The sequence below is a fragment of the Acidobacteriota bacterium genome (genome assembly GCA_030774055.1).
GTDB lineage: Bacteria > Acidobacteriota > Terriglobia > Terriglobales > Acidobacteriaceae > JACPNR01.
The window spans coordinates 1-56,877 of the sequence record JALYLW010000080.1 but is presented as its reverse complement, the minus strand read 5'-3'; the positions used below and the strand labels follow the sequence as shown (position 1 = coordinate 56,877).

The following is a 56,877-nucleotide window of genomic DNA, read 5'->3' as shown; positions in this document are numbered from 1 at the left end:
GACGGTAGCAACGCCAATGAGTTTCGCGAGGTAGGGGTCTTCGCCGTACGTCTCATAGAGGCGTGGCCAGAGCGGCTGGCGGCCAATGTCGAGCACGGGCGAGAAATCCCAAGGGATGCCGGCGGCGCGAGTCTCATCCGCGGTCACCTCGGCAGCGCGCTGCGCGAGCTCCGGGTCCCAAGTCGCCGCCATGCCGATGGGCTGCGGAAACAGCGTCGCGTCCGTCACATAATTGGCGCCATGGATCGAATCGATCCCGTACAGGACAGGGACCTTGAGGCGGGTCTTTGCGGCTTCGGCCTGGATGGCACGAATGATCTCGTGCCACCTTGTGAGTGGCAGCTTCTCGTCCTTAACGTTCAGGAGCGAACCCACCCCATACTCGACGACTGCTTTGTGCAACTTCGCTGCGTCGATGGTGATCTTGGCATCGATGCCGGTGGAGACCATGCCGATCTCCAATTGCGTCATCTGCCCCACTTTTTCCTTGAGCGTCATCTGCTTGAGCAGGCGCTCGATGGCCGCCGCATCGACGCGTGGTTTCGAATGACGGATGGCGCGCTCGAAGAACTGCTGGCTATCAGGCAGGTCGACAGTGCGGAAGGCGGTTGACGACGGCGGCGCGGCAGCTTGGCTCTCCTGCGCGGGCGCGACGGCGGTCGAGAAAACCAGGGCGGCGAGGCACAGCAAGGCGACGTATTTGCGCAAGCTAATGGTCACAGTCGATCCAGGGGTGCGAGGATTAAATCGATTCACTGGCCGAAGACTAACCACTTTCCGCTTCGGAGGCGAGGTTGTCAATGGGTTTTCTAGACCCCGTGCGGCGAGGCCACAGGGTACAATGCGGCCTATCGTTCAACCCATGCGAACCCTGCTCGCTCTCCTCTTACTGCTCTCCTGCTTTGTTCCCGGCGCCACGACGGCCCAGGCCCCACCCCCGGGGAAGCCGCAGTTTCGCGACATCACCGCGGAGAGCGGCATCACCTTCAAGCACCAATCCGCTCCCGAGAAGAAGTTCATCGTGGAGTCGATGGCCGGCGGGGTCGCGCTGCTCGACTTCGATAACGACGGCTTGCTCGACATCTACTTCGTGAACTCGCTCACCGTGGATACGGCGAACCAGCCGAAGTCGGTCCGCAGCGCGCTCTACAAGAACCTGGGGAATGGGAAATTCGTCGACGTGGCCGAGAAGGCTGGCGTCGCCTTCCCCGGCTGGGGCATGGGCGTGTGCACAGCGGACTACGATGGCGACGGATGGGAAGACCTCTACGTGACCGGACTGGGCGGGAACCATCTGTATCGCAACAATGGCAACGGCACGTTCAAGGACGTGACTGAGGAAGCGGGCGTTGGCGGCGGCGGATGGTCGACTGGATGCGGCTTCGCCGACTACGACCGCGATGGCAACCTCGACCTTTTTGTGAGCCGCTACGTGAAGGTGGAGCTGAGCAATCTGCCGGAGTTCGGCAAGGGCAAGACCTGCGAGTACCACGGCGTGGCGGTGCAGTGCGGCCCGCGCGGGCTGCCGGGGGCCTCCGACTTCCTCTTCCATAGCGACGGTCACGGCCACTTCCAGGAGGTCGGCAAGCAGGCGGGGGTAGACGATCCCAACGGATACTTCGGCCTGGGCATCGCCTGGTTCGACTACAACGGCGATGGCTGGCCGGATCTGTACGTCGCCAACGATTCCACCCCCAACTTCCTCTACAAGAACCTGCACAATGGCAAGTTCGAGGAGGTGGCGTTCCCCGCGGGAGTAGCCGTGAGCGACGATGGCGCCGAACAAGGGTCGATGGGGGTGGCGCTGGGGGACTACAACAATGATGGCCGCTTCGACTTGTTCGTCACGAATTTTGCGGAGGAGTACAACGACCTCTACCGCAACGACGGCGCCAGCGGATTCACCGACGCGTCGTTCCGCTCCAAGACAGCGCCGCCCAGCCTGCCGCTCGTGGGCTGGGGCACCGCCTTCTTCGACTATGACAATGATGGTTGGGTCGACATTATCGCGGTGAATGGGCACGTTTATCCGCAGATGGAGACCGCGCAGTTTGGCGGCTCTGCCGGCTACCGGCAGCCGAAGCTGCTCTTCCGCAATCTCGGGGACGGCACCTTTGCCAACGTCACCGCTGAGGCCGGTCCGCTCTTTACCGAGAAACGCGTGAGCCGCGGGCTGGCTGTGGGCGACCTGGACAACGATGGCGCGATCGACATCGTCATCAACGATCTCGACGGCGCGCCGCAAGTGCTGCACAACGAAGGGCGGCAGGGGAATTGGATCACGCTGCGCCTCCGCGGCAAAGGTAAGAACCCGGATGCCATCGGAGCGGTCGTCCGCGTGACCGCCGGCGGCAAGACGCAATCACGCACCGTGCAGAGCGGCACCAGCTACCTTTCCCAGGACGACATGCGCCAGCACTTCGGCCTGGGAGTGCAGCCGGCGATCGAGCGCATCGAGGTCCTCTGGCCGGATGGCACGACCTCGTCGCAGCAGAACGTAAAGCCGAACCAGATCCTCACCATTAGCCAGCCCTGAGGCTGTCTTCCTTCCGCTCATTCTTCCGCTCAAAGAAATCGGGCCCCGCGAGGTCGCGGGGCCCGTGTGGCCTGGGGGTTGAAAGAGCCTTAGAAGCTGATCTTCAGCCCGAATTGGATCTCACGCGGATCCCGTACGTTGCGTGCCACGCCAAAGCCAGCCCCTGGCGTGGAGCTTACGATGCTGGTCGCAGTTGCTGGGTTCCCGGTGTTGTAGACTGCGCTCGGCGGGGCGTAGTCCGTGGAGACGCTTCTGAACTGCACGTTGTTGAACAGGTTGAAGACCTCGGCACGGAACTGGATGGTCATCCGCTCTCCGGTGTACTTGCTCTTGAAGAATGGGATGTTCCAGTTCTTGTAGAGAGCGAAGTCGGTCTGTGTGATGCCAGGCCCGTAGCACTGCCCGCGGCTGGCATTGCCGATCGTGCCTAACTGGAACCCATTGAGGGTGAAAGCGTTCGGGTTGAGCCACTGTTCGGAACCGCCGGTAGCACGGCACGGCTCGCCCGGCACGCGGTTCAGTAACTGGTCGTTGGTGAACCCGGTTCCCGACGGGCCACCGCCGATGCCAGGCACACTGCCCGTATGCAGCGTGAGGGCACTCCCGTGCGAGAGGATGACGATCGTCGCCATCTCCCAGTCACCGAACACGTTCTTGACGAAACCGTTCTGGTCGTTCAACTGCGGCGTTAAGTAGATGAAGCTCGCGTTGAAGATGTGCGGACGGTGCAAGGCGGACGGACCGCGGTTGAGTCGCGGATCGGTTATGTCGATGATGCTGCCGGCGCTCAGGCCGCCGTCAGAGCTATCGAGCAAACCATCATCGATCAGCCGCGACCAGGTGTACGAAGCCTGATACTGCGCGCCCCGGCCGAAACGGCCGCGGAACTGCGTCTGCAGCGAGTGGTAGATGGAGTTGCCGTTGCGGTCGAAGGTCAAGATGTTTCCGTTCGTACCCAGCGCGGAGAACGGACGCAAGCTTGCTTGAAGTCCGGTATCACCTGCGGCCTGCGCGTGGATATAGGCCAGGCGGTTGGCCGGCAACACCTGATTGGCCGCGTAGCTGCTCGTAAGGTGAATGCCGCGGCTGCCTACATACGACACTTCCAGGATGTTGTTCTTCCAGACTTCCTGCTCCCAGGTGGCGTTCCACTGCCACGTGTTAGGAAGCCGAGCGCCTAGAGTGATCCCTGAACCGGGGGAACCGTTCGAGGTGGAGCAACTCACGCAAGCCGACATCGGGTTTGCCGGATCGTTGTCGAGCGTGCGGAGTCCGTTGATGTTGGCGTTGAAGGGCGGATTGCCCGCGGGCGGCAGATAGGGCGCCACGCGCTCGCGCTGGAAGAACTGTCCCACGCCACCGCGGAAGACCGATTTGGCGTTGCCGAAGATGTCCCAGGCAAATCCGATGCGCGGCGCGATGGTGTTCATATCAGTGCTGCGGAACGACCGGGTGTCCGTGATCGTGCCGCCCGGGAAGCCGGCGGCAACGCACGGATTCGTCTCCGGGAACATCAAACCGTTACAGGGAGAGTTACCCAGCGCTGGGTTATAGAGGGCCGGCACAAAGCTACCGATCTGGTTCGCGGAGTCGAACGGTTCGAAGAGTATGGAGTAGCGCAAGCCGAGATCGAGAGTGAAGCGGGGATGAATCTTCCAGCTGTCTCCGGCGTAGAACTCGAGATCATGCCAGCGGGTGTGCGCCTCCGGTTGTCTGCGGTTCTCGTCGAAGCCCCAGGTCACGCCGCGCAGCAAGAAGTCTCCGATGGAGTTGCCGGTGGCGCCGCCCCAATTGTTGGCGGTCGTACCGCTGGCGCCCCAGAACTCGCTTTGCTCCGCCGAGCTGGCGCCGCCAATGAACTCGTTCTTCTTGTTCCAGGCAAACAATGCGCCGAACTTCAGCGAATGTTTGCCGACAACCACGTTGTAGTCGTCACGCAGCGCGTAAAGGTCCTGCAGGTTGGTCCACGGGGCCATGTTCCAGAGCGGCGCGTAGCCTCCCCCTCCCCAGAACGTGGGATGAGCCAGCTGGTCGCCAGTGGTTTTCCCGCCGAAGCCAAAGATGGGCGGCGCCGCCTGGTCGATCGCGTCGTTCAGGCCGGGAATCTGTTCGCCGCGCGTGACGTTGATGCGGTTGCCCGCGTAGGAGAATTGGATGGAGTTGACCGCACTCGCGCCGATGGTCTGGGTAAGCTTGGCCATGTACTGCTTGCCGGGCTGGTCCCACTTGGAGTCGACGTTCGGGAACGGATCGTCGCCCCACAGATGCGCGTAATCGCTGGGCGCGCCGTTCACCCACGCGTCCTGGGTGTAACGCACCATCAGGTTGATGGACTTGGTGAGGTAGACGTCGCCGCGGATGCTCTCCTCACGCCAGAAGGTGGGACTGGTGACCGATTGGATCCAGTTGATACAAGTCGAGCTCAACGCAGTGTTCGGGTCGGGATAGAGCTGAAGGTAAAGCAATCCCGCAGGGCTGAGCGATCCGGCCGGGATCTGATTCCCCGGGAATGGAAGACCAGTCGCCGGATCGTGCGGCGTATCCGGGCCGCAACCGGCCAGGAAGTTAGCATGCGTGCCGCTGAAATTTCCCGTCTTCTCCGCCGCGCTGGGCACGAAGGCTGTGCGCGCGTCGCCGCGCTGGATCTTGTTCCACTCCTGCGAGAAGAAGAAGAAGGCTCGGTTGGGGACGATCGGGCCACCGATGGTATAGCCGTAATCGTGTTGGCGGAGCTTGTCCTTCGCGCCGGTGCGGGCAAGGAAATAGTTCCTGGCGTCAAAAGCGTCGTTGCGGCCGAAGTAGTACACACCGCCGTGGAATTGGTTGCCGCCTGAGCGCGTGACCACGTTGATTTGCGCGCCCGCTGCCTGGCCGAATTCCGCTCCGTAGTTGTTGCGCTGGACCTTGAACTCCGCGATGCTGTCCACCGAGGGATAGATGAGGATGGTGTGATTGGAACCAACGTCATTGTTGTTGGCACCGTCGACGAGGAAGAGGTTATTCGTCGCGCCGCTGCCGCTCACCGACATATCGACGCCGGCAACGAGTCCCTTCTTGTCAGTCTGCAAACCCTCGGCGCTCGAGACGCCGGGCATCAGCTGCGTGAGCTGGACGAATACGCGTCCGTTCATCGGCAGCTCGCGCACCTGTTGTCCGTTGATCAGGCCCGAAAGGTCGCCGCTCTCCGTCTGCACCTGCACCTGATCGGCCTCGACCGTGATCTGCTGGTCGGCTGCGCCGGGCTGAAGCACGATGTCGGTACGCAAGGTGTCCGCGACGTGCAGCACTACGTCAGTCTTGACGTATTGCTTGAACCCCGTGCGCGTCGCCGCCACCTTGTAGGTCCCCAACGGCAGCTGGGACAAGGCGTACACGCCGTCCTTGTCGGTCTTCGTCGTGCGCGTCAGACCCGTGCTGACGTCGGTGACGGTGATGTCGACGTCAGGCACGACGGCGCCCGTCGAATCGGTGACCGTGCCAGTGATGGTGCCGAGGAAACGCTGCGCCTGAAGCGGCGCAACCAAGAAGAGAGCGGTCACAACAAGCAGAACGGCGAACCAGAGACGCCGCATGTTCTTCCTCCACAACGGAGTTATTGAACTGGGCCGATTGCAAACCGAGGAATCAGTTAAAACGGTTTAATTGGCGGTACTAAATCCGTTTAGCCCCACTGGCACCCACGAAATTCACGAAACTGTAACTCCCTCGCGGTCATCTGTCAACGGAACTTTTTTACGCCGCCGGGCCAGGGTAACCAAGGCCTCAACATCGGGTCTCCTGGCTTACAATCAGCGCCATGCCCCGCCGGCTCCGAACTGCTGCCTTTGCCCTGTTGCTCTCCGCCGCCGCGTGTTCCCAAAGCGCGCCTGGGGCGGGTCCGAGCGAAGGCCCGTACGACAACATCCGGGCCGCCGAGCAAGCCCTCAAAAAGAAAGACCTATACCTGGCCGAGAGCGAATACCGGTTCGCCGCTGCGCGCGCCCTGGTCGCCATCGGAAACCTGGCCAGCGCGAAAGGGGAATGGGACGCCGCGCTGACCGCGTATGGCGAAGCCAGCCAGCAGCTGAGCGATCCGAGCGAGCCGCTGCTGAGCGTAGCGACGGTCTACCTGCAACGGCAAAAACCGTTGCAAGCTGAGGCGGTGCTGCGCGAGCTGGCGGCCACCGGCAGAACACCGCGCGTGATGCATCTGATGGCAGTCGCTTATGCGGCACAGGGCCGCTTCGGCGAAGCGATGCAGCAGATCGAGGAGGCGCGGCACGCCGCTCCCGAGGATGCCGAGCTGGCGCATGCCGAGGGCACCATCGCTATCCAGGCGAAAGATGTGGCCTCGGCGCGACGGGCGTTTGCCGCGCTGCTGCAACTCCGCCCCGGGGCGCCCACGCACGTGCTCATTGGCCGTACCTGGCGCGACTACGAGCACTTCGAAGAAGCCAGGCAGGAACTCCAAGCAGCGCTTCGTCTCGATCCCCACGTCCGCCGTGCGAACTATTACCTCGGGACGATCCTGATCCGCCAACCCGACCGGTTGCGCGATGCCATCGCCGCCTTCCAGCGTGAGCTCGAGATCGCGCCCGACGACTACTTGTGCAACCTCAACGCCGGCATCGGGTTGACCGCCGACCGTCGTGCGGCCGAGGGCGTTCCCTACCTGGAAAAGGCAGCGCGGCTTTCGAATGAGTCCCGGCCGCTCTATCACCTCGGCCAGGCGCAGTTCCAGTCGGGTGAGTTCGCCGGCGCGGTGCAGTCACTGGAACGCTTCTTGGCCGCCGCCGCAAACGATCCGCAAGCTACGGCGAACGCCGGCAGCGCGGAGTATGTGCTCGCCCAGGCTCTGCACGCCCTCGGTCGCGACACCGACGCGGCAGCACACTTCGAACGCGCCAAGGAGCTCAAGGAAAAGTATCGCGCCCAATCGGAGGACCAGTTGCAGCACTATCTCATTCCCGACCCCGGCTCGGGGATGAGCGGGAAGACCGCGGTATGGCAGATCTCGTCCGCGCCTCCGCCGGACGGCCCGGCGCTCACCGCGGCACGCACCGCACTGATCGAGGTGATCGCGCGCTCCTACTTCAATCTTGGCGTGATCCTCTCGCAACGCAAGCACTATCGCAGCGCGGCCGCTTCTTTCTATCGCGCTGCCACCTGGGATCCCGCCTTCCCGGGCGCCCAGGCGTCGTTGGGTATGGCGCGCTTCCAGGCTGGGGAACATGCCCTCGCCATCGAGCCTTTGCGACGCGCGCTCGCGAGCGATCCCGGCAATCGCGATCTCGCACGGCTGCTGGCGCTTTCCTGTTTCCAGATCCAGTCTTATGCGTGTGCGGCGGAATTGCTGGCGAACGACGCCGCGGTCGAGAACGACGCGTCCCTGCAATACGCGCTCGGTGTCTCCCTGGTGAAGAGTGGAGAACCAAAGCGCGCCGCGGATGTGTTCGCGCGGCTGCTCGCGCGCAACGGTGACTCCGCTCCGCTCTATGTTCTCCTCGGGGACGCCCATGCGCAGCAAGGCGATTTTGATGGCGCCATCGCGCAGTACGTGCACGCCCTGCGCTTGGATGCGCGCGTTCCAGGAGCGCACTTCTCCTCTGGCGTGATCGAGCTGCGGCGTGGCCACCTGGCCGAGGCGGAGCACCACTTTCGAGCCGAGCTGAGCGCCCATCCGGACGATAACCGCGCGCGCTATCACCTGGCCTACACCCTTTCGCTCGAAGGAAAACGCGCCGAAGCCTTGCCGCTCGTGCGCGACGTCTTGAAGCGGACGCCCGCATTCTTCGATGGCCGGTATCTGCTGGGCCAGATGCTACTCGAGGAAGGGGACGCAGCCGGCGCCGTGGAGCAGCTCGAAGCGAGTGTCCGCCTGGCGCCGAAAGAGGCGCGCGCCCACTACCAGCTCGGCCGCGCCTATCAGAAGCTCGGGCGCACCGACGATGCGCAGCAGCAGTTCACGCTCTTCCAGCAGCTGAAGCACGGCGAGGAAAAGCCGTGAAGCGCTCATTCCTTCTCGTCGTGATCGTTTCCACCTTGACGACCATGGTCTTTCCGGCCACGCTGTGGGCGCAGCGTCCTGTGACCAAGCGGTCGCCGAGCTCCCGGAGTGCGCCGGCGGCAACGGTTGCGCAGGACAGCCCGGCTGCCCTGCTGGCGGTGGCGGAGACCCAGGCCTCGCGCGGTAATGCGCGGGCTGCGATCGCCACGCTGACCCAGGCTTTACGCCTGGCGCCGAACTCACCCGAACTGCTCTATCGCTACGCGCAGCTGGCGCTGCGCATCGAGCGCCCCGCGGAAACGGTGCGCGCGATGACGGCGGCCACGCGGCTCGAGCCGGATGACCCGCAGTACCTGTATCTTCTCGGCCTCGCTCAGCTCTGGGTCGGAGACACCGAGGGCGCGACGGTGCCGCTGGCGCGCGCGGCCGAGCTGCAACCGCAACGTCCCTCGGCACAACTCGGATACGCGGCGGCACTCCACGCCCTCAAACGCTACGACGAAGCTGCCGCGGCGCTCGATAAAGTGCTCGGGTTAGACGCCGGCAACACCGAAGCCTTATACATGTTGGCCGACATCGCGCAAGTCCGCGGCGATCTTGATACCGCGATGCGAATGGCGGAGCGCGTGCTCGCCAAGGACCCGCGACATCCGGGAGCCAACCTCGTCCGCGGTGTGATCTTGTCGCAACGGGGCGAGTATCACGCCGCACGCACCGCGCTCGAGCTGGCCGCGGCCGCAGATCCGAAATATCCGCGGACCTACTACCACCTCAGCCGCGTGTATGCGCAGTTGGGAGACAGCGCGCGAGCGGCGGCGGCGCGGGAAGCCTTCGACAAAGCCACGAAGAACGCGACCGAGCACCAGCGCGAGTCGCGCCGGTTGCTCGACCTGAGCGCGAAAGACCCGACCCGCTAGGGTCAGAGCCGTTCTTGCAGGACTGCCTTAGTGAGGTTTCGCGGGCGATCCACGTCATGGCCCAACTGCGTCGCGACGTGGTAGGCGAAGAGCTGCAATGGAACGATCTCCAGCAGCGGCAGCAGATATTCGGAAGTAGAGGGCACGGGAATCATCACGTCGGCGGCTCTCGCAACCGCATCATCGCCCTCGATCCCGATAGCGATCACCGCCCGAGCGCGTCCCTTTAGCGACTGCAGGTTCGACAGGGTGTGCTCGTAGCGGACCTCCGACTGCTTGTCGCGGCGATCCCGAGTGGCGAGCAGGAAGACTGCCGTTTCGAGGTCGACGGTGGCGAGTGGACCGTGCCAAACCTCCCCGCCCGCGTAGGCCTGAGCGCACCGGTAGGTGGTCTCCTTGAACTTCAGGGCAGCATCGAACGCCACGCCGCGATGGATGCCGCGTCCGGCGAAGATGAACTTCTCCGACGACATCAGTACGCCAGCAAGCTCCCGACATAGGCCATCGCTCGTCAGCGCCGTCTCCAGCTTCGCCGGGATCTCCAGCAGCGCGTCGAGGTGAGTCTTGTACTGGCTGGCGGTCAGCCGTTTCCGCGTCTTGCCTGCCGCGAGCGCCAGCAGATACAAAGCAGCAAGTTGCGCGGTGAACGCCTTGGTCGAGGGCACGGAGCGCTCCGGACCGCACTTGGTGTGCAGCCGGAAATCGGCTTCATACATCATGGTTGCGTCGTTGACGTTGGAGATCGCGAGCACGCGCGCGCCGGCGCGGCGCGCGGTCCGGAGCGCGCTCACCGTATCTGCCGTTTCCCCCGACTGCGAGATCACGATCACCAGCGTCTCCGGGCCGGGCAAGGAGGAGCCGTGCTGAAGTTCGCTGGAATACTCGACTTCGGTCGGGATGTGGGCCAGCCCTTCGATCATGAACTTGGCCACCACACCGGCGTGACGGCTGGTGCCGGTACCGGCGATCAGGATCCGCCCGATCCGCGCGAGTTCGGGCTCAAGCTGGACGAGGGCATCGCGAATGCCGGCATCTTGCGCGGTCGCGCGGACGCCGGCCGGCTGTTCGTAGATCTCGGCGAGCATGTGCGTGGGCGGTGGGCTATTCACGAGACCCTCGGAGTGGGACTTAAACAGTGACATGCCTCTTCGCGTCCTGGAACCAGAGTGCCGCCGAACCGGCGATGCCGGCGTCCACACCGTACTTTGCCGGCATGATCGGGATCTCGGCCGCCCGTTGATTGATGCTCCACCGCGCACTCCCTGTCCGTAACCGTTCGAACATGGGTTGCAGGCGCATGCCAACGCCTCCGCCCAGGATGATGGTGTCTGGTTCGAACAAGTCGATCATGTTGCCGAGCCAGACCATCAACAACTCGAGCGTGGCGTCGATCACTGCTGCGCTGCACGCATCGCCGGCTGCCCAAGCGTCGAACACGGCTTCCGTCGTGATGCCGGCGATGTCACCGCCAGCCATCTGGATCAACGTCGCGGCGCCCTTCGGATCCTTCCGCGCCAGCTCGCGCGCACGCTCCGCGATGGCCGGACCTGCCGCCATTCCCTCCAGGCAGCCTCGTTTGCCGCAGGCACAACGCACGGGCGCGTTGATGTCGATGGTCATGTGACCGCCTTCGGGGGCCGCGCCCGTCCGGCCGTGGTACAGGTGACCGTTGTGGATAAGAGCGGTGCCGATGCCGGTGCCGATGGTGATGTACAACACATGCGGTTCGCCGGCCCCGGCGCCCCAAAGCGCTTCGGCCAGTCCGGCCGCGTTGGCGTCGTTATCGAGGCGGACGGGAATACCGCACACCGAACTGACGGCGGCGAGCAGCGGGAAATCACGCCAGCAAGGAAGGTTGGGGCTGTGCAACACCAGCCCGCGCGCAGGATCGAGCGGCCCCGGAGAAGCGACCCCCGCGCCGAAGACCTCACGGCCGCGAGCGTCAGGGTACACGCCGGCTATCGCCCGTTCCACCGAGCGCATCGCCTCGGCGGCGGTGCCGTTGGCATTCATGGGGGCACGCGAACTCGAAACGATCTCGCCCGCGGCATTGACTAACCCGGCCGCGACCTTGGTGCCGCCAATATCGATACCGAGCACGAGCTTCTCGCCCACTCGGTCCCCATTCTGCATGCCTGCCTCGGCCTTCACTGGCAGGGCTGTTGACCCTGCCACTTGACAGCTGTTAAAACGATTTAATAAAACCAGAGGGCTTTAGTCAAGCTGGTTGACTCACCCGCCGTAACCAATGGGGAGGACGCACCATGAGACTTGGGCACGTGGTGGCTCTTTTTCTAGTGGCAACCTCGCTGGCAGCCGGCGCGGCTGGCCCCAACCCCGGAACGCGGCGCATCGAGCGAATCGACCTCGCCCGCGGCTGGCGCCTGGAAAGCTCGGCCAAGATCAAGCGGACCGGCGCCGAGATCTCGCGCGTGGGATTCCCGGCCACCGGCTGGCACGGTGCGACGGTGCCCACCACGATCGTAGCCGCCCTGGTTGCCGACCGTACCTTCCCTGATCCTTATTTCGGGATGAACATGCGCTCGCTGCCCGGGGTCACCTATCCCATCGGCAATAATTTTTCCCTGTTGCCGATGTCACCTGACAGTCCCTTTGCCGTCTCCTGGTGGTATCGGACAGAGTTCACCGCCCCGGCGGATTTCGCCGGGCAGCAGACCTTGCTGCATCTGGACGGCATAAGTTTCCGCGCCAATGTCTGGCTGAACGGCAAGCAGATCGCCACTTCCGAGGACATCGCGGGAACGTGGCGGCTGTTCGAGATCGATACCAGGTCAGCCCTGCGTCGCGGGCGAAACGCGCTCGCCATCGAGGTCGTCGCTCCTACCCCACACGATCTGGCAATGACCTTCGTCGACTGGAACCCGATGCCGCCGGACAAGAATATGGGACTCTGGCGGCCGGTGTATCTCACGGCCGGCGGTCCGGTGAGCCTGCGGCATCCCTTCGTGGAGACCGAGGTCGAGCTGCCATCGCGCGCAAGCGCCCGCCTTACCGTGCGCGCCGAACTCACCAATCACAGCGACAAGCCGGTGCGGGGCACCCTGCGCGGGACGATCGGGACGATCGGTGCCATCCATTTCGCGCAGCCGGTGGAGCTTGCCGCTGGCGAGACGAGAGATGTGGCGGTATCGCCCGATGCTGTGCCCCAACTCACGATGAAGGACCCAAAACTGTGGTGGCCGGCACAGATGGGGAAGCCGGTGCTGCATACGTTGCGCCTCGCATTCGAGACCGGCGGCCGCGTCTCCGACGCGGGCGAGATCCACTTTGGCATCCGCCAGGTCACCAGCGAAATGGATGCTGACAAGAAGACCCTGCTGTTCAGGATCAACGGCAAACCGATCCTCATCCGCGGCGGGGGCTGGGCGCCGGACGCGATGGTGCGCGAGGATCCCCGCAAACTCGAACAGAAAGTGCGGCTGGCGCAGCACATGGGCCTGAATACGATCCGGCTCGAAGGGACGCTGGAGACGGAAGACTTCTTCCAGCTGACCGATCGTATCGGAATGCTGGTGATGGCCGGGTGGTGCTGCTGTCACCATTTCGAGGAATGGGAAAAGTGGGACGATCAAGATCGCCGCATAGCGGAGCGTTCCCAGCACGACCAGATCCTGCGCCTGCGGGCGCATCCCAGCGTCTTCGTCTGGCTGAACTCGAGCGACATGCCGGCGAAAGTGCCGGCGGTGGAAGAGATGTACATCCGCGTGTTGAAGCAGGTGCACTGGCCGAACCCTTACGTCTCATCCGCGTCGGCCACTCCTTCCCCGTTCAGCGGACCTTCGGGCGTGAAGATGAACGGCCCCTACGACTTCGTACCGCCGGTCTACTGGCTCGACGATCCCGGCAAGTACGGTGGGGCGTGGAGCTTTGCCACCGAGATCAGCCCCGGCGGCGCACCCCCGGAGATCGAAAGCGTGCGCGCCATGCTGCCGAAGGACCACTTGTGGCCGGTCGATGATTGGTGGAACTTCCACGCGGGTGGCGGCGAATTCAAGAACATGAACCTGTTCATCAACGCGATGAACGCGCGCTACGGCCCGTCGGACGATGCGGAAGAGTTCACCACCAAGAGTCAGATGATGGCGTACGAGGGCTTGCGCTCGATGTACGAGGCCTATAGCCGCAACAAATACAAAGCGACCGGCGTGATCCAGTGGATGATGACCAACGCCTGGCCCTCGATGATCTGGCATCAATACGACTACTACCTGCGTCCCGGTGGCGGCTATTACGGCACCAAGAAAGCGTGTGAGCCGCTGCACGCGATGTACTCCTACAACGACGGCTCGGTCTGGCTGATCAGCAGCCGCTACGACGACGCCCCGGCGCTGAAGGTCACCGCTACTATCTACGACCTCGACATGAAGCAGCGTTGGCAGCAGCAAGCGACCCTCGATGCGCCCGCCGATTCCACCCAGAAAGTGCTCACCGTCCCCGCCGTCGGTGAACTCACCGGACTCAGCAGCACCTACTTCTTGGTGCTCAACGTCGACGAGCCGACCGGCAAGCACGCCAGCTCGAACCTCTATTGGCTGTCGACCGCGCCGGAGAAGGTCGCGTGGGAGAAATCCACGTGGTGGTATTCGCCCACCAGTTCTTTCGCCGACTTCACCGCCCTGAACAAGTTGCCGAAGGCGCGGGTCAGCTACCGCACCGCTTCCGATTTGCAAGCCGGCAAAATGCGTACCCGCGTCACCGTGAAGAACGATAGTCCGGCGATCGCATTCTTTGTGCGGCTGAAGGTCAACCAGGGCGCGAACGGCGCGGAGGTGCTGCCTTCCTACTGGGACGACAACTATTTCTCGCTGCTGCCGGGAGAAGAGCGCGAGATCACATCTACCTACGACGCGGCGGCGCTCGGCAAGGCGAAGCCGCATGTCACCGTGACCGGTTGGAACGTGGAGGCGCGCTAGGTGGCAACGCCTCCTTCTACGCCCGCCGAAGCGCCCCGTCTGCGGCGAACGCTCGGGCTTTGGGACCTGATCCTCTACGGCATCATCGTGATCCAACCGGTCGCGCCGATGTCTGTATTCGGTGTGCTTTCTGATCGCGGACGCGGCCACGCCGCTACCGCCATCCTGCTGGCGATGGTCGCGATGCTGTTCACCGCGATCAGCTACGGACGCATGGCGCGCGCCTATCCCAGCGCCGGCTCGGCCTTCACTTACGTTGGCCAGGAGATCCATCCCGTCGGCGGCTTCGTCACCGGGTGGAGCATGGCGATGGACTACATGCTCAACCCAATGATCTGCATCATCTGGTGCAGCAAGGCGGCGATGAACTTTGCGCCGGCGGTGCCCTATTGGGCGTGGGCCATCTTCTTCTTCGCACTGTTCACTTTGCTGAACCTCAGAGGCGTGCGCGCCTCGGCACGGACTAATAACGTGCTCGCCGCGTTCATGGGGATCGTGCTGGCGATATTCTTCATCGTCGCCGCACGCTACCTGCTGCATCAGCCGGCAGGCTCGGTGGGCTCGCTCACGCGGCCCTTCTACGACCCGGAGACGTTCAATCTCAAGCTGGTGCTCAGCGGAACGTCGATCGCGGTGCTGACCTACATCGGCTTTGACGGCATCTCCACGCTGTCGGAAGAGGCGAAGAACCCGCGTCGCGACATCTTGCTGGCCACCGTGTTTACCTGTGTCGCTATCGGAGTGCTCTCGCTCGTGCAGGTCTACCTGGCGGAGCTGATCTGGCCGGCGAAGCAAGGCTATCCCGACGTGGATACCGCCTTCGTGCACGTGGCCAAGCGCGCCGGCGGCCCACTGCTATTCGCGCTCATCAACTTCACGCTGTTGGCCGCCAACATCGGTTCCGGCATGGGCGCGCACCTCGGCGCGGCGCGGCTCCTCTACGGGATGGGGCGCAGCAACGCATTACCGAAGCGCTTCTTCGGAGCTGTGGATCCGAAGCGCCACATCCCCCGGAACAACGTGATCTTCGTCGGTGTGGTCGCGTTGGTGGGAGCGTTCCTCATCACTTATGGACTCGGCGCCGAGATGCTGAACTTCGGCGCGCTCATCGCCTTCATGGGCGTGAACCTGGCCGCCTTCATGCGCTACTACCTGCGCGAGAAGACGCACACCGTGGGCAATTTTCTTCCCCCGTTGTTGGGCTTTGCCGTGTGCTTTCTGTTGTGGATCAACTTGAGCTGGCCGGCGAAGCTGTGGGGCAGCGTCTGGCTCGTCGCCGGTCTGATCTTCGCCGCGATCAAGACCCGCGGATTCCGCGGCGAACTGCTGAACTTTGATATTCCGGCGGAGGAACCGCGTGCTTCCGCGTGACCAGAGAGGAAGATATGATGCTTGCTCGATCGTCTTCCCTACCCAGGAGAGCAAACGTGCGGACGTCATCGCGTAGCGGGCGCAACGTAACCATCCGTGATGTAGCCAAGGAGAGCAAAGTGTCGGCCACCACCGTGTCGATCGTGCTGAACGACAGCCCGCTGGCGCGCTACATCCCGGCAGTCACCAAGACGCGCATCCACAAGGTCGCGAAGAAACTGGGTTACCGGCCGAACTTATTCGCGCGTTCCCTGCGCAGCAACCGCAGCAATACCGTCGGCCTGATGGTGTTTGACATCACCGACCCGTACTGCACGCTCATCCTGCGCGGGGTGCAGAGCGCGCTCTATTCGGCCTCGTACACGCCCATCCTTTCGGACGTGCAAAACGAGCGCGCCCGCTTCGAGCGTTACTTGGAGATGCTGCTCGCGCGCCGCATCGAAGGCCTCATCGTGCTGGCCAACTGGCTTTTCATGGACATCACGCTGCTCGCCGATCTGGAAAACGATAAGGTCCCCTGCGTCGTCATCGGACGCGAGCTCGACCACGGCGCGGTCAGTTCCGTGATCGTCGACAACGAACTGGGTGGCTTCCTGGCGCTCGAGCACCTCTATGCCCTCGGGCACCGCAAGGTAGCGTTCATCCGTGGGCCGAAGGCGCTCGGGGATAGCTCGGCGCGCTGGCGAGGAGCGCGCAAGTTCGCGCAGCTGCGTGGGCTCGACATCAATCCCAAACTCACCTTCGAGCTCCCCGACTCGCGCGATCCCTGGTCGGGATTCGAGGCGGCATACAAGCTCACGCTTGACCTGACCAAGCACAAGCGCTGGTTCTCAGCCGTGATGGCATTCGATGATATGTCGGCGCTCGGAGTGATGCGGGCCTTGGCGCACGCCGGTATCTCCGTGCCGAGCGAATGTTCGGTGATCGGCTTCGACGACATCGCGCCCGCCGCGCTCTGCACCCCGCCGCTGACCACGATCCGGCAGCCGATGGAAGTGATGGGGGCACTGGCTGTCGGCATCATGCTCGAGAACCTGCAAGCCATCCCACGCGAGTTCGCCGCAGTACACCGCAAAGTCGCACCTGAACTGGTGGTGCGAGAGTCAACCGCACCGCTCGGCCCGCGATCGGAGGAAGTATGAAGAAACGTCTGCTAGGTTCCGCAATGATGTTCATGATCACGGCCGGTGCGGCATGCGCCCAGATGTCGACGCCGCAAACTACGCCGCCGCAACCGGCCCCCCATGCCGCGTCCGGACCCAGCGTGCAGGAGCGCCTGGGATATCCCGCCAACTCCAGGCTACTCATCATTCATGCCGACGACTTTGGCATGTCCCACTCGGTGAATCGTGCCACCTTCGAGGCGCTCGAGAACGGCTGGGTGACGTCGGCTTCCATCATGGTTCCCTGCCCGTGGTTCCCCGAAGTAGTGCAGTGGGCAAAGAGACATCCCGACGCCGACCTCGGCATCCACATGGTGCTCAATAGCGAGTGGACGCCGTATCGCTGGGGCCCGCTCTCGCCCACCAGCACCGTGCCCACGCTGCTCGACCAGCACGGATACTTCCCGCTGCTCGAGAGCGATGTGCCGCCCAAGGCTGACCTCGCGCAAGTGGAGGTGGAGATCCGCGCGCAGATCGAGAAGGCCCGCGCCGAGGGGATCAAGCTCTCGCACCTCGATACTCACATGACCACGCTCACCCGGTCGCCGGCCCTGTTCGAGGTCTATCGCAGGGTGGGGCGGGCTTATGGCCTGCCGATCCTGCTGGAGCGTGGCGAGGGAACCTACCGCCAGGCGGGACAGCCATTGCCTCCCGAGGCGTTGATCGACAAGGTCGTCAGCATGGATGTAGGAGTTCCCCTCAAGCGCGACGCATGGCTTGACGCCAGCAAGAGGATGTTGCAGCCGCTCGGCCCTGGCGTCTACGAGTTCATCGTCCACCCCGGCTACGACGATCCGGAGATGCAGGGCGCGACCTTCGATCACCCGAACTGGGGCGCGACCTGGAGACAGCTTGACCTGGAGACGGTGAAGAGCAAGGAATTCCGCGATTTTCTTCGGGACGAAAAATTCATCATCGTGCGCTGGCGCGATCTAGCGCGGGCTCTGCCGAATGCACAGCCGGCGGCGGCGACGGGCGGACACTGAGGATCAAACGGGAGGTAGTCGTGACGGTCAGTCATCGGTTATTTGCGGGCGGCGCACTGCTCTTGCTCTCGTTGCTGCCTCTGGCAGCAAGCGCGCAAAAAATCCCAGCGCAGCACCAGCCGCACCAGAAGACACTGCTTGCAGTCTTCGCGCACCCGGATGACGAGACCATCGTCTCGCCGGTCCTGGCGGCGTACGCCAGACAAGGAGTGAAGGTATACCTGGTGGTCGCGACCGACGGACGCATGGGCATAATGCCGCACGCCGGCATTCCCGCCGGCGATCAGTTGGCCAAAGTCCGCGCCGGTGAGGTGCAGTGCGCGGCGAAAGAGCTTGGCATCGAGCCCCCCATCCTTATCGGCTTACCCGATGCCGGTCTTGCCGCCATCAAGCCCGCAGTGGCGTATCCCGGAGAGCCGCTCGACAAGCTCGCCAAGGAACTGCGCCGCATCGTGGACGAACTCGATCCACAGGTCATCATCTCCTGGGGGCCGGAGGGCGCTTATGGACATCCTGACCACCGGCTCGTCGGCGACGTCGTGATGCAACTGTTCCTGGAGGGTGGCATGCGGATGAAGGGCCGCCACTTCTACTGGATCGGGTTTCCTCCCGAGCGCGTTGCGAGTGCGCCGCTTTGGTACGGCTTCAAGATGTACGGCACCGACCCCGCGCTCCTGACGGCGAAGGTCGCGTTCACGCCTCAGGACCTCGCGACCGCGCGCAAAGATATCGGCTGCCATAAATCCCAAGCCACCACCGCGATGATGAACGAGAGTTTCAACACCCTTTCGCAATTATGGAAGGGCGGAGTGCAGTTCTATGAATGGCGCGGCGGGAACAAGAACAGCGGGAAGACGAACGGCGTGAAGAAGACGAGCGACCTTTTCTACTGAGCTACGGAGCTACTTGACCGGAGCCACCGGAGCTACCGCCGGTCGCGCCCGAAATAGCAACGCACCCACCGCGGTGACTACCAGCCCCGCGAGGCTCTCTCGTGGGCGGCCCGCGGCCAGCAGCACGAGCAACAAGACTACGAACGCGGTGAATCCGGCGGCCGCGTAAGGCTGCGCAAACCCTTTCACTAGCTCGCCGCGCCGGTGCAGACCGAAGACCGTGGTGACCGTGAGTCCCAGGAAGAGCACGGCGGTGAAGATGAAGTAGGCGATGATCTGCTCGAAATTCCCCGCCAGGATCAGCACCGACGCCAACGCGGCTTGCAGCGCGATGGCTCGGGCCGGCGTCCCAAAGCGCGGCGACACCTCGGCGATCTGCGGTACGAATCCACCCTCTTTCGCCATCGCGAAATACACGCGCGGCACCGCCATCATGAAGGCGGCCAGGCTGCTCACGATGGAGAGCGCCACGATCGCGGCCAGCAATTTGCCGCCTCGTACTCCGAAAAGCTTCGTGCCCATTTGCGCCACGAATGCCTGCCCATCTCCCACCGCGCCGATTGGGACCAGGTAGATGAACACCGCGCTGATGGCGATGTAGATCGTGAGCACGAGCAGCACGCCCCCGAGCAGAGCTTTGGGAAGCGTCTTGCCGGGGTCGCGCACCTCGCCGGCGACGCGGCTCACCTCCCACCATCCGCCGAAAGAGAAAAACGCGCCGATGAGCGCGCCGGCGAGGGCGCCGGCAAGCGGGGCGCCACCCGCGCGCTGGGCGATGAAGGGCAGGAAATTGTTGATGTCCCCCGCGTGCGTCACGAACGCCCACAACGGAAGCAAGAGGAGTATGGCGATCTTCACCCAGGTGACGGCGTTGAGCAACGCCGCGCTCACGCGCGTACCGATCACGTTGAGACCGGCGATGGCGAGCACGGTGCCGATCGCAACCATCTTCTGCGCGAAGGCAGACAGCGGCGTCAGGTAAGCCAGGTAACTGGCGAGTCCCATAGCCAGCGCGGCGCAGAGGCCGGGATCCATCACCGCCAGGCACATCCAGCCATAGAGAAAGCCGACGCGGGCGCCATACGCGCGCTTCAGGTAGACGAAACTGCCACCGGTCTCGGGATATCGGCAGGCCAGCACCGAGTAAGAGAGCGCGCCGCACAGCGTCATCACGCCCATCACCAGCCACACCATCAACAGCCAGAAGGGCGAGGCCAGCGCCTTGGCCATGCCCGCAGGAGTGAGAAAGATGCCGACGGCGATCGTCTGGCCCGCGATGATGGCCGTGGCCGACGCGAGTCCGAGCTCGCGTTTCAACCCTGAAGCTTCCACACCCTGGGTTGGTGTCGCTGCCGTCAGAACGACAACCTTGCTCCGAGCTGGAAGGCGCGAGGCCCACCGGAACCGAGCACTCCGCCCGCCGTCGTGACTGGCCGCCCGAATGAAGGCCCCAGAACATTATTGAACCCGGAATAATTCTGGTTCGACACGCCCAGGATGTTCGTCACGTTGAACAGGTTGAAGACCTCGGCGATCCCCTCGATGGAGACACGCTCCCGCACTTTGAAGGTCTTCGCCAGGCGCATGTCGAAGGAATGGAAGCTGTCGTTGAACTTGGCGTCGGAGCTCACCAGCGGAAGCTGGTCGCCCGGTGCCCTGCCCGCGTTGGCGATGGTGATGGCCGCATTCAGTTCTGCTGCCGAATGGAAGACCGTGCCGCCCGCGTTGCGCCTGAATTCCGGCACGCGGCCGCTCGCATCGGGTAGCAGGATATCCATCGGCACTCCGGAAGCCATCGTCCAGATGGGAGACAGCCGGAACCCGTAAGGCAGCTCAGCCGTGCCGGAGAAGACGAAGCGGTGGCGTTGATCGTTCGGCGTCGGACCGTATTCGCGACGCAGGTTGTTCGGTTCGATGGGGCCATTCCCAAACGGGATCTGGTCATCGTTTTCGTAATTGAAAGCCTTGGAGAAGGTGTAGGAGGCACGGAACTGGTAGCGATGCGAGAGCTGCTTCCGAACGCTGAGCAGCAGCGCGTCGTAGTGCGTGTTCACGCTGGATTCGAGGTTCTTGACCACGTCGGGACCGCCAACCACCGGATTGAAGACTGTGCCGATCGGTCTGCCGATGATGAAATGCGTTCCCAGGTTGTGGATGAAGTCCGCCTGCGCGACAAAATAGGCGCCCAGGGCTTTCTCGAAGCCGAGATTGAACTGCTGCACCGCCGGACTCTGCATGCGGTTGTCGATGATGTTGATCCCCGCTGCGCCCGCGCCCGGCAAGGGAAAGCCGGTGAATGGATCCGCAGTCGTCGGCGCGCCGGGCGCGAAGGTTCCGTCAGGGTTGAGGAAGAACACGTTCCCGGCGCGAACCACGATGGGCAAAGCACGCCCGTCAAGCCCACGCTCGAGCGAGCTGATCTCCAGTGTGATGCGGTCGTAGTAGATCCCGTAGCCACCATGGATGCTGAAACGCGCGTCTTTCGTCGACCAGTTGAAGCCGATGCGAGGACCCCAGTTGTTCGTGTCTTTGCCGCGAGTGCCGTGCAGGAAGGGCAGGATGATCGGATTCAGCTCGTTCACCCGGCTGATGTTCTTCACGTCGGTATCGAGCTCGTAACGCAAGCCGAGGTTCAGGGTGAGCTGCGGATGGATCCGCCAGTCATCCTGCACGAAGAACGCCATGAAGTTGTTGTCGGCGTCGGGCAGCAGCAACGGACGGTCGGGGAAAGCGCTGCGCAGCGTGACCGCGAACAGCAGATCAAGGTCGTTGATCACGCCATCACCGTTACGGTCCTGCGACGCAAAATCCTCCACCAGCTCGATGCGACCGCTCTGGAAGACGCGCAGGTCGAAGGCGGCGTCGACGCGCTGAACCTCGGCGCCGAAGCGCAAGCTATGCCGGCCCACGGTCCATGCGAGGGAGTCGGAGAATTGCAAACGGTTTTGCCACGTCGCCTGCGGCACGCGGAACGAAGCGCCATCCTGCACACTCGGAAACGTGAGCTGCGGTCCGGGCGTGACCGGGTCGGTGTGGTTCACGAAGTTGTTCACGCTGAAGCTGGCGCGGTTCAGCAATGAGGTGGTGATCACGCGAGTCCAATTCGCGGCGAACGCCTGGTAGTCGTTGCGCCCGTCCTGTCGCTCCGAGGCCGATCCGATGGTGCGGACCAGGCTGCTGGCATCCACGGCATCCACGCGCTCGAGCGAGTAGCGAAAGCTCAGATTGTCTTGATCGCTGACCTGCCAATCGGCGCGCGGCGTGAACATCAGGTCCGTGACCGGCGCGTCGGCAAAAACGCGGTCGATGGTGTTCGTCGCCAGGTTGCGCTCGCCGACCAATAGCACACCATCTTGCTTGCGATATTCGAACCCCGCGAACCACCAGGCGCGGTCGCGCACGATAGGCCCGCCCAGCGTGCCTGAATACTGCTGCCGGCTGAACGATGGGTCTTGACCGAGGGTGCGATCAAGGGTCGCCGGCAAGCCTTGCAGCACCGCATCTCGCTCATAAATGGAGGCGGAGCCGTGCAGTTGGTTGCTGCCCGATTTTGTCACCACGTTGATCACCGACGATCCTGAGCGCCCCAGCTCCGCCGAGAAACGGTTGGTCGCCATCTGGAATTCGCGGACCGCATCCTGGGGAACGTTATGCAGAGCACCGCCGACAACGTCGTCGTTATTGTCGGCTCCATCCACCGTCACATTGCCGCCCCGGCCGAGCTGGCCCGCCGAGGATATCTGCACCGTGTTCGTCTTCGTGGGGTCGAAATTCGGTGCCGGCGAGTTACCCGGGATCAAGAGCGCGAGTTCGAGGTAATTCCTGCCATTCAAGGGAAGGTTTTCGATGGCGTTGCTGTCCACCACCGCGTCCACCACGGAGCTGGTCGTATCCAGCGCCACGGCCGCGCTGGTGACTTCCACCTGCGCCGTAGCAGGACCGACGCGCAGCGCCACGTCCCAAGTGATGCGCTGACCCACCTCGACCGTCAGTTTGTTGGCCCGCGGCGAAAAGTCGGGCGCCTTTACCGAGATCTCGTACTCTCCCGGCGGCAGGCCGGCGAGCGCATAGAACCCTTCCCCGTTGCTTTTCGTGCTGCGGATCGAATTTGTGGCGGTGTTCTTCGCCACGATGGAGGCATTCGCCACCACCGCGCCGGTGGGATCTTTCACCACGCCACTCACGGCCGCGGAGTTTGACTCTTGCGCCCAAACCAGGCATGAAGACATCAGCAACAACAGGAAGCAGACGACTCCACGCAAACGGCACATGTGCTCGCTCCAAAGTTGGGCACGAAAACGGGCCCAGGCTGGTGTGGGATGAAGACGCGCAGCAGTATAAGGCCATTTGCTATATTGCTACCCTATGCCGGACGTGAGAAAACCCGCTGACCTGAAGATTCCCGTCGTCGAAGACGAAAAAGCCACGGGATTGGTGGCTGAGGTCTACCAGGAATGGAAGCAGCGGACGGGCCGCTCCGCCATGCCCGGAATACTGAAATGCTTCAGTGCCCGGCCAGACTTCCTGCGGCAGGTCATCGCTTTCTCAGACAACGTCCATTTTTCTGAAGGCCATCTCTCCCGCCGTCACAAAGAGATGATCGCCACCTATGTTTCCGCCTTGAACCATTGTCCGTATTGAATCGACAGCCACGCTCACTTCCTGCGTGAACAGGGAGCCCAGGATAAAGTCGTGCAGGCGCTGGCCGAGGGCAAGCTCGATACCAACGGGTTGACCGCCGCCGAAGCCGCGCTGCTCGCCTATGTAAGGAAGGTCACGGAGGCGGCATACAAGACTACTGCCGCCGACGTCGATGACTTGCGGCAGCATGGTTGGTCGGACGAGCAGATCGCGGAAGGCGTCTACATCACCGCCATGTTCGCTTTCTTTAACCGCGTGGCGGATGCATTCGGCATTCCCTCGATGGGATATCTCTAAGGACTACTGCAGGGAGCAACGCCCATGTTCATGTTCCGCCATCTACGGTGGTTGCCGCTTCTGCTTCTGGCAATGATCTCCCAGGCCGGCGCACAATTCGCGCACACCGGCCACCAGAAGATCGTCGACGCCGCCGGCAAGCCGCTCTTTATTCGTGCCACGAATCTGGGCAATTGGCTGGTGCCGGAAGGCTACATGTGGCGGCTCGAAGGCGGCCCGCAATCTCCGAGTGAGATCCACGCCTTGGTATTGGAGCTGCTTGGACCCGAAGGCTCGGCCTCATTCTGGCAGCGCTACCGCGAGAACTACATCACGCGGGAGGACATCGCGTTCCTGCATCGCGCCGGCTTCAACGCCATCCGCGTTCCTTTGCACTACAACCTTTTTGAGAGCGACGACGCGGAAGGATTCAAGCTCCTCGACCGCTTGGTCGCCTGGAGCCGCGCCGAAGGTTTATACGTGATCCTCGATCTGCATGCCGCGCCCGGCGGACAAACCGGCGCGAACATCGATGACAGCGCGGGATATCCCTGGCTGTACCAGAGTCCGCAAGCGCAACAGCATCTCATCGCCGTCTGGCGACGGTTGGCGAAGCACTATCGCAACGAACCCGCCGTGCTCGGTTATGACCTCTTGAATGAGCCCATCCCGACTTTTCCCAAGCTCAGAGCCTTGGACGCTTTCCTCGAGCCGCTCTACAAGCGGTTGTCCCGCGCGATCCGCGAGGTTGATCCGCGCCATATCCTCTTCCTCGGTGGCGCGCAGTGGGACAGTGACTTCTCCGTCTTCGGCAAACCCTTCGACGCGAACGTCGTATATACGTTCCACAAATACTGGACGGCGCCGGATGCAAGCGTCATCCGGCCATACCTCGACTTCCGCGAGCGCTACGATGTGCCGATCTGGATGGGCGAGTCCGGCGAGAATACGGATGAGTGGATCGCGCAATTCGAGAAAACGCTTTCAAAAAATAACATCGGATGGGCTTTCTGGCCTTACAAAAAGCTGGAAAAGTCGTCAGCCATCGTCAGCATCTTCCCCCCAGCCGATTGGGGCAAGATCGTGGAGTTCGCCAAACTTCCGCGCGGCACGGCACACGTGGAAGCTCGGTTGAAGGCCCGGCCTGATCAGGAAACCATCACCCGTACCTTCGCCGAGCTGCTGGAAAATGTCCGGCTGCAAAAGTGTCGCGTCAATGAGGGCTATCTGAAAGCGCTCGGGATGAAGGCTGATATGGCGCCCGCTCCTCCCGCGACAGACCGCCCTCACTAGCCCGCATGGAGAAGCCGACGAACCAGGGTCAAAGGCCGAATTGTATGTCTTCCTGGATCGAAGCTGCGCCATAAGCGAACGTCTGGTTTGTCCTGCAAGCCATCGTCGGGCGCTGCTGCAACACGCCGGTAGCGTCTTGGAGGGTCCCCGCCAACTTGATGCGGCAGCACTCTAATGGCCTGCTGCCAGAGTTCGTCAGCGACCGTGATGAAGCCGCGGCTGGGCGCGGATGACCCACCGACATTGTGGATGATTATGTCAACGTAACCAGCGTGTCGTGTGCTCGTCGCACTCGCACCCTTACATCGTTGTCCTGCCCAGTTGCTGCCGTGCAATGCCGGCTATCTTGTCGGGTTCGAATCCGAACTTCCTCTGCAACTCCTTCAACGGCGCGGAAGCCCCGAACGTGTGCATCCCTACCACCTGACCGGAGCTGCCGACGTAGCGCTCCCAGCCAAAGGTGGAGGCTTGCTCGATGGCGACGCGCGCCTTCACTGCAGGGGGCAACACGGCGTCGCGATATTCCCGCGGCTGTTGCTCAAAGATCTCCCACGACGCCATCGAGACCACGCGCGAGCGGATGCCTTCAGCCAGCAACTGTTCATGTGCTTCGACGGCGAGGCTGACCTCACTGCCGGAGGCGATGAGGATGACGTCGGGAGTAGCCCCGGGAGCGGCGCCGGGAGCATCCGCCAACACGTATGCTCCACGCGCTACGCCAGACGCCGGCGCATACTTGCTGCGATCGAGCGTGGGCAGCGGCTGGCGGGATAGCGCCAGCGCCACCGGCTGATGGCGCAGTTGCACGGCATAGCGGTAGGCCTCGACCACTTCGTTGGCATCGCCGGGCCGCAAGACGATCAGCCCGGGCATGGCACGCAGCGAAGCAAGCTGTTCGACCGGCTGGTGCGTGGGGCCGTCTTCACCGTCGCCCATGGCATCGTGCGTGAAAACAAAGAGGCTCGGCAGCTCCATGATGGCGGAGAGCCGGATCGCCGGCCGCGCATAGTCGCTGAAGATGAAGAAGGTCGCGCCGAAGGGCCGCAGCTTCGACAACGACAGTCCGTTCACGATCGCGGCCATGGCATGCTCACGAATACCGAAGTGCAAGGTCTTGCCACCGGGGTTCTCGGCCTCGAGGTCGCTGGCGCCGGAAAACGTGAACAAGGTCTTGGTCGAGGGCCCCAGGTCGGCGCTTCCGCCGAGGAACCATGGGATGTTCTGCGCCAGAACGTTCAGGACTTTGCCCGAGGCATCGCGCCCGGCGATGCCCTTCGCGTCCGCCGGAAAGATGGGAAGGTTGCGGTCCCAACCGGCGGGAAGCTCGCGGCGCTGCATCAAGTCGATCTGCTGAGCGAGTTCCGGATAGCTGGTTCGATATGCCGCGAACAGAGCCTTCCAGTCCGCACGCAGAGTTGCGCCGCGTTTGCCGATCCCGTCGGCAAAATGCTCATACACTCCCTCGGGCACAAGGAATTTCGCATCCTCGGGCCATCCGTAGCTGCGTTTGGTGAGGCGGACCTCGTCCTCACCGAGAGGTTCGCCATGCGCCGCGGCGGTGTCCTGCCGGTTCGGTGACCCATAGCCGATGTGGCTATCGACGACGATGAACGTGGGGCGTCCCTTCGTCTGCTTGAATGTATCGAGGGCGTGTTCGATGCGCTCCGTGTCATTCGCATCGCCGACGCGGAGAACATTCCAGCCATAGGCGAGGAACCGGGTCACCACGTCTTCGGTGAAGGTGAGGGACGTGCTGCCTTCGATGGTGATGTGATTGTTGTCGTAGATCCAGCAGAGATGGTCGAGGCCAAGATGGCCAGCGAGGGACGCGGCCTCCGAAGCGACGCCCTCCATGAGGCAGCCGTCGCCGCAAATCGCATAGATCCTGTAGTCGAAGATCTCGAAGCCGGGGCGGTTGTAGTGACTGGCCAGCCACTTCTCCGCGATCGCCATGCCGACACTGGTGGCGACGCCCTGTCCCAGGGGACCCGTCGTCGTCTCCACGCCCGACACCCAGCGGTATTCGGGATGGCCTGGCGCTTTGCTACCGAGCTGACGAAAGTGGCGAATATCGTCGAGCGTGACGGAAGGTTTTCCCAGGGTCTCATACTCGGCATTCACGGCCTGCGTCTTGGTGAGGTGGAGCACGGACCACAGCAACATGGAAGCGTGGCCATTGGAGAGGACGAAGCGGTCCCGATCCGGCCAGATCGGATCCTGCGGATCGAAACGCAGCACGCGATTCCAGATGGTATAGACGAGCGGCGCCAGCGCCATCGGTGTGCCGGGATGTCCAGACTTCGCCTGCTGGACTGCGTCGATGGAAAGCGTGCGAATGGTGTTGATGGAGAGTTGATCGAGGTCTGTGCCGGCGAAGCGAGTCGCAAGCGGCGTGTTGGTCATAAGAATATCTCCCTACCTTCGAACCGGCTCCAATCGAGGACGCGCATCACGCGGCGTGGTCGGCCACGGCCGTCTCGCTTCCGAGGATTGGATCGCTCCAGCCTCCCGGCGGCGTTACCCGCTCGACTTCGGCTGGTCCCCAGGTACCCGGCTCATATGGGTAGACGGGCGTGTCGCCATTCAGGACCGGGTCCACGACCCGCCACGCCTCTTCGACGTAGTCCTCCCGGGCGAACAGAGAGGTGTCTCCCTCCATCGCGGCCCCCAGCACGCGCTCGTAATCGCCGACCTCTGCGAGATTGGGTTGATGGTTCGCGAACATTTCGACTGTTCGTCCGACCATCTCACCGCCCGGCCCCAACACCGTCATCCCAATGGCGATCGCGACCTCGGGACTGATGCGGATCCGGAGATGGTTTTCCGACAGGGCCCCCACAGGTATCAACGGAGGAGGCTTCCGGAAGCGCCCGACGATCTCGGTACACGTCACCGGCAAGCACTTGCCGGCACGGATATAGAAGGGCACTCCCTTCCAGCGCGAGGAGTCGATCTCCAACCGCAGGGCAGCGAAGGTTTCGGTCTGCGAATCCGGCGCCACTCCATCCTCCTTGCGGTAGCCCCGGAACTGTCCGCGGACCAGGTCTTTCGCCGCGATGGGCGGAATCGCCTTCAGTACTTTGGCCTTCTCATCGCGAATCGATTCGCTATCCAGGTTGGCGGGCGGCTCCATCGTCAGATTCGACAGGAGCTGAAACAGGTGGTTCTCGACCACGTCGCGGATCGCGCCCGCGCCGTCATAAAAACTTCCCCGGCCCTGGACTCCGAAATCCTCCGCCATGGTGATCTGGACGCTTTCGATATAATCGCGGTTCCAGAGGGCCTCCATAAAAGGGTTTGCGAAGCGGAAGACGAGCATGTTGTGCACCGGGCTTTTTCCGAGAAAGTGGTCGATGCGGAAGATGGCTGACTCTTCGAAGTCGCTGAGCAGGACCCGGTTGAGATGTTGCGCCGATGCAAGATCGCGTCCAAAAGGCTTTTCCACGATGACGCGGGCCCCGCGTATGCAACCCGTTGCCGCCATGTTCTGGATGACTTCTTCGAACATGACCGGCGGAATGGCCAGATAGTACGCGGGCCGCTGTGCCCCTTTGAGTTCGCTGCAGATCGCCTTGAAGGTCGCAGGGTCGTTGTACTCGCCCGGTATGTAGCGCAATAAACCACTCAGCTTTTCAAAAGCTGCGGGATCCACTCCACCATGCTTCTCGAGGCTCTCCTGGGCGTGAGCCCGAAATTGCTCGATGGTCCAGGCCGGGCGGGCGACGCCAATGACGGGCACGTCCATGCGCCCGCGCTTCACCAGCGCCTGGAGCGCCGGGAAGATCTTCTTGTAGGCAAGATCTCCGGTTGCGCCGAAAAATACGAACGCGTCGGAATGGGGATTTCCCATGACTTTCTCCCTTAGGCCGTATCCCTCAGGCCGCGTCTGACTTCGCGCCCGGTTTCTCTACGTGTCCGCCAAACCGCTAGCGCATGATCACGCGTCCCTTTGCTTCCGGTATCGGCGGATCAGACGGTTGGTTGAACTGTCGTGGCTGAGCGCCGGCTCTGCTTTGCTCTCGACCTCCGCCACGATGCGCTGTGCCAGCGCTTTTCCCAGCTCCACGCCCCATTGGTCGAACGAGTCGATGTTCCAGATGATTCCCTGGGTGAACACCGAGTGCTCGTAAAGCGCGACCAGCGTGCCCAGCGTCTCCGGCGTGAGTCGCTCCGCCAGGATCGTGTTCGATGGACGGTTCCCCTCGAAGACGCGATGCGGCACCAACCCGTCCGGCGTGCCTTCAGCCTTCACCTGCTCCGGCGTCTTGCCAAAGGCGAGCGCCTCGGTCTGCGCGAAGACGTTGGCCAGGAGGATGTCGTGGTGATGGCCGAGCGGATTCAGCGACTTCGTAAACGCGATGAAGTCACACGGGACCAGGCGCGTCCCTTGATGGATCAACTGGTAGAACGAGTGCTGTCCATTCGTTCCCGGCTCGCCCCAGTAGATCGGCCCGGTCGGCTGCGCGACTTTAGTTCCTTCGAGCGTTACGTGTTTGCCATTGCTCTCCATCGTCAACTGCTGCAGGTAGGCCGGAAACCGCTTCAGGTACTGCTCGTAAGGCAGCACAGCAACACTCTCCGCGCCGAGGAAGTCGGTGTTCCAGATCGCCAGCAGGCCCATGAGCACGGGCAGATTGCGTTCGAACGGCGTTTTGCGGAAGTGTTCGTCCATCTGGTGGAAGCCGCGCAGCATGGCGCGAAAGTTTTCCGGACCGATGGCGATCATGGTGGAAAGACCGATCGCCGAATCCATCGAGTATCGCCCGCCGACCCAATCCCAGAACTCGAACATGTTCGCGGTGTCGATGCCGAACTTCGCGACCTCGACTGCATTCGTCGAGACGGCGACAAAGTGCCTCGCCACTGATTTCTCATCGCCACCGAGTCCCGCCAGCGACCAGGAGCGCGCGGTTTGCGCATTGGTCATGGTTTCGAGCGTAGTGAAAGTCTTCGAGGAGACGATGAACAGCGTCTCCGCGGGATCGAGATCGCGCACCGCTTCGGCAAAATCCGCCCCATCCACGTTGGAGACGAACCGGAACGTGAGTGAGCGTTCCGAATAGTGCTTCAGCGCTTCGTACGCCATCACCGGGCCGAGGTCTGAGCCGCCGATGCCGATGTTGACCACGTTGCGAATGCGCTTTCCGGTGTGGCCCTTCCAGTCGCCGCTGCGCACCCGCTCGCAGAAATCGCTCATCCGGTCGAGGACGGCATGCACTTCGGGCACTACGTTCTTGCCGTCGACGAGGATCGTGGCGTCCCGGGGAGCACGTAACGCCACGTGCAAGACCGCGCGGTTTTCCGTGACATTGATCTTCTGCCCGGTGAACATGGCTTCGATTCGGGCGGGCAAGCCGGCCTCGCGCGCGAGATCTAGTAGCAGTTGCACCGTCTCGTCCGTCACGCGGTTCTTCGAATAGTCGAGATAGAGGCCGACCGCTTCGACTGCCATGCGCTCACCGCGCTTCGCGTCCTTCACGAAGAGCTCTCGCAGGTGCAGTCTCGCCACCTTCTTGTAGTGCGCCTGCAAGGCGGTCCACGCCGAACGCTTTTTGCCCGATCGCCGTGTGCGCGGCGCTGCACGTGCTGTCATGTTCCGCTCCTTTGTCGTTAACTTCTAACCGACAGCTTTCAGTGGCGCACTCTTCCCATGATTGAACACGGAGACGACATGCTGAGAAGGTGCAGTCCGTGCTGATTGGACCCAAACGAACCCAAAGTGTGGGAATCCCGAAAAGCGGAAGGGCGGCGGGTGGCCCACACGACCCGCCTTCGCATAAGTCATTACACAGTGCGTGGCAGGTGACCCACACAACCCGCCTTCGCATAAATCATTACACAGTGGGTGCCCCACACAAGCCGGTTTTGCTTGTGTGAGAGACGCGAAAGGTGACCACCGCTCAGCGCCAATGCGCACCCCGGAGAGGAAACATGGAGGGTGCCCCATCCTTTGCTGAGCAGGTTTATCGCGAAGCAAGGGTGGGAGGGAAGACTGATTATCAAACGTAAGGAAGAAGGAATTGGTCGGGGAGAGAGGATTTGAACCTCCGACCCCCTGGTCCCGAAACCGTAGCGCAATCGCTATCTCATTGGTTCGTTTAGGTTGGTACTGCGTCGTAGTACGTCTAAGTGCAGGGTGTTCGGCAGCTATTGGACCCAAGTTGGACCCAAGTTTTTTGTAGCTTGGTCGCATTTGTTTGACTGCCGGCCGACGGCTTCGGGAAGCGGCGCTGCGCAGCGGCTTCGATGCCACACGGACGTTTTGGTACCCCCTCTAGAGCTGGACGGCAGTTTTCGCCCTCCGAGGTTCCTTTGCGGAATAGCCCTCCGCTCAGATCTCAATGGAAGTTCCCTCCTGGGCCAGGAAGCACGCGAAGGTATATTTCCGATCCGCAATCGTCTGCTGACAGAATTCCAAGGTCCGATCCAGGAACGCATCATCATGCGATGGATCGTGATGGAAGATAGCCAGACGCTTTACCTTTGCCTGCGCAGCCCGCTCCAAAGCGTCGAGGAAGGTGCTGTGCCCCCACCCCTTTTTCTGCGCGTACTCCTCCTCCGTGTACTGCGCTTCGGAAATCAATAACTCCGCATTTTCGGCAAAGCGCGCTAGCTCCAGGTCCATTGGATTCGGGCTGGATCCCCCGGATGCCAACCGCCCATAATTCTCGTGATCACTCACATAGACCAACGACCGGCCCGCAAAGGAGATGCGGAAGCCTATGGCAAGCCCCGGATGGTTGAGGAAGATGTACGAAACTCGGATCTCGCCCAGATGCACCTCGGACTCTAATTCGCAAAACGTCAGGTTTGCTTTCATGTCGCTCAACAGAACGGGAAAGTAGTCGGTGTCCATCTGTCCCCGGAATACTTTATCGAGCGGCTTTTCGGCCCCGTGGAGACTGTAGATCACAAACTCGTTGCTGGAATTGAAAGCCGGTGCGAAAAAAGGAAATCCCTGAATGTGATCCCAATGAGTGTGGCCTATGAAGATGTGTCCCTTGATGGGTTCTTGCTTAAACTCACTGATGAGCGATTGACCGAGCACCCGAATCCCTGTCCCGGCATCCAGGATCAGCAACTGGTCGCCGCACCGTACTTCGGTACAGGCGGTGTTGCCACCATATTTTGTAGTCGCTTGTCCTGGCGTCGCAATGGAACCGCGCGTGCCCCAGAAGCGAATGGTGAAGAGTTGTCGCTTTTCCCCCAGAAGTTCAGCGATAGTGTCCCAGAACTCCTGCAAGTCGTACGGTTTGCTCAAGTAGCGGTCTGCCCCCAGCCGCCGGGTCCGATCGACATCCGACGGATAGGTTTTGGACGAGGTGACCAAAATCTTGATATGGCTCAGGTTCGAATCGTTACGGATCTCTTGGATGAGGGTGTAGCCGTGCATCTTGGGCATCATCAGGTCCGTAACCACCACATCGGGGCGCTGTTCCCTGACGATTCGCAGCCCATCTATTCCGTTGTTAGCGGTCAAAGTCTCGACAGATTCTGATCGCAGCCGCGTCGAGGCGATGGTCAATATCGCTGGATCATCGTCGACCACGAGAACCTTCTTCATGACTAGCTCCGCACAACGAGGCAAAAAATGCCTTGAACATTGTAAATCAACAACTTACCGACGCACGGATGGGAGTTCAAGGCCATGAAAACGTTTGGGCCATTGAGCCGCGCCCAGTGGTGGCGCAGATCACGGAGGCAGTCGTCCGCGGGTTCACGCCGTGAACTCTGAGAAGAAGGCTTTTTCTTCCGCTTAGGCCTGTCAGCGGCCAGTGTGCTTCGGAGCAGAGCCACTTCCATTAAACATTCCGAGCTCGCTTTGCGGTCAGCGCCGAGTCCAGGGCATCCATGAAAGCATTGATCCTGAGCGGTTTGGTGAGATAGAGAAAGAAGCCTGCTTCTAATCCTTTCTCAATATCGCGTTCCATCGCATTTGCGGTAACCGCGATCACCGGGATGTGGGCGGTCGCAGGGTCTTGGCACAGGATTTTCATGGCGTCAACGCCACTCATGCCGGGGAGATTTATGTCCATAAGGATTACATCGGGCTGGCTGCAGCGCGCAAGCTCGATGCCCAGGGGACCGGTCACTGCGCTGAGCAGACGCATATTGGGGCGGCGGGCGATGAGTTGTTCCACTAACCTGAGGTTAGCCGGGTTGTCCTCCACATAAAGCACACTGCTCGGCGTTTCGTCTCCTCGAACTTGCGCACGGCCAATGGCTGCCGCTTCAGTTTCTGCCGCCGCAAGTTGCGGTTCAATCGACGGGCGCAGCTCGATCCAAAAAGTGCTCCCTGCTCCCACCGAACTCTTTACCCCGATCGTCCCTCCCATCAGTTCCACCAGGCGCTTGGTCACCACAAGGCCTATTCCCGTCCCCTGCTCGCTCCCGCCTTCCTGTCCTAACCGGTTGAATGGCTGGAACAGCTTTGATTGCGCTTCCTCTGAAAGACCCTCTCCTGTGTCTTTTACGCTGATGCACACAGGTCCATCGATGCTGGACGTGCAGCCCACCTCTACTGTGCCTCCAGCCCGGTTGTACTTGATTGAATTGGAAAGAAGGTTGATCAACACTTGTTTCAGTCGCGTGTGGTCAGCAACAACGGAACAGGGCGTGTCGAACCGAGGAAAAGTCACGCGGATGCCGCGCTGTTGCGCTTGCGGTTCGATCATGGTTTGGCATTCCACCATGATGTCGGCCAGCAACACCGGTTCTGGTGACAACGAAATGTTCCCAGATTCGATCACCGCAAGGTCCAGAATCTCATTGATCAGCTTCAGCAGGTGCCAGCCCGCTTGAAGGATCTGGGTAATGTTTTCCATCTGGGCAGGAGATGGCGGCGGAGTGTTGGACTCCATGATTTGCGCGAAGCCAAGGATTGCACTAAGTGGGGTGCGCAGTTCATGGCTCATGCTGGAAAGAAAATCCGATTTCGCTAGGTTGGCCTTCTCCGCCGCGGACTTGGCTTTCTCCAGCTCCACGTTATTATCCTGTAGCGTCCGTTCAAAACGTTTGAGCTCAGTAACATCGCGAGCGGCCGCAAACACACCCTGAAGCTTCCTATCGCGGTCGTAAAAAGTGGTCGCATTGTAGGAGACCACCGTTTCCTTGCCGTCCCTGGCGCGCGCTGTAAGCTCGTAGTTGGTCACCTTTTTCTCATCCAGCACCAGCTTGATACCCGTCTCCGCCCGCTCGGGATCGGTGAAGTAGTTCTTAAATGGGGCACCGATCAGTTCGTCACGAGTGCATCCGGTGAGGGCTTCCATCTGCTTGTTGATGTCAGTAATGATGCCAGAAGGGTTGGTGGTCATCAGCGCGTCAATGTTGGATTCAATAAGAGACCGGGTGTAAAACTGCTGATCACGCAATCGTTGATCAAGCTGCTTCTGGTCTTCTTCCACCCGCTTACGTGCGGTGTTATCAGTGCCGATCAAGAGATAGCCTATGATGGCGTCATGGTCATCGCGCAACGCTGTGACTGAAACCATTGCGGGAAAACGGCTACCATCCTTGCGAATGTAGGTCAGCTCATAGATGTCTTCAATCCCCCGCGACGCTTTGAAGACCAATGCCTCAAAACCCGGCGCGATTGTAGTTGCTAGCTCCCGGCTTAGTGTCTTGGCGCGCGCGATCACCTCTTGAGGGTCAGAGATATCAGCGGGGGTGATCTTGTTCATCACTTCAGCCGCCGCATAACCAAGCATGCGCTCAGCTCCGACATTAAATAATTGAATGACGCCCTTCTCGTCGGTGGCGATGCTGGAGAAGTTGGCGCTGTTCAAAATTGCATTCTGCAAAGCTCCCGTTTTCAGCAGGGCCTCTTTGCGTCTGACCTCGGTAACAACATCTGCGGTACCGGAGGGGCCGTCAGGAATGGCGATTTCGTGGTTTTGAACGGACATCAACACCCTTGTGGAGCTGACCTCGCCGGAGCGAAATGACAGCCCCAACTTAAATACCGCTTAGGCTGCCACTAGCTTCCATCTCGCAACAGCACATCTTCGGAATAGGCTGAGGTGCCGTGCTTCATCTAACGCTGTGCCCTCAAAACTTTTGCCTTCTCAACCACAGACTCAATCACCGTTCCTAGGTGATTCAATTCAACTGGAGACGTCAGGAATGCAGCGGCACCAACCATCTCAGCGTGGTTCTTGGCAGCGCCGTCCATCTCCCCCGTATAGAAAATAATTGGGATTGAATCTGTCCTTACGTCAGCCTTAATCCGCTTGCACACTTCATAACCACTGCTATCCGGCAAATTTATGTCTAGCAGTATGGCATCGGGGGCGTCCGTGATTGACCTGCTGATTGCTTCAGCTCCAGTTGCAGCGGTGGTCACTTCGAAACCAACTCGCAGCAAGAGCGTGCTCATCATCTTGCGCTGGGAGTGATTGTCGTCAACCGTCAGAATCTTCAGTACCTTTGCTCTGCTCATAACTTTGGTCTGCCTTTGCCGAATAGATCGTCTCGCGCGAGAAGCTTCTTTCAACCATGACGACGCTACTCTGGACATTGGACCTTGGTCGCTGACAAGCCGTTCCCAAGGTACACGTGGGAGGCGCGCCGAACACGGTCTGTATTGCTCACCTTTTGAATAGGGATGAAGATGGTCGGGGAGAGAGGATTTGAACCTCCGACCCCCTGGTCCCGAACCAGGTGCTCTACCAGGCTGAGCCACTCCCCGACGGTGTGAGGAAAGTAATTCCTGGAAGCGTCTCCGCGGAGGCTAACCCTGCGGTCGCGCTCATTACTTTGTCGACGATTATAGCAGAGGTGGCCGGGGCAGCCCGCGCCGGTCGCCCGACGGTATAATCGCCAGGTTTTCATCAGCATTTCAGAGGAGGTCTTGATGCCGAAATACGTGATTGAACGCGACCTGCCGGGCGCGGGGAAGCTTGGCCCGGAAGAACTCACCGCCGTATCGCAAAAATCGTGCAGCGTGCTGCGCAATCTCGGCCCGCAGATCCAGTGGGTGCAGAGCTATGTGACCAACGACAAGATCTACTGCATCTACATCGCACCCAATGAGCAGATGATCCGCGACCATGCGCAGCAGGGCGGATTCCCCGCCAACCGCATCTCCGAGATCAAATCGATGATCGATCCGACCACCGCGGAGGCGAAGGCCTAGACGCCCCAGCCGATGGCGGTTGCTCTTGCTCTAAGCGTTCCATGGCCGCGCATCTGTTCACGCGGACGCGCTGGTCACGGATCGGGACCTTGCTCTAGCCGTCCAACAGATTCCTCGCTTCGCGCGGAAGGACTATCGGCGGCGGATGGTAAAATCATCCTTCCTCGCGGCCTCAAAATACCGGCACGACTGGACCCGCTTTGGCCCTACTGACTCCGACCAAGCCGATCACTTACGCCGACGCCGGTGTAGACATCGCGCGCGCCAACCGCACCAAGCAACGCATCAAGTATCTCGCGCACAAGACCTTCACTAAAGGCGTGCTCAGCGAGATCGGCGGCTTCGGTGGCCTGTTCTCCATCGACCGCAAGAGGTTCCGCGATCCCGTGCTGGTCTCGAGTGTGGATGGCGTGGGCACAAAACTGAAGATCGCCTTCGAGATGGACCTGCATTCCACCGTGGGCGGCGACCTGGTGAACCACTGCGTAAACGATATTGCAGTGCAGGGCGCTACGCCGCTGTTCTTCATGGACTACCTCGCCACCGGCAAGCTCGACCCCGACATTGCCGAGAGCGTCGTCGAAGGCATGGCGGAAGCCTGCAAGCACAACGGCTGCGCGCTCATCGGCGGCGAGACGGCGGAGATGCCCGGCTTCTATCCCCCGGGCGAGTATGACCTCGCGGGATTCATCGTCGGCGTGGTCGATCGCGACCGTATCATCACCGGCGAAAAGGTCGCCGTCGGCGACATCCTCATCGGACTGCCCTCGAACGGACTTCACACCAACGGTTATTCGCTCGCTCGCAAGCTGTTGTTCGCGGTCGCGCGCTACTCGCCCGATACCTACATCAACGAGGTCCACGGCAAAGTGGGCAACGAATTGATGAAGCAACACAAGAGCTACTGGCCCGTCATCCGCAAACTGGTGGAGGGCGATGCGGTCTCGGCGATGGCGCACATCACCGGCGGCGGTATCACGGAGAATCTGCCGCGCGTGCTCCCCCGCGGCGTCGCTGCCGTCGTGGAAAAAGGCACGTGGCCGGTGCCCGCGATCTTTCCGCACATGCAAAAGATCGGTAACGTTCCCGAGGACGACATGATGCGCACCTTCAACATGGGTATCGGGATGGTGCTGGTCGTCCCGCCGAAGAAGTTCAAGAAAGTGCAGTCGATCCTGGAGCGCGCCGGCGAAAAGGGCTGCACCATCGGACGCATCGTCAAGGGCGACCGCAAGGTGACCTACGCGTAGCAAGCGCTCGCTGCCGGCGGTAGGCGGCCGGAAGCACCCGCGCAGTGATGGTCAGATGTTTCGCCGCATTGAAGCTACGATCCGCAAGATCCCCAAAGGCAAGGTCTCCACCTACGGCGACGTCGCCTACGCCGCCGGATTTCCCGGCGCCGCGCGCCAGGTCGCGTGGGCGCTGCACGGCTCGCGCGGACTTCCCTGGCAGCGCGTGGTCGGCGCCGGCGGACGCATCCTTCTTCCCAGCGAAGTTGGCTTCGAACAGCGCATGCGCTTGCAGGGCGAAGGCGTGCAGTTCGCGGGACTCCGTGTCCGCATGGAGCTGCACCGGCATAGCTGGTTCAAGAGAAAGCCTAAGCGCAAGCCGAAGAAGCGGCCCGCGCGGCGGCGGCGCTGATTTCTTCTCTGTGCGCCTCTGTGTTCTCTGTGTCTCTGTGGTAGGTTTTGTCTTTCCCATGGCGACAAGAAAATGCCCGACAATAAAAAACTCGGGATCCTGCTCAGCGGACGCGGCTCGAACTTCGTCGCCATCGCCGATTCCATCACGGCCGGCCGCATCGCGAACGCAGAGATCGCCATCGTGATCTCGAATCGCGCCGAAGCGCCCGGCGTCGCCACCGCACGCGACCGGAAGCTGGACGCCCGCGTCATCCCCTCGAAGGGCAAGACGCGCGAGCAGCACGACGCGGAAGTCATTGCCGCGCTGCGCGAGAAGCAGGTCGACCTCATCTGCCTGGCCGGCTATATGCGGCTGCTCTCGCCCGAGTTCATCCGCGCGTTCCCACACCGCATCCTTAATATCCACCCGTCGTTGCTGCCCGCATTTCCAGGGCTCGACGCGCAGCAGCAGGCCTTCGACCACGGCGTGAAGGTATCCGGCTGCACCGTGCATTTCGTGGACGAGCACCTCGACCACGGCGCCATCATCGTGCAGAAGAGCGTCGCGGTGCTCGAGTCCGACGACGCCCATGCGCTCGCCGACCGCATCCTCGAGCAGGAACACAAGGCCTACAGCGAGGCCATCAACATCGTCCTCGGCGGGAATTACGAGATCGTTGGACGCCGCGTGGTGGTGAAGGGCTCCGCGTCAACGCCGCAGCGGGCGTAGGCTCCGCTGGCGCCGCGCTCCATCCGGCACGTCTCACGGCAATATCACCTGCAACGCCTTCGGCAGGACACTGATCTCCACCGGCGTGTAACACGCGTGCTCGCCATCGGCGTGGATGCGCATCGGCGTCTCCGTCTCGATGCGCAGCTGGCCGGTCTGGAAGTACTCCACTTCCTTCAGTTCGAGGTGCGTCCCGCGAAAGATCCGGGGGAAGACGCGCAGTATCCTTGATTTTGAGAGTGCGCGGACGAAACATACGTCGAGCTTGCCATCGTCGAATACGGCGCGCGGCGTGATGTGCAGGCCATCGCCATAGGCAGGCGCATTGCCGATGGCGACCATCGTCGCCCGAGCGTCGATCGTGTTGTCATCACCAGTCGGACCCAGCGCCGTCACGCGAACGCGCTGCGGCTTATACGCGAAAACACTCTGCAATCCCGCGACCACGTATCCACCGTGACGTTTGAGCCAGCTCGGCATGGCGTTGGCACGCAGGTTGGCGTCGGAATCGAGGCCTAGTCCCGCGACGCAGCAGTAGACGATGCGTGCACCCTGCGCGTCGGTGATGACCCCAAGATCGATGGCACGCGGTGGTTTTCCGGCGAGGAATCCTCGCCAAGCCTCGGTCGCGAGCGCGCGCGTTCCCGTGCCGATCTCGCGATAAAAGTCATTGCCACTCCCGGTCGGGACGGCCAGCAGCGGAACCTTGTGCTCGAGCAGCTCGGCCAGGAAACGATGCACGGTGCCGTCGCCACCGAAGATAAGCGCAGCGTCGCTGCCTGCGATCGTCTCAGCGTCACCGAACTCGACGCCCGCGGCATGGAACGCCGCGAGGTCTTTCTTGGACGCAGCCGGACCGAAGATGGCGGCGGCGCGCACAGGTCAGGAGATGGCGACCTTCTTGAGCAAACGCCCGACGCGCAGTGTGAGCGTGGCCGGCACCTTGACCGCCAGCGCGGGTTCCTTCCGCACTTCGCCGTCCACGCGGACCGCTCCCTGCTTGATCTTGCGTTGCGCGTCGGAAGCCGAGTCGGCCATGCCACAGCGCGCGACCAGTTTGTCGAGCTTGATCGTGCCGCCATCTTTCCCCGCGATCTCGTTATACGAGACCAAGACCTCTTCCACATTCTCCGGCGTCTCGTCCTTCTGGAACTGTTTCGACCAGTCGGTGGCGGCCTTCTCGGCGGCGTCAGCGGAGTGGAAGTCGGTCACGATCAGTCGCGCGAGGTTCTGCTTCAGCTTCATCGGATGCGCCTTGCCCGCCTTCACCTGCTGCTTCTGGTATTCGATCTCTTTCGCCGGCATGTCGGTGAGCAGCTCGTAGTAACGCCACATCAGGTCGTCTGAGATCGACATCACTTTCCCGTACATCTCGAGCGGCGCTTCCGTGATGCCGATGTAGTTGCCGTAAGATTTCGACATCTTCTGCACGCCGTCAGTACCTTCGAGCAGCGGCATGGTCAGCACGACCTGCGGCGGCTGTGCATAGTGGCGCTGCAGCTCGCGCCCGATCAAAAGATTGAATTTCTGATCGGTGCCGCCGAGTTCGACGTCCGCATAGACGGCGACCGAGTCGTAGCCCTGCGCCAGCGGATAGAGCAGCTCATGGACGGCGATGGGCTTCTCTTCCTGGAAGCGCTTGTGGAAGTCCTCGCGTTCGAGCATCTGTGAGACGGTGACCTTGGCGGCGAGGCGGATCCATTCGTCGCCGGTCAGCTTGCCCAGCCACTCGCGGTTGAAGCGGACCTCGGTGCGCTTGGGGTCGAGCACTTTGAACATCTGTGCCTTGTAGGTCTCGGCGTTCTTCTCGATCTCGTCGCGCGAGAGGGGCGGCCGCGTGGTGTTGCGTCCGGTCGGGTCCCCGATCATCCCGGTAAAGTCGCCGATGATGAACACGACGGTGTGTCCGAGATCCTGAAAGTGTTTCAGCTTGCGGATCAGGACGGTGTGGCCGAGATGGAGGTCAGGCGCGGTGGGATCGAAGCCGGCCTTGGCGCGCAGCGGCTTCCCCGTCTTGCGCGACGCTTCGAGCTTCGCGCGCAGGTCTTGCTCGCGGATGATCTCCGCCGCGCCCTTGCGCAGGTATTCGAGCTGCTCGTCGACAGGTTTGAAATCAGCCACGGCGTGATTATAGCGGGAGGCCCGGAAAAGCAGATTCACAGACACAAAGCTACTGGCTGGGATACGTCAGCCAGCCGCGGAAGGCGTAATCGTTCATCACTCCGACCATCATCAATCCCAGCCAGAAGAGCCCCGCGATGACGACCGCCCAGGTCAGCCGTGGCGAGTAGCGCGCGTGCATAAAGAAAAGGATGACGAGCGTGGCCTTGATCGAGGCGATGATCAGCGCGATGACCAAGTTCGCGCCGGGGAACCAGGTGAGATCCACGAGCGAGACCCACACCGTGATCGCCGTGCCTGCCATCAGGGCGAGGAAGACCATCACGTATGTCTTGATCGGGACAATATGCTCGGACATCTTGCCGGCTCCTCTCTGACTACCCGGTGTGGCGATGCGCGATCAGGTACAACAGCGGGAAAAGAAAGATCCACACAATGTCGACGAAGTGCCAGTAGAGGCCGCCGATCTCGATGGGCGTGTGGTACTCCGGGCCGTACTTCCCTTTCCATGCGCCGATGAGCAGCCAGGTCATCAGTCCCAGGCCGATGATCATGTGCGTGGCGTGCATGCCGGTCATGCCGAAATAGAGAAAGAAGAATATCTGTGCGTGGCGCGGATCGACTTCCACATTCGTCCCCGGGACTCTCTCGTGGAACTGGAAGTACTGGCCGGGGACGTGATGCGTCTCCCACTTCTCGTAATACTCCACGCTCTTGATGCCGAGGAAGATGATGCCGAGCGCCATGGTCAGCAGGAGGAACAGCGGGATGAGCTTCGTCCGGCCAACCTGCGACGCCCACACCGCCAGCACCATGGTGAACGACGAGCCGATGAGCACGGCGGTGTTGATTGCGCCAAGCTTTACGTTGAGCGTGGCGCTGCCCGCGGCGAAGGCTTCCGGATACGTGGTGCGGTACACCAGATACGCCAGGAACAGGCCGCCGAAGAACATGATCTCGGTGACGAGGAACACCCACATGCCGAGCGACGACGCTTCACGCTGCTGCTCCATGTCGTCGAAGTGGTGCTGCAGCGCGGGGTGATGCGGATGCGCCGCGCCTGCGACCGCATTGTGAACGTTATCCGGCAACGTGCGTCTCCTCCTGGTGCTCGTAGTCGTAGGCCTCGGTGTGCACGATGGGCGGATGCTCGAAGTTATCCGTGAGCGGCGGCGACTGCGTCTGCCACTCCAGTCCGGTGGCGCCGAACGGATTGTCGCCGGCGCGCTGTCCGTAGCGCATCGACCAGGTGAAGTAGATCATCGGCAGCAGGTAGCCCACGCCGAGAATGGACGCGCCCGCGCTCGACATCACGTTCAGCACCTGAAACTCTTCCGCGTAGGCGCCGTAACGGCGCGGCATCCCCATGTATCCGAGGATGAACTGCGGGAAGAACGTGAGGTTGAAGCCCACGAAGATGATGAGCGCGGAAAGTTTCGCCCAGCCTTCCGGATACATCCGTCCCGAGATCTTCGGCCACCAGAAATGCATGCCGCCGAGGTAAGCCATCACCATGCCGCCCACCATGATGTAGTGGAAATGCGCGACGACGAAGTAGGTGTCGGTGACGTGTACGTCGATGCCGAGCGCCGCCAGGAACAACCCGGTCAGGCCGCCGATGGTGAACAGTCCGATAAAGCCGAAGGCGTAGAGCATCGGGGTGTGGTAACTGATCGAGCCCTTGTACATCGTCGCCGTCCAGTTGAACACCTTCACCGCCGACGGGATGGCCACCACGAAGCTGAGGAACGAGAAGATCATCGCCGAGTACACGCTCATGCCGGCGGTGAACATATGGTGTCCCCAGACCAGGAAGCCGAAGATGGCGATAGCGATCGACGAGAACGCGACAAAGCTGTAGCCGAACACGCGCTTGCGCGAAAAGCAGGCCACGACCTCGCTGATCACGCCCATCCCCGGCAGGATCATGATGTACACCGCCGGGTGCGAGTAGAACCAGAACATGTGCTGGAACAACACCGGATCGCCGCCCAGGTTCGGATCGAACACTCCGACGTGGAACAACCGCTCGGCTGCGACCAGCAGCAGCGTGATCGCGATGACCGGCGTTCCCAGCACCTGGATGATGCTGGTCGCGTACAGCGACCAGATGAACAGCGGCAGCCGGAACCACGTGAGTCCGGGCGCGCGCATGCGATGCACGGTCACGATGAAATTCAGTCCCGTGAGGATGGAAGAGAACCCCGAAACGAAGACGCCGACCGCCGCCGCGATCACGTGCGTATTGAGGAAGCCGGTGGAGAGCGGCGTGTAGAACGTCCAACCGGTGTCCACGCCGCCGGAGACGATCGAGAAAATCGTGATCACCCCGCCGATGACGTACAGGTACCAGCTCAGCAGGTTGATCCGCGGGAAGGCCAGGTCCTTCGCGCCGATCATCAGCGGCACTAGAAAATTCCCCAGCACCGCCGGGATCGATGGGATCAAGAAGAAGAACACCATCACGATGCCGTGCAGGGTGAAGAGCTTGTTGTAGGTATCGAGCGTCACCAGGTCGCTCTGCGGCGTGAGCAGCTCCAGGCGGAAGAGCACCGCCATGGCGCCGCCGATGAAAAAGAAGAACGTGATGCTGAACAGGTACAGCAGCGCGATGCGCTTGTGGTCCGTCGTGAGCAGCCACGAGCGGATGCCGTAGTGCGCGTTCAGATAGTTCACGTGTTCGTGGCGCTCGGTCATTGCTTGGGCACCTTGGCCTTCGGCACGTTCACCTCTTTCGGCGAAGCCGCGCCCGGTTCGCGATTATCAGCCGGCATCGCGGATTGGCCCTTCATCGCCTTCACGTACTCCACCAGTTGCAGCAGCCCTTCTTCCGAGACTTGTCCCTGGAACGTCGGCATGATGGGCTGGAATCCCTGCACCACTTTTGCCTGCGGGTTGAGGATGGATTCGCGAACGTAATTCTCGTCGGCGATCACTTTGCGTCCGTCTTGCAGAGTGACGGTAGAGCCGAACAGCCCCACCAGGTTCGGACCGCGCGCGCCAGAGTCCGCGCGATGGCAGGTGTTGCAGGCAAGCTGTTGGAAGAGCTTCTCGCCATTCTGCGCGAGCGAGCCTTCCGTCGGACCGCCCGCCAGCCACTGTTCGTAGTCGGCAGGCTCCATCACCACCACTTCCCCGATCATCCCGGAGTGCATGGTGCCGCAATACTCCGCGCAGAACAGGTGATAGCGCCCGACCTTGGTCGCGCGGAACCACGCGTAGCTGTAGCGTCCGGGGATCACGTCGGACTTGATGCGGAACGCGGGAACGTAGAAGGAATGGATCACATCCTGCGAGGCGAGGATGACCTTCACGTCGCGTCCCACCGGTACATGCAGCTGGTTGATCTCGCGTTGTCCGTCAAGATGCTCGAACTTCCACATCCACTGCTTGCCCACGCCGTAGATCTCCATCGACTGCGCCGGTGGACGGTTCATGCCGAAGAAGATCACCGCGCCCCACACGAACATGATCAGCGCGATGCCCAGCGGGATCACCGTCCATCCGATCTCGAGCGCGAGGCTGCCTTCGATCTGCTCCGCCCTGCGGTGCGTGGAGCGGCGATAGCGCACTGCGAACACGATGATGGTGATCGCGATGGCGGAAGAGAAAAACACCAGCACCGACAAGATGAACAGGAACAGCAAGTCCACCTGGCTCGCCATGGTGGAGGCCTGTTCCGGCATGAACGGCAGGTTCTTGAGGAAGTCAGGCATGGCCGGCCTCCCCCATCCCGCCTCTCCGCTCGCGGCGGAACATCACCAGCATGAAGCTGCCGAGCGCGAGCATGGTGGCGATTGCGCCCACGCGCATCATGTTCATGATCACCGCACCGTATTTTCCGCTCGCTGGATCGTAGTGGTAGCAGTAGAGCGTGAGTGCGTCGACCACGGTGCCGATATGTTCGTCGGAAGATTCCACCATCGCCAGCCGCAGGTCGCGCGGCGAGAACTCGATGCCGTAGAAATACTGCGCCAGCTTGCCTTGCGGCGTGGCGACCATCGCGCCGCTGGCGTGGGCGAACTGTTGCGTCTTGTCGTCCCACACGTAACGGAACCCCGCCGCCTCGGTGGCGGCCGCGATGGACTTCGCATCGCCGGTCAGAAAGTGCCATCCACTCTCGCTTCCCTTGCGCCCGTAGCGGACGAGATATTTCGCCTTGGCGTCGGCAGCGGTCGCGGGCGTATCACGGGGATCGAAGCTGATGGCGACGACGTCGAACTCCTGGCCGGCGGTGAACTTCATCGCCGCCAGCGCACCGGTGAGGCCGTTCAATACCTGGCTGCACAACATCGGACACTGGAAGTAGACGAAGGCGAGCACCACCGGACGCTTGCCAAAGTAGTCGCCGAGCTTCACCGTGCGGCCAGTTTCATCGCGGAAGGTGGCGTCGAGCGGAAGCTGCTGGCCGAGCCGCTGCTCGATCCTTGCCTGCTCCAGGATCTTCGGGCGCGTGTTCGCCGTCGGAGCAAACTCCCGCGGCGCCGGCACCTGCGCGGCGGCGGCGTGCACCAACGCCAACACGCTCATCACGAGCAGTACGATTTGAGCGGCAGCCAGACGGCGGATTGGGTTCGCGCTCACTTCTTCGTCACACCTTTCGCTGTATTCGCCGCCGCCGGGGTCGCGGTCTTTGCCGCCGGTGCTACCTTCGCCGCTCCTGCTCTCGCCGGCGCCACGCCCGGCTTCGCCGGCAGTCCGCGCTCGAGCGTGAGCTGCATCGCCTGCTCGATAGGGATACGCACTACGCCAGTCTGTTCGTCCACCCATGTCGGCGGGCCGTTCAGCAGCTTGTCTTCCGTCACGCGCAGTCTGTTCACGTCGTGCACCGGATCAGCCTGCAACCGCGGTTGCGGGAAATCGCGGGTCGGATCTTTCTGCGTCGGCTGCCGCTGCCCGCTCAGCATCGGGTTCGGCTCCGGATCGTGCGCGGTAAACGAACCCCGTAAGTAGTGGAACATCCCCCCTATCCCGAACTGGATCACGAGCGACACCACGGCGAGCGTGATCAGGAAGCCGAAGATCCCGCGCACGCTGACGTCGCTGTGCTCGTGCGCCCCGCCGAAATTGCGCATGTAACTGGCATCGTGCGCCGGCTCCGGCGCATGGCCCTGCTGGGGCTGCTTGTCATGCATGTCATGCGCCATGGCTGTGCACCCCCGCGAGCACGTCTTTGAGCAGCGGATCGGCGAGCGGCAACAGCGGACGCGAGCGCAGCTGGGTGAAGAACGCCGCCAGCCAGATGCCGCCCATCGCCACCAGAACGACGACATAGATCCACAACTGCGCCCACGGGATCTGCGGTGCTCCCGTCGGCTTGAAGCTGGGCTCGATGAGCCAGAACATATCCACCGCACGCATCACCAGGATGCCGGCGGCGACGAGCGCGAGCGCGCGGCCTTTCTTCTTCAGTTGCCGCGAGAGCAGCAACACGAACGGCATCATGAAGTGGAACACGATGATGGCCAACGCGATGTGCTGCCAGCCGCCGCGCGTGCGGTCGCCATACCACGGGATCTCCTCCGGAAGATTTCCCGACCAGATGATCAGGTACTGCGAGAAGGCGAAGTACGCCCACAGCATCACGAAGGCAAGCAGCAGGTTGCCGAGGTCTACGAGATAACCCGGCTTGATCACGCGCACCATCGGCTGGTAGCGCGCCAGCAGGATGGTGATAGCGATAGCGAAACTCATCGCCGAGAGCACCTGTCCGCCGATGAACAGCACGCCATACATCGTCGAGGACCAATGCGCATCGAGCGCCATCACCCAATCGATCGACGCAAAGGTCACGGTCAGCCCATAGACGACCAGCCCGGGCGCGGCGAATCTCTGGAAGCGGCGTCGCCAGTCGTAATCGTTGCCCGGCGACTTGTCGCGCTGTTCGGAAAGTCGCGTGATGCCCGCGCCCAGCACCCACCAGGCGATGAAATAGATGATGACCCGTCCGACCCACCACTTCCATTCGAAGACCGGCAGGCGGTGCCGCAGGATCTCGTCGGAAGCGACCCGGTTCACGTCCGCCCACGGATACAGCCGCTGCAATCCGAAGAGCAGCGGAATGAACATCGCCAGCATCAGTGGGATGTTCTTGCTCGCCGCCTGCAATTGCCGCCGGATGATCAGTCCCCACGTCCCACCGGTCAGGTATTGCAGCATGAGCAGCGCGAGGCACCCGAGCGTGACGCCGAGCCACAACATGTACGCCATCAAGTACGCGCGGAAAAAATGGTCGGGACTGAGCACGAGGGCAACGATCGAGAGCAGCGTCGCGACCAGGCCGATCACGAACGAGCGTTTGCGCACCGTGTCCACGATGGGCGGCGTGACGAAGTCTTCCGCGCGGATGACGGTCGCGTTGGCGTACTCCTCCGTCATCGCGGCACCTCCGTCTCGTGCGGTCCGGCGGTCCTCGGCACCGGTGTCTGTTGCACTTCTCCCCCGACGTCGGAAAGTTTCTTGATCTTTCCGCGCTGCGCCGCCGGCACGTCATTCACGCTCGCGTGCTGGCTCAACTGCAGCGCGCGGATGTAAGCGATGATGCGCCAGCGGTCTTGCGGCGAAACCTGCGCTACGGCATCGGGCATGGCGCCGAAGCCGTGCGTGATCACGTCAAAGTAATGTCCCGGCGGCGAGGTGCGCAGGCGGTCGATGTGGAATGACGGTGGCGGGCGGTACCCGCGCTGCACGATCATGCCGTTGCCGTCGCCGATGCTGCCGTGGCACGGCGCACAAAAGATGCCGTAGCGCTGCTGCCCGCGCTTCATGTCAGCCGCGGTGATGGCCATCGGGAAATAGTCGATGGGCGCCTCGCCCACCATCCCGGTGTAAAGCGGCGACCCATCCTGGAATTCCCCCGCGGGCACGGTGCCTTCCACGTACGGGCGCTCCGAGCGTTTATCCGGATAGAAATCGCTCGCGCGCATGGGAATGTACTTCGGCTGGTCGTGCATGTCCTGCCGGCAACCAGCGACCATGGACGCAAGCAAGATCGCCGCAACGGATTGTGCCCAGCGCAGGCGCATCAGTGCGGCACCTCCTCCACCGCATTCACGCCTTCCATGTGCAGCAGGAAGTCGGCCGTCTGGTGCCGCTCGAACTTCGGATCGGTGGACTCGATGACCAGGAAGAAGTGATCTCTGCTGGCCATGGCGAAGCGGCTCACGTTGAACACCGGGTGATACGGCATGGGCAGGCCGTTGAGCGCGAGCATGCCAAACACCGCTGAGGCCGCTGCCGCCAGCACCGTGCATTCGAAGGTGATGGGAATAAAAGATGGCCAGCTGAACAGCGGCCTGCCACCAACGTTCTGCGGATAGTCGATGGCGGCCATCCAGTACTGCATGTACATGCCGCCCACGCACCCGATGATCCCGCCAATGAGCACGATGAGTGGCAGGCGCGTGTTGTGGAATCCGATGGCCTCGCTCAGCTCTTCGATGGCAAAGGGCGAGTAAGCGTCCATCTTGCGATACCCGGCTTCGTGCGCTTTGCGCGCCGCCTGCACCACGTCGGTGGGCGTGGCGAACTCGGCGATGACCCCATAGACCGCGTGCCGCTTCGGAGGCTTCATTCTTCCACCTCCGCTTGCGGCAGGATGGTGCGCATCTCGAAGATCGAGATCATCGGCAGGAAGCGGACGAACAGGAAGAGCAGCGCGAGGAATAATCCGATGGTCCCCACGAACGTCATGATGTCCCACCTCGTGGGATGGAACATGCCCCACGACGACGGCAGGTAGTCGCGATGCAGGCTGGTCGCGATGATGATGAAGCGCTCCAGCCACATGCCGATGTTCACGATGATGGCGACCACCCACAGGCCTATCGGGCTGTTGCGCACGCGGCCTATCCACAGCATCTGCGGCAGCACCACGTTGCAGGCGAGCAGCGACCAGTAGAAGTGCGCGTAGGGTCCGGTCAAGCGGTTCAGGATCATGAACATCTCGAACTCGTTGCCGCTGTACCAGGCAATGAACGCTTCGATCATGTAGCCGTATGCAACGATCAATCCGGTGGCGAGCATGATCTTCGCCATGTTGTGCAGATGGCGCATGGTGATGAAGTCTTGGAGTCCGTAGATGGCGCGGATAGGGATGGCCAGCGTCAGCACCATCGCAAATCCGGAATAGATCGCGCCCGCAACGAAGTAGGGCGGAAAGATGGTCGTGTGCCAGCCCGGCACCACCGACACCGCGAAGTCGAAACTCACGATGGTATGCACGGAAACGACCAGTGGTGTGGCGAGTCCGGCGAGCAAGAGATATGCCGTCTCGTAACGATGCCAGTGGCGCGCGGAGCCGCGCCATCCCATCGCCAGCATGCCGTAGATGACTTGCGACACTCGGTTGGTCGAGCGGTCACGCAGCGTGGCGAGGTCGGGGATCAATCCCACGAACCAGAACAGCGCGGAAACAGTGGCGTAGGTCGAGACGGCGAAGACGTCCCACATCAGCGGCGAGCGGAACTGTGGCCACACGCCCATGGTGTTGGGATACGGAAAGAGCCAGTACGCCAGCCACGGACGCCCGGTATGCATCATCGGGAAAATGCCGGCGCAGGCGACCGCGAATAGCGTCATCGCTTCGGCGAAGCGATTGATCGAGGTGCGCCATCCTTGTTTCAGCAGCAGCAGGATGGCGGAAATGAGCGTGCCCGCGTGTCCGATGCCGATCCACCACACGAAGTTGGTGATGTCCCACGCCCATCCGACGGGAATATTGTTGCCCCAGATGCCAATGCCGCGCAGCACCAGGTAGCTGAGCGCGGTCATCAGCATCATGGCGACCAGGAAGGCGATGCCGAAGCCGAGCACCCATCCCATCGACGTCTTGCGGGTGAGCACGATGGAGCCGATCTTGTCCGAGACCGAAGCGAAGGTGTGCCCGGGCATGATGACGGGGGGCTTGCCCGCCATCGCCGCCGGTGTGGGCCGCTGCTCTTCGGTCGGTCCCTTATGCTCCGCCATGGGTCACTTTCTTCGTGCCGTTCCCTTCTTCTCGCCGCCGCTCTCCAACTCCGGATTCGGATTGCGGATCACCGCCAGGTACGTGGTCCGCGGCCGCGTGTTGAGTTCTCCCAGCAAGGAATAATTGCGCGCCTCCTGCTTCAGCGCGGTCACGCGCGCGGCCGAGTCATTGATGTTGCCGAAGACGATCGCATCCGCCGGGCATGCCTGCTGGCAAGCGGTCTCGATGTCGCCATCCTGCACCTTGCGCTCGTGCGTTTCGGCGTCGATGCGTCCGCGGTTGATGCGCTGCACGCAGTAGGTGCACTTCTCCATCACGCCGCGCGAACGCACCGTCACGTCGGGATTGCGCAGCATCTTGTACTGCGGCGTGTCCCAGTCCTGGTAGAGCAGGAAGTTGAAGCGCCGCACCTTCCACGGACAATTGTTCGAGCAGTAGCGCGTGCCCACGCAGCGGTTGTAGACCATCTCGTTCAGCCCTTCGCTCGAGTGCACCGTCGCGCCCACCGGACACACCGGCTCGCACGGCGCGTCTTCGCAATGCATGCAAGGCACAGGCTGGAAGTAGGCGCGCGGATTCTCCGCCGTGCCTTCGTAGTAGGTGTCCACCCGCAGCCAGTGCATCTCGCGCTCTTTGATCACCTGCTCCTTGCCCACCACGGCGATGTTGTTCTCGGCATCGCACGCGACCACACACGCGTTGCATCCCACGCACGAGTTCACGTCGATGGTCATCCCCCACGCGTAGCCCTCGTACTTCACCGCCGGATACATCGAGATGTCCGGCGTCTCTTCACCTTCGTGCAGCGCTTTGGGATCGTGCTCGTATGCTGCGAGGTCGGCGGCGCGGACCAGGTCGCGTCCCGCCATCGTCTGGTGATGCTGCGTCACGGCGAGTTGGGTGCGCTCCTCGAGCGCTTTCACTTCCGCACCAACACCGAAGCCCGGCGCGTTGCTGGTGCGCAGCTTGTACGCGCTGAAGCCCATGCCGTTCGCCACCCGGCCGGCACGCTCGCGCCCGTAGCCAAGGTGTACGGTGACGGAATCATCGGGATGTCCGGGCAGCACCCACACCGGCCCCGTGATCTCGCGGCCGCCGTAGCGGACGGTGACCACCTGCGTCTTGCCTTCGTTGACGCCTGGAACAAAGTCAGCGCGTCCATCCGAGTCTTCGTACGCCGCCAGCGAATCGGTCGCGAGATTCAGCCGCCGCGCTGTCGTCGGACTCATCAGCACGGCGTTCTCCCACGTGATCTTCGTCAGCGGCTTGGGCAGCTCTTGCAGCCAACCATTGTTGGCGAAGCGGCCGTCGAAGACGTTGGGATCGGCGCGGAAGATGACCTCGAACTGGTTCTTCGGGGTAACGCCGGCTGCCACCCCCGGCGCTCCCACACCCTTGGCCGTGACTTGCTTCTCCGGCAGCGCGCTGTCGGCGATGAAGCCGTCATGCAGCGACTTGCGCCACCACATCTCAAAGTCTGCACCGGAATGCTGGGATTTCCAGTGCGTGCGCAGCACGTCATAGCCGGGAACGCCGGGCGAATCGCTGAAGGCGGTCAGGAAATCGTGCGTGGACTTGCCGTCGTAAAGCGGCGCGATGAGCGGCTGCACGATCGAGACCGTTCCGTCATACGCGCGCGTGTCGCTCCACGACTCGAGATAATGCGCTTGCGGCACGTGCCAGTGGCAGAGCCACGAAGTCTCGTCAACGTAGAGGCCGAGGTGCGCGCGCAGCGGGACTTTCTGCATCGCGCCGGTGAAATCGAGATCAGCGGGTGCGTTGTAGACCGGGTTGCCGCCGACGATCGCGAGCATATCCACCTTGCCCGCCCACATCTCGCCGATCAGCTCACCTAGCGATTGTGCCTGGTCCACCGGATTCGCTTCCATCGGATCGGTGTACACGACCGTCTTGCCCACGTTGCCAAGCGCCTGATTCATCGCTGCCGCCAGCGCGTGCACGGCTGCCGGCTGGCCTTCTCCAGCGATCACCAGCGACGCGCCGCGATGCGCTTGCAGATCCTTCGCCATCGCCGCGATGAACTTGCCGTCAACGCCGCCCGCCGCACTTCCGGCGCTCGCGCCCAGCGCGCTCGCGAGACCGCGCGCGAAGTCTTCCACGTCGCTCGCCCGCTTTGGCAGCCGATGGTCGGCCTTCGAACCGGTCGACGACGGCGTGCTCTCGATGGCGTAGAGCCGGTTCATGCCGCGTTCAGACTTGCCGCGGCCATCTTTCTGCACCTTGCGGCGCGAGGCGAACTCGCGCGCATAGCGATGGAAGCCGGGATATCCCGCAGACAGAAAATCTGCGTCGAGCGAGACGATCACGTCCGCCGGCTCAATGTGGTAGACCGCGTTCATCGGCTGGCCAAAAGCGGCGACCATGCCGGCGCGGAACGAATCGCGGTTGACCGGATCGTACTGGTACCACTTCGCCTGCGGATAGAGCTTGAGCAGGTCGCGCATCTGCGCGGCCATCGTCGGCGAGATCACCGTCTCGGTGAGGAAGCGGACGCCCACTCCGCCCAGCGATTTCTGCGCCACCAGCGGCTGGCGGATCGCCCCCAGGAATGCGCCCCACGGCTTCACTTCGCCGAGGTGCTGGATGGTCTGCGAGCGATCGGGATCGTAGAGCCCGAGCACCGAAGCCTGCGCGAACACGTCACTGCCGCCCGCCGACGCCGGATGGTTCGGATTCCCTTCCACCTTGGTCGGCCGGCCTTCATTGCTCTTGGCGAGCAGCGGGAAGGCGCCGGTCGGGAATGGCATCGCCGTGGCGAAGTAGGTGGGATTGCCGGGCAGCATGTTCTCTGGCTGGCGGACGAATGGGATGATGGCTTCCTTCGGCTGCTTGGTGCAGGCGGAAAGTCCGGCGAGCGCCAGGCCGGCGGCGGCGACCTTCATGAAGTCGCGGCGACTCACTTCATCGAGCGCGGCGGCGTGGCGCGGGAATTCATCTTCGATCAGCCGCCGGAAGCCTGGTGTCTGCGCGAGTTCGTGTAGCGACCGCCAGTACTGCGGTCCCTTGGCGCGCTCGAGCTGCTCGCGCGCATCGGCAAGCGTGAGCGCTTTGCCGGTGTCGATGCGGACAAGCTCGTTCGCTTCTGCCGAACGATCCGCCGCCGCCGCTTTTTTCTTCTCTACGCAGTCCGCTGACATTTCATCCCTTATCGTTTACCTGACTCATCGATGGCACGTCGAGCAGCTGGTGATGTCGCTCGGCGGCCGCACTCGGTACATCTGGATCAGATCTTTTCCCAACTTGCGCTGGTCGGTGTAGTGCTGGCTCCCGAAGTCGAGCGGCTTCTCGGCGGTCGGCTTCTCGTAGCCCATGTTGAATACCTGGTCTTTCGGACGCAGGAACTTGTCGGGCGCGCGATGGCAGTCCAGACACCACTCCATCTGCAGTGATTGTGCCTGGTACATCAGCGGCATCTTGTCCACCGGGCCGTGGCAGCTATCGCAACCCACGCCTTTGTTCACGTGGATGCTGTGGTCGAAGTAGACAAAATCGGGCAGGTCGTTCACCCGCGTCCACTCCAGCGATTTCCCGGTGCGGAAGCTTTCGCGCACCGGCTCGAGCATGGGCGCGTTCGTCCAGATCTGCGCGTGGCAGTTCATACACGTCTTGGTCGGCGGGATGCCGGCGAACGGCGAGGTCTCTACCCCAGTGTGGCAGTAGCGGCAATCGATGCCCATGCCACCGGCGTGGTGCGCGTGCGAGAACGGCGGCGTCTGCACCTTGGCCTCGCCCTGGGTGGTGACGTAGCTCGAGCGCTGCACCTCGGCCGCCGTCCACGTCAGCGCGCCCACGAGGAACAGGAAGCCATAGATCGTCAGACGCGAGATCGTGTTCGTGCTGCGATGGAAGATCTGTGACAAGTGACCTTCTGCTTCCGTCCGTCTTGCGGCAGAACACGGCTCGCTGTTTTGGCCGTCAGGTTGAGTTCAGTTGTCCAGTGGTTCCCGGAGCGAGTTGGGAAACGGGGAATTATAACAAGGCATATCGATTGCGCCAGTGGCGCGACGTGACTTGGCGTTCAAATGAGGCTCGTCCCTTGGGGGAGGTTGCCGCCGACCAAGGTAGGTGTGTTCCGATCTTCGCAACACCTCAGAAACCATAGAATCCAGCCTGGACTTTTCTGCAGGTCTGGTGTTTCGTGGAGCCTTGAGGAAGGTGTAATGGAGGTCCCGCGCGCTATACCTGAGCGTTCTGCCGGTGGCGGCGCGACCGCCGGGCCGGGCCACGCATCCTAATCTGGCAGGAGATTCCTTAGCCATGGCGAAAACTGCGGCAGACATTCTCATCGAAACCTTGCTGGACTGGGATGTGGACACCGTCTTCGGCCTCCCCGGCGACGGCATCAACGGCATCATGGAGGCGCTGCGCACGCACCAGGAGCAGGTGCGTTTTATCCACGTGCGCCACGAGGAATCGGCGGCGTTCATGGCCTGCGCCTATGCCAAGTACACCGGCAAGCTCGGCGTGTGTGTCGCGACCTCCGGACCCGGCGGCCTGCATCTGCTGAACGGTCTCTACGACGCCAAGCTTGACGGCCAGCCTGTGCTCGCCATCACCGGCATGGGATTCCATGACCTCGTCGGCACGCACACGCAGCAGGATGTGGAACTCGACAAGATCTTCATGGACGTGGCCGCCTACTCCGTCCGCGTCATGGGACCCACACACGTGGAGAACGTCACCGACCTCGCTTGTCGCACCGCGCTGTCGTATCGCGCCGTGGCGCACATCACCTTCCCCGTGGACTTGCAGGAGAAGGAGGCCAAGAAGGGACGCTCCCAGCGGAACATCCCGCACCATACCTCCGACGTGATGGCCTACAGCGCGCGCATGCCCCACGAGGTGGACCTGCAAAAAGCCGCGGACATCCTCAACGCCGGCAAGAAGATCGCCATCCTCTGCGGTCGCGGCGCCATCGGTGCGGCCACCGAGCTGGAACACGTTGCCGAGTTGCTGGGCGCGCCCATCGTGAAGGCGCTGCTCGGAAAAGCCGCTGTCCCCGACTCCAGTCCGTACACCACCAACACCATCGGACTGCTGGGCACGCTGCCCTCGCAGCTGGCGCTCGAGGATTGCGACACGCTGCTCATGGTCGGCACCTCGTTCCCGTATCTCGAATTCATGCCCAAGCCCGACCAGGCCCGCGCGGTGCAGATCGAGCTCGATCCCAAGCGCATCGGATTGCGCTATCCGGTCGAAGTGGGGCTGGTCGGCGACAGTCGCCGTTCGCTCGCGGCACTGCTCCCGCTGCTGCGCAAGCATGACGACCGCAGCTTCCTCGAAAAAGCGCAGCAGGGGATGAAGCACTGGAACGCGCTGATGGAAAAGCAGGCCACGCGCGCGGACAAGCCGATGAAACCCCAGGTCGTGGCGCACGAGCTGGGCAAGCGCCTGCGCAACGACGCCATCGTCTCTTGCGATTCCGGCACCATCGCCACCTGGTGGGCGCGTCATATCCCGGTGAAGCAGGGCCAGATGCACTCGCTCTCCGGCACGCTCGCCTCCATGGCCAACGGACTTCCTTACACCATCGCGGCGCAGGTGGCATATCCCGAGCGGCAGTGCGTGGCGTTCGTCGGCGACGGCGGCTTCCAGATGTTGATGGCCGAGTTCGCCACTGCCGTGCAGTACAAGCTGCCCATCAAGGTCGTCATCTGCAAGAACAACTCGCTTGGCATGATCAAGTGGGAGCAGATGGTCTTCCTCGGCAATCCCGAGTACGGCTGCGACCTGAGCCCGATGGATTTCGCCGCCTTCGCGCGCGCCTGCGGCGGTGCCGGCTTCACCATCGACGATCCCAAACACTGCGGCGCGGTGATCGAGCAAGCGTTGAACACGCCCGGACCGGTCATCATCGAGGCGGTCGTGGATCCGTTCGAGCCGCCCATGCCGCCGAAGATCACCATGGACCAGGCGGCAAAGTTCGCCGAGTCGTTGATCAAGGGCGAGCCGAACCGCAAAGAGATCGCGCTCACCGTCTTTGGGGATAAGGTGCGTGAGATGGTTTAGAGCTGCGGTCCGGGCTGCGATTTACGACTGCGATCTACGACTGCGCCAGGTTCATGACCAGCAGCCTGGGCTCCGTCATCTCTTCGATGGCGTAGCGCAGGCCCTCGCGGCCGAGCCCGGAATCTTTCACCCCACCGTAGGGCATGCTGTCGATGCGGAACGTGGGCACCTCGCCCACCATCACCCCTCCGACCTGCAACTCCTCGAACGCTTTGAAGATGAGCGCGGCATCGCGTGTGAACACTCCGGCTTGCAGGCCGTAGGGCGAATCGTTCACCCGGCGCAGCGCGTCGTCGAACTCGTCGTACGGTTCCACCGTGACTACCGGCGCGAACACCTCCCGGCAGTTCACCTTCATCTTTGCGTTGGTGTGCGTGAGCACGGTCGGTTCGAAGAGCGAACCATTGCGCTTTCCGCCGCACAACACCTGTGCGCCGCCGGCTACTGCTTCCGCGATCCACTGCTCCACGCGTTCGGCGTCGGAAGGCCGGATGAGCGGGCCAACGTCCGTCGCCTCGTCCATCGGATCGCCAAGTCTCAGCGCTTTAACTTTGGGGATGAAGGCTGCGAGGAACCTGTCGAGCACGCTGCTGTGTACCAGGATGCGCTGCACCGAGATGCAGCTCTGCCCGGCATAGCTGAAACCTCCGACGGCGCAGCGTTCGGCGGCGTAGTCGAGATCGGCGTCGGCATGCCCGGAGTCCGAATGAAAGTCCGAATGAACGATTACGCCCGCGTTGCCGCCCAGCTCCAGCACCACGCGCTTCTTCCCCGCTTGCGACTTCAGCGCCCAACCCACGGCGGCGCTTCCGGTGAAGCTGAGCATCTTCAGGCGAGCGTCTTCCACCAGCACGCCAGCATCTTCGTTGGCGAGCGGCAGGACGTTCAGCGCGCCCGCGGGCCAGCCCGCTTCCGCAACCAGGCGGGCGAGGTTGAGCGCGCTCAGCGGCGTCTGCGGTGCGGGCTTGAGCACCACGGCGCAGCCGGCCGCAATGGCCGGCGCGAGCTTGTGCCCAACCAGGTTGAACGGGAAATTGAATGGCGTGATAGCGGCGATGGGTCCGAGCGGAAAGCGCCGCACCAGGCCCCACCGGCCGCGCATGGATTCCATCACGTCCAGCGGAAGGTATTCCCCCGGGATGCGCACCGCTTCTTCCGCGGCGACGTCGAAGGTGAACGCGGCGCGCTCGATCTCCACGCGCGCCGTCTTGATGGGTTTTCCTGCTTCGAGCGCGAGCGTCCGCGCCAGCGCTTCGCGCTGCGCGCGAATCAGCTC

43 protein-coding genes and 1 tRNA gene are annotated in these 56,877 nt (G+C 62.3%); 16 read left to right on the top strand and 28 right to left on the bottom strand.

Annotation, left to right across the window (positions count from 1 at the left end; all coding sequences use genetic code 11):
• A partial coding sequence (locus tag M3P27_06560) for a hypothetical protein (protein ID MDP9267974.1) occupies window positions 1-720 on the bottom strand: 720 nt, incomplete at its 3' end.
• A 142-nt stretch (window positions 721-862) separates the two neighbouring features.
• Here M3P27_06560 and M3P27_06555 point away from each other — a divergent pair.
• Window positions 863-2,536 (top strand): CRTAC1 family protein, encoded by a 1,674-nt coding sequence (locus tag M3P27_06555; protein MDP9267973.1) that lies wholly within the window; start codon window positions 863-865, stop codon window positions 2,534-2,536.
• Window positions 2,537-2,625: 89 nt separating this feature from the next.
• On the opposite strand, the gene M3P27_06550 is transcribed toward M3P27_06555, so the two are convergent.
• A complete protein-coding gene (locus M3P27_06550) occupies window positions 2,626-6,108 on the bottom strand; it encodes a carboxypeptidase-like regulatory domain-containing protein (GenBank protein MDP9267972.1) in 3,483 nt (1,160 codons plus the stop codon).
• A 224-nt stretch (window positions 6,109-6,332) separates the two neighbouring features.
• Here M3P27_06550 and M3P27_06545 point away from each other — a divergent pair, with 224 nt between their 5' ends.
• Window positions 6,333-8,522: a tetratricopeptide repeat protein gene (locus M3P27_06545; GenBank protein ID MDP9267971.1), complete on the top strand. Its 2,190-nt coding sequence runs from the start codon at window positions 6,333-6,335 to the stop codon at window positions 8,520-8,522.
• Entirely contained in the window at window positions 8,519-9,439 is a 921-nt protein-coding gene (locus M3P27_06540) for a tetratricopeptide repeat protein (protein MDP9267970.1), read from the top strand. Before M3P27_06545 ends, M3P27_06540 begins: the two co-directional genes overlap by 4 nt.
• 2 nt (window positions 9,440-9,441) lie before the next feature.
• On the opposite strand, the gene M3P27_06535 is transcribed toward M3P27_06540, so the two are convergent.
• Together M3P27_06535 and M3P27_06530 are read right to left on the bottom strand one after the other, a co-directional pair.
• Window positions 9,442-10,548 carry an SIS domain-containing protein gene (locus M3P27_06535; protein MDP9267969.1) on the bottom strand — a complete coding sequence of 369 codons (1,107 nt, stop codon included), beginning with the start codon at window positions 10,546-10,548 and terminating at the stop codon, window positions 9,442-9,444.
• Between the two features lie 19 nt (window positions 10,549-10,567).
• On the bottom strand, window positions 10,568-11,554 hold the full coding sequence (locus M3P27_06530) for an ROK family protein (protein ID MDP9267968.1): 987 nt from the start codon (window positions 11,552-11,554) through the stop codon (window positions 10,568-10,570).
• Window positions 11,555-11,703: 149 nt separating this feature from the next.
• Between M3P27_06530 and M3P27_06525 the strand changes: the two genes are divergently transcribed.
• The 5 genes from M3P27_06525 to M3P27_06505 are packed head-to-tail and all read left to right on the top strand — an operon-like array spanning window position 11,704 to window position 18,786.
• Complete coding sequence (locus M3P27_06525) at window positions 11,704-14,373, top strand: beta galactosidase jelly roll domain-containing protein (GenBank protein MDP9267967.1); 2,670 nt, start codon at window positions 11,704-11,706, stop codon at window positions 14,371-14,373.
• Window positions 14,374-15,744 (top strand): APC family permease, encoded by a 1,371-nt coding sequence (locus M3P27_06520; GenBank protein MDP9267966.1) that lies wholly within the window; start codon window positions 14,374-14,376, stop codon window positions 15,742-15,744.
• A gap of 56 nt (window positions 15,745-15,800) precedes the next feature.
• Entirely contained in the window at window positions 15,801-16,886 is a 1,086-nt protein-coding gene (locus M3P27_06515; GenBank protein ID MDP9267965.1) for a LacI family transcriptional regulator, read from the top strand.
• Window positions 16,883-17,893, top strand: a complete 1,011-nt coding sequence (locus M3P27_06510) for a polysaccharide deacetylase family protein (protein ID MDP9267964.1) — start codon at window positions 16,883-16,885, stop codon at window positions 17,891-17,893. The genes M3P27_06515 and M3P27_06510 overlap by 4 nt, the downstream gene beginning before the upstream one ends.
• Window positions 17,894-17,913: 20 nt before the next feature.
• The gene (locus M3P27_06505; GenBank protein MDP9267963.1) at window positions 17,914-18,786 is read left to right on the top strand and encodes a PIG-L family deacetylase; all 873 of its coding nucleotides are present in this window, start codon (window positions 17,914-17,916) and stop codon (window positions 18,784-18,786) included.
• Window positions 18,787-18,795: 9 nt separating this feature from the next.
• On the opposite strand, the gene M3P27_06500 is transcribed toward M3P27_06505, so the two are convergent.
• Both M3P27_06500 and M3P27_06495 read right to left on the bottom strand, forming a co-directional pair.
• Window positions 18,796-20,103: an amino acid permease gene (locus tag M3P27_06500; protein ID MDP9267962.1), complete on the bottom strand. Its 1,308-nt coding sequence runs from the start codon at window positions 20,101-20,103 to the stop codon at window positions 18,796-18,798.
• A gap of 38 nt (window positions 20,104-20,141) precedes the next feature.
• Window positions 20,142-23,057: a TonB-dependent receptor gene (locus tag M3P27_06495; GenBank protein ID MDP9267961.1), complete on the bottom strand. Its 2,916-nt coding sequence runs from the start codon at window positions 23,055-23,057 to the stop codon at window positions 20,142-20,144.
• 94 nt (window positions 23,058-23,151) lie between these two features.
• Between M3P27_06495 and M3P27_06490 the strand changes: the two genes are divergently transcribed.
• The 3 genes from M3P27_06490 to M3P27_06480 all read left to right on the top strand — a co-directional run bounded on the left by M3P27_06490 (window position 23,152) and on the right by M3P27_06480 (window position 24,996).
• Complete coding sequence (locus tag M3P27_06490) at window positions 23,152-23,427, top strand: carboxymuconolactone decarboxylase family protein (GenBank protein MDP9267960.1); 276 nt, start codon at window positions 23,152-23,154, stop codon at window positions 23,425-23,427.
• Window positions 23,428-23,478: 51 nt separating this feature from the next.
• Window positions 23,479-23,724 (top strand): hypothetical protein, encoded by a 246-nt coding sequence (locus M3P27_06485; protein ID MDP9267959.1) that lies wholly within the window; start codon window positions 23,479-23,481, stop codon window positions 23,722-23,724.
• 72 nt (window positions 23,725-23,796) lie between these two features.
• A complete protein-coding gene (locus tag M3P27_06480; protein MDP9267958.1) occupies window positions 23,797-24,996 on the top strand; it encodes a glycoside hydrolase family 5 protein in 1,200 nt (399 codons plus the stop codon).
• 300 nt (window positions 24,997-25,296) lie between these two features.
• On the opposite strand, the gene tkt is transcribed toward M3P27_06480, so the two are convergent.
• The 7 genes from tkt to M3P27_06445 all read right to left on the bottom strand — a co-directional run bounded on the left by tkt (window position 25,297) and on the right by M3P27_06445 (window position 35,683).
• Entirely contained in the window at window positions 25,297-27,399 is a 2,103-nt protein-coding gene (tkt, locus tag M3P27_06475) for a transketolase (GenBank protein MDP9267957.1), read from the bottom strand.
• 46 nt (window positions 27,400-27,445) lie between these two features.
• Window positions 27,446-28,846 carry a glucose-6-phosphate dehydrogenase gene (gene zwf / locus M3P27_06470; GenBank protein ID MDP9267956.1) on the bottom strand — a complete coding sequence of 467 codons (1,401 nt, stop codon included), beginning with the start codon at window positions 28,844-28,846 and terminating at the stop codon, window positions 27,446-27,448.
• Between the two features lie 87 nt (window positions 28,847-28,933).
• Complete coding sequence (gene pgi / locus M3P27_06465; protein ID MDP9267955.1) at window positions 28,934-30,589, bottom strand: glucose-6-phosphate isomerase; 1,656 nt, start codon at window positions 30,587-30,589, stop codon at window positions 28,934-28,936.
• 738 nt (window positions 30,590-31,327) lie between these two features.
• The gene (locus M3P27_06460) at window positions 31,328-32,560 is read right to left on the bottom strand and encodes a response regulator (protein MDP9267954.1); all 1,233 of its coding nucleotides are present in this window, start codon (window positions 32,558-32,560) and stop codon (window positions 31,328-31,330) included.
• Window positions 32,561-32,798: 238 nt separating this feature from the next.
• Window positions 32,799-34,901, bottom strand: a complete 2,103-nt coding sequence (locus tag M3P27_06455; GenBank protein MDP9267953.1) for a PAS domain S-box protein — start codon at window positions 34,899-34,901, stop codon at window positions 32,799-32,801.
• A gap of 128 nt (window positions 34,902-35,029) precedes the next feature.
• Window positions 35,030-35,434, bottom strand: coding sequence for a response regulator (locus tag M3P27_06450; GenBank protein ID MDP9267952.1), 405 nt, complete (start codon window positions 35,432-35,434; stop codon window positions 35,030-35,032).
• A gap of 172 nt (window positions 35,435-35,606) precedes the next feature.
• Window positions 35,607-35,683: transfer RNA gene (locus M3P27_06445), tRNA-Pro, on the bottom strand.
• Window positions 35,684-35,848: 165 nt separating this feature from the next.
• On the opposite strand from M3P27_06445, the gene M3P27_06440 reads away from it, so the two are divergent.
• The 4 genes from M3P27_06440 (at window position 35,849) to purN (ending at window position 38,482) form a co-directional block, all read left to right on the top strand.
• Window positions 35,849-36,130: a DUF4242 domain-containing protein gene (locus M3P27_06440; protein ID MDP9267951.1), complete on the top strand. Its 282-nt coding sequence runs from the start codon at window positions 35,849-35,851 to the stop codon at window positions 36,128-36,130.
• A gap of 200 nt (window positions 36,131-36,330) precedes the next feature.
• Window positions 36,331-37,380: a phosphoribosylformylglycinamidine cyclo-ligase gene (purM, locus tag M3P27_06435; GenBank protein ID MDP9267950.1), complete on the top strand. Its 1,050-nt coding sequence runs from the start codon at window positions 36,331-36,333 to the stop codon at window positions 37,378-37,380.
• A gap of 55 nt (window positions 37,381-37,435) precedes the next feature.
• Window positions 37,436-37,771, top strand: coding sequence for an MGMT family protein (locus M3P27_06430; GenBank protein ID MDP9267949.1), 336 nt, complete (start codon window positions 37,436-37,438; stop codon window positions 37,769-37,771).
• A 72-nt stretch (window positions 37,772-37,843) separates the two neighbouring features.
• Window positions 37,844-38,482 (top strand): phosphoribosylglycinamide formyltransferase, encoded by a 639-nt coding sequence (purN, locus tag M3P27_06425; protein MDP9267948.1) that lies wholly within the window; start codon window positions 37,844-37,846, stop codon window positions 38,480-38,482.
• A 33-nt stretch (window positions 38,483-38,515) separates the two neighbouring features.
• Here purN and M3P27_06420 read toward each other — a convergent pair whose 3' ends face one another.
• Genes M3P27_06420 through M3P27_06355 form a run of 14 tightly spaced genes read right to left on the bottom strand, consistent with a single transcriptional unit; the run spans window position 38,516 to window position 53,452 of the window.
• Window positions 38,516-39,361 carry a diacylglycerol kinase family lipid kinase gene (locus M3P27_06420; protein MDP9267947.1) on the bottom strand — a complete coding sequence of 282 codons (846 nt, stop codon included), beginning with the start codon at window positions 39,359-39,361 and terminating at the stop codon, window positions 38,516-38,518.
• 3 nt (window positions 39,362-39,364) lie between these two features.
• On the bottom strand, window positions 39,365-40,603 hold the full coding sequence (gene tyrS / locus M3P27_06415; GenBank protein MDP9267946.1) for a tyrosine--tRNA ligase: 1,239 nt from the start codon (window positions 40,601-40,603) through the stop codon (window positions 39,365-39,367).
• A gap of 49 nt (window positions 40,604-40,652) precedes the next feature.
• Window positions 40,653-40,961 carry a cytochrome C oxidase subunit IV family protein gene (locus tag M3P27_06410; protein ID MDP9267945.1) on the bottom strand — a complete coding sequence of 103 codons (309 nt, stop codon included), beginning with the start codon at window positions 40,959-40,961 and terminating at the stop codon, window positions 40,653-40,655.
• Window positions 40,962-40,980: 19 nt separating this feature from the next.
• The gene (locus M3P27_06405; GenBank protein ID MDP9267944.1) at window positions 40,981-41,694 is read right to left on the bottom strand and encodes a cytochrome c oxidase subunit 3 family protein; all 714 of its coding nucleotides are present in this window, start codon (window positions 41,692-41,694) and stop codon (window positions 40,981-40,983) included.
• Window positions 41,684-43,300, bottom strand: coding sequence for a cytochrome c oxidase subunit I (gene ctaD / locus M3P27_06400; protein ID MDP9267943.1), 1,617 nt, complete (start codon window positions 43,298-43,300; stop codon window positions 41,684-41,686). Before ctaD ends, M3P27_06405 begins: the two co-directional genes overlap by 11 nt.
• Window positions 43,297-44,319 carry a cytochrome c oxidase subunit II gene (gene coxB / locus M3P27_06395; protein MDP9267942.1) on the bottom strand — a complete coding sequence of 341 codons (1,023 nt, stop codon included), beginning with the start codon at window positions 44,317-44,319 and terminating at the stop codon, window positions 43,297-43,299. The genes ctaD and coxB overlap by 4 nt, the downstream gene beginning before the upstream one ends.
• Entirely contained in the window at window positions 44,312-45,187 is an 876-nt protein-coding gene (locus tag M3P27_06390; protein MDP9267941.1) for an SCO family protein, read from the bottom strand. Before M3P27_06390 ends, coxB begins: the two co-directional genes overlap by 8 nt.
• Complete coding sequence (locus M3P27_06385; protein ID MDP9267940.1) at window positions 45,184-45,750, bottom strand: hypothetical protein; 567 nt, start codon at window positions 45,748-45,750, stop codon at window positions 45,184-45,186. Before M3P27_06385 ends, M3P27_06390 begins: the two co-directional genes overlap by 4 nt.
• Window positions 45,740-46,981, bottom strand: coding sequence for a hypothetical protein (locus tag M3P27_06380; protein MDP9267939.1), 1,242 nt, complete (start codon window positions 46,979-46,981; stop codon window positions 45,740-45,742). Before M3P27_06380 ends, M3P27_06385 begins: the two co-directional genes overlap by 11 nt.
• Window positions 46,978-47,628 (bottom strand): cytochrome c, encoded by a 651-nt coding sequence (locus M3P27_06375; GenBank protein MDP9267938.1) that lies wholly within the window; start codon window positions 47,626-47,628, stop codon window positions 46,978-46,980. Before M3P27_06375 ends, M3P27_06380 begins: the two co-directional genes overlap by 4 nt.
• A complete protein-coding gene (locus tag M3P27_06370) occupies window positions 47,628-48,176 on the bottom strand; it encodes a DUF3341 domain-containing protein (protein MDP9267937.1) in 549 nt (182 codons plus the stop codon). The genes M3P27_06375 and M3P27_06370 overlap by 1 nt, the downstream gene beginning before the upstream one ends.
• Complete coding sequence (gene nrfD / locus M3P27_06365) at window positions 48,173-49,519, bottom strand: polysulfide reductase NrfD (GenBank protein ID MDP9267936.1); 1,347 nt, start codon at window positions 49,517-49,519, stop codon at window positions 48,173-48,175. Before nrfD ends, M3P27_06370 begins: the two co-directional genes overlap by 4 nt.
• A 54-nt stretch (window positions 49,520-49,573) precedes the next feature.
• The gene (locus M3P27_06360; GenBank protein MDP9267935.1) at window positions 49,574-52,729 is read right to left on the bottom strand and encodes a TAT-variant-translocated molybdopterin oxidoreductase; all 3,156 of its coding nucleotides are present in this window, start codon (window positions 52,727-52,729) and stop codon (window positions 49,574-49,576) included.
• A gap of 24 nt (window positions 52,730-52,753) precedes the next feature.
• Window positions 52,754-53,452 (bottom strand): cytochrome c family protein, encoded by a 699-nt coding sequence (locus M3P27_06355; protein MDP9267934.1) that lies wholly within the window; start codon window positions 53,450-53,452, stop codon window positions 52,754-52,756.
• 397 nt (window positions 53,453-53,849) lie between these two features.
• On the opposite strand from M3P27_06355, the gene M3P27_06350 reads away from it, so the two are divergent.
• Window positions 53,850-55,601, top strand: coding sequence for a thiamine pyrophosphate-binding protein (locus tag M3P27_06350; protein MDP9267933.1), 1,752 nt, complete (start codon window positions 53,850-53,852; stop codon window positions 55,599-55,601).
• Window positions 55,602-55,635: 34 nt separating this feature from the next.
• Here the strand turns inward: M3P27_06350 and M3P27_06345 are convergent, their stop codons facing one another.
• A complete protein-coding gene (locus M3P27_06345) occupies window positions 55,636-56,874 on the bottom strand; it encodes an aldehyde dehydrogenase family protein (protein ID MDP9267932.1) in 1,239 nt (412 codons plus the stop codon).
• Between the last annotated feature and the right edge of the window lie 3 nt (window positions 56,875-56,877).

What these genes read in the sequence shown, in the direction of transcription:
- M3P27_06525 (MDP9267967.1), top strand. Translation starts at nt 11,704, where the DNA reads ATGAGACTTGGGCACGTGGTGGCTCTTTTTCTAGTGGCAACCTCGCTG.
- M3P27_06450 (MDP9267952.1), bottom strand. Translation starts at nt 35,434, where the DNA reads ATGAGCAGAGCAAAGGTACTGAAGATTCTGACGGTTGACGACAATCAC.
- zwf (MDP9267956.1), bottom strand. Translation starts at nt 28,846, where the DNA reads ATGGGAAATCCCCATTCCGACGCGTTCGTATTTTTCGGCGCAACCGGA.
- M3P27_06490 (MDP9267960.1), top strand. Translation starts at nt 23,152, where the DNA reads ATGCCGGACGTGAGAAAACCCGCTGACCTGAAGATTCCCGTCGTCGAA.
- M3P27_06350 (MDP9267933.1), top strand. Translation starts at nt 53,850, where the DNA reads ATGGCGAAAACTGCGGCAGACATTCTCATCGAAACCTTGCTGGACTGG.
- tkt (MDP9267957.1), bottom strand. Translation starts at nt 27,399, where the DNA reads ATGACCAACACGCCGCTTGCGACTCGCTTCGCCGGCACAGACCTCGAT.
- M3P27_06455 (MDP9267953.1), bottom strand. Translation starts at nt 34,901, where the DNA reads ATGTCCGTTCAAAACCACGAAATCGCCATTCCTGACGGCCCCTCCGGT.
- purN (MDP9267948.1), top strand. Translation starts at nt 37,844, where the DNA reads ATGCCCGACAATAAAAAACTCGGGATCCTGCTCAGCGGACGCGGCTCG.
- M3P27_06375 (MDP9267938.1), bottom strand. Translation starts at nt 47,628, where the DNA reads ATGCGCCTGCGCTGGGCACAATCCGTTGCGGCGATCTTGCTTGCGTCC.
- M3P27_06495 (MDP9267961.1), bottom strand. Translation starts at nt 23,057, where the DNA reads ATGTGCCGTTTGCGTGGAGTCGTCTGCTTCCTGTTGTTGCTGATGTCT.
- M3P27_06555 (MDP9267973.1), top strand. Translation starts at nt 863, where the DNA reads ATGCGAACCCTGCTCGCTCTCCTCTTACTGCTCTCCTGCTTTGTTCCC.
- coxB (MDP9267942.1), bottom strand. Translation starts at nt 44,319, where the DNA reads ATGCCTGACTTCCTCAAGAACCTGCCGTTCATGCCGGAACAGGCCTCC.
- M3P27_06430 (MDP9267949.1), top strand. Translation starts at nt 37,436, where the DNA reads ATGTTTCGCCGCATTGAAGCTACGATCCGCAAGATCCCCAAAGGCAAG.
- M3P27_06460 (MDP9267954.1), bottom strand. Translation starts at nt 32,560, where the DNA reads ATGAAGAAGGTTCTCGTGGTCGACGATGATCCAGCGATATTGACCATC.
- M3P27_06360 (MDP9267935.1), bottom strand. Translation starts at nt 52,729, where the DNA reads ATGTCAGCGGACTGCGTAGAGAAGAAAAAAGCGGCGGCGGCGGATCGT.
- M3P27_06510 (MDP9267964.1), top strand. Translation starts at nt 16,883, where the DNA reads ATGAAGAAACGTCTGCTAGGTTCCGCAATGATGTTCATGATCACGGCC.
- M3P27_06385 (MDP9267940.1), bottom strand. Translation starts at nt 45,750, where the DNA reads ATGGCGCATGACATGCATGACAAGCAGCCCCAGCAGGGCCATGCGCCG.
- M3P27_06480 (MDP9267958.1), top strand. Translation starts at nt 23,797, where the DNA reads ATGATCTCCCAGGCCGGCGCACAATTCGCGCACACCGGCCACCAGAAG.
- ctaD (MDP9267943.1), bottom strand. Translation starts at nt 43,300, where the DNA reads ATGACCGAGCGCCACGAACACGTGAACTATCTGAACGCGCACTACGGC.
- pgi (MDP9267955.1), bottom strand. Translation starts at nt 30,589, where the DNA reads ATGACAGCACGTGCAGCGCCGCGCACACGGCGATCGGGCAAAAAGCGT.
- M3P27_06550 (MDP9267972.1), bottom strand. Translation starts at nt 6,108, where the DNA reads ATGCGGCGTCTCTGGTTCGCCGTTCTGCTTGTTGTGACCGCTCTCTTC.
- M3P27_06370 (MDP9267937.1), bottom strand. Translation starts at nt 48,176, where the DNA reads ATGAAGCCTCCGAAGCGGCACGCGGTCTATGGGGTCATCGCCGAGTTC.
- M3P27_06545 (MDP9267971.1), top strand. Translation starts at nt 6,333, where the DNA reads ATGCCCCGCCGGCTCCGAACTGCTGCCTTTGCCCTGTTGCTCTCCGCC.
- M3P27_06440 (MDP9267951.1), top strand. Translation starts at nt 35,849, where the DNA reads ATGCCGAAATACGTGATTGAACGCGACCTGCCGGGCGCGGGGAAGCTT.
- M3P27_06410 (MDP9267945.1), bottom strand. Translation starts at nt 40,961, where the DNA reads ATGTCCGAGCATATTGTCCCGATCAAGACATACGTGATGGTCTTCCTC.
- M3P27_06380 (MDP9267939.1), bottom strand. Translation starts at nt 46,981, where the DNA reads ATGACGGAGGAGTACGCCAACGCGACCGTCATCCGCGCGGAAGACTTC.
- nrfD (MDP9267936.1), bottom strand. Translation starts at nt 49,519, where the DNA reads ATGGCGGGCAAGCCCCCCGTCATCATGCCCGGGCACACCTTCGCTTCG.